Source organism: Nostoc sp. PA-18-2419, assembly GCF_005869855.1.
Classification (GTDB): Bacteria; Cyanobacteriota; Cyanobacteriia; order Cyanobacteriales; family Nostocaceae; genus Nostoc.
Genome location: NZ_SZNH01000039.1, coordinates 1 through 57,671, shown reverse-complemented (window position 1 = coordinate 57,671; position 57,671 = coordinate 1). Strand labels below are relative to the sequence as shown.

The 57,671-nt window shown below is 39.7% G+C and carries 44 protein-coding genes, 1 pseudogene and 1 riboswitch (1 of these 46 running past the window's edge); of the genes and pseudogenes, 26 read left to right on the top strand and 19 right to left on the bottom strand.

Features of this window, described 5'->3' with window-relative positions; genetic code table 11:
- Positions 1-1,927 carry the 5' portion of an ATP-dependent Clp protease ATP-binding subunit gene (locus FCR06_RS27125; RefSeq protein WP_138505309.1) on the bottom strand. The gene continues 542 nt to the left of window position 1, outside the view, so 1,927 of the gene's 2,469 nt are visible here — the first part of the coding sequence; the start codon lies at positions 1,925-1,927; its stop codon lies beyond the left edge, outside the window.
- Positions 1,928-2,351: 424 nt separating this feature from the next.
- Complete coding sequence (rimI, locus tag FCR06_RS27120) at positions 2,352-2,915, bottom strand: ribosomal protein S18-alanine N-acetyltransferase (protein WP_138505307.1); 564 nt, start codon at positions 2,913-2,915, stop codon at positions 2,352-2,354.
- A 419-nt stretch (positions 2,916-3,334) separates the two neighbouring features.
- On the opposite strand from rimI, the gene lysA reads away from it, so the two are divergent.
- The 4 genes from lysA (at position 3,335) to FCR06_RS27100 (ending at position 7,021) form a co-directional block, all read left to right on the top strand.
- Positions 3,335-4,744, top strand: a complete 1,410-nt coding sequence (lysA, locus tag FCR06_RS27115; protein WP_138505305.1) for a diaminopimelate decarboxylase — start codon at positions 3,335-3,337, stop codon at positions 4,742-4,744.
- 194 nt (positions 4,745-4,938) lie between these two features.
- Positions 4,939-5,862 carry a diadenylate cyclase CdaA gene (cdaA, locus tag FCR06_RS27110; RefSeq protein WP_138505303.1) on the top strand — a complete coding sequence of 308 codons (924 nt, stop codon included), beginning with the start codon at positions 4,939-4,941 and terminating at the stop codon, positions 5,860-5,862.
- A complete protein-coding gene (locus tag FCR06_RS27105) occupies positions 5,859-6,608 on the top strand; it encodes an isoprenyl transferase (RefSeq protein ID WP_138505301.1) in 750 nt (249 codons plus the stop codon). Before cdaA ends, FCR06_RS27105 begins: the two co-directional genes overlap by 4 nt.
- A 215-nt stretch (positions 6,609-6,823) precedes the next feature.
- Complete coding sequence (locus FCR06_RS27100; RefSeq protein WP_138505299.1) at positions 6,824-7,021, top strand: hypothetical protein; 198 nt, start codon at positions 6,824-6,826, stop codon at positions 7,019-7,021.
- A 153-nt stretch (positions 7,022-7,174) separates the two neighbouring features.
- Here the strand turns inward: FCR06_RS27100 and FCR06_RS33060 are convergent, their stop codons facing one another.
- Positions 7,175-7,336 carry a hypothetical protein gene (locus tag FCR06_RS33060; protein ID WP_189523598.1) on the bottom strand — a complete coding sequence of 54 codons (162 nt, stop codon included), beginning with the start codon at positions 7,334-7,336 and terminating at the stop codon, positions 7,175-7,177.
- Between the two features lie 57 nt (positions 7,337-7,393).
- Complete coding sequence (locus tag FCR06_RS33055) at positions 7,394-7,561, bottom strand: hypothetical protein (protein WP_189523597.1); 168 nt, start codon at positions 7,559-7,561, stop codon at positions 7,394-7,396.
- Positions 7,562-8,055: 494 nt separating this feature from the next.
- Here FCR06_RS33055 and FCR06_RS27095 point away from each other — a divergent pair, with 494 nt between their 5' ends.
- Both FCR06_RS27095 and FCR06_RS27090 read left to right on the top strand, forming a co-directional pair.
- Positions 8,056-8,778 carry a CDP-diacylglycerol diphosphatase gene (locus FCR06_RS27095; RefSeq protein ID WP_189523596.1) on the top strand — a complete coding sequence of 241 codons (723 nt, stop codon included), beginning with the start codon at positions 8,056-8,058 and terminating at the stop codon, positions 8,776-8,778.
- Between the two features lie 165 nt (positions 8,779-8,943).
- On the top strand, positions 8,944-9,129 hold the full coding sequence (locus FCR06_RS27090) for a hypothetical protein (RefSeq protein WP_138505295.1): 186 nt from the start codon (positions 8,944-8,946) through the stop codon (positions 9,127-9,129).
- 255 nt (positions 9,130-9,384) lie between these two features.
- Here the strand turns inward: FCR06_RS27090 and glmS are convergent, their stop codons facing one another.
- The 3 genes from glmS to FCR06_RS27075 form a co-directional block, all read right to left on the bottom strand.
- On the bottom strand, positions 9,385-11,271 hold the full coding sequence (glmS, locus tag FCR06_RS27085) for a glutamine--fructose-6-phosphate transaminase (isomerizing) (protein ID WP_138505293.1): 1,887 nt from the start codon (positions 11,269-11,271) through the stop codon (positions 9,385-9,387).
- 443 nt (positions 11,272-11,714) lie between these two features.
- On the bottom strand, positions 11,715-11,960 hold the full coding sequence (gene psaC / locus FCR06_RS27080) for a photosystem I iron-sulfur center protein PsaC (RefSeq protein WP_138505291.1): 246 nt from the start codon (positions 11,958-11,960) through the stop codon (positions 11,715-11,717).
- Between the two features lie 485 nt (positions 11,961-12,445).
- The gene (locus tag FCR06_RS27075; protein WP_138505289.1) at positions 12,446-12,682 is read right to left on the bottom strand and encodes a hypothetical protein; all 237 of its coding nucleotides are present in this window, start codon (positions 12,680-12,682) and stop codon (positions 12,446-12,448) included.
- Between the two features lie 209 nt (positions 12,683-12,891).
- On the opposite strand from FCR06_RS27075, the gene FCR06_RS27065 reads away from it, so the two are divergent.
- Positions 12,892-13,260 carry a Dethiobiotin synthetase gene (locus FCR06_RS27065; protein WP_138505287.1) on the top strand — a complete coding sequence of 123 codons (369 nt, stop codon included), beginning with the start codon at positions 12,892-12,894 and terminating at the stop codon, positions 13,258-13,260.
- A gap of 146 nt (positions 13,261-13,406) precedes the next feature.
- Here the strand turns inward: FCR06_RS27065 and FCR06_RS27060 are convergent, their stop codons facing one another.
- On the bottom strand, positions 13,407-14,018 hold the full coding sequence (locus FCR06_RS27060) for a hypothetical protein (RefSeq protein ID WP_138505285.1): 612 nt from the start codon (positions 14,016-14,018) through the stop codon (positions 13,407-13,409).
- Between the two features lie 137 nt (positions 14,019-14,155).
- On the opposite strand from FCR06_RS27060, the gene FCR06_RS33905 reads away from it, so the two are divergent.
- Positions 14,156-14,557: a hypothetical protein gene (locus tag FCR06_RS33905; RefSeq protein ID WP_138505283.1), complete on the top strand. Its 402-nt coding sequence runs from the start codon at positions 14,156-14,158 to the stop codon at positions 14,555-14,557.
- A gap of 63 nt (positions 14,558-14,620) precedes the next feature.
- Here the strand turns inward: FCR06_RS33905 and FCR06_RS27050 are convergent, their stop codons facing one another.
- Both FCR06_RS27050 and FCR06_RS27045 read right to left on the bottom strand, forming a co-directional pair.
- Positions 14,621-15,148, bottom strand: a complete 528-nt coding sequence (locus FCR06_RS27050; RefSeq protein WP_138505281.1) for a hypothetical protein — start codon at positions 15,146-15,148, stop codon at positions 14,621-14,623.
- 103 nt (positions 15,149-15,251) lie between these two features.
- Positions 15,252-15,704, bottom strand: coding sequence for a cupin domain-containing protein (locus FCR06_RS27045; RefSeq protein WP_138505279.1), 453 nt, complete (start codon positions 15,702-15,704; stop codon positions 15,252-15,254).
- A 196-nt stretch (positions 15,705-15,900) separates the two neighbouring features.
- On the opposite strand from FCR06_RS27045, the gene FCR06_RS27040 reads away from it, so the two are divergent.
- Positions 15,901-17,451 carry an ATP-binding protein gene (locus FCR06_RS27040; protein WP_138505277.1) on the top strand — a complete coding sequence of 517 codons (1,551 nt, stop codon included), beginning with the start codon at positions 15,901-15,903 and terminating at the stop codon, positions 17,449-17,451.
- A 134-nt stretch (positions 17,452-17,585) separates the two neighbouring features.
- Positions 17,586-17,966 (top strand): response regulator, encoded by a 381-nt coding sequence (locus tag FCR06_RS27035; RefSeq protein ID WP_138505275.1) that lies wholly within the window; start codon positions 17,586-17,588, stop codon positions 17,964-17,966.
- A gap of 357 nt (positions 17,967-18,323) precedes the next feature.
- Here the strand turns inward: FCR06_RS27035 and FCR06_RS27030 are convergent, their stop codons facing one another.
- Positions 18,324-19,214, bottom strand: coding sequence for a hypothetical protein (locus FCR06_RS27030; protein ID WP_138505273.1), 891 nt, complete (start codon positions 19,212-19,214; stop codon positions 18,324-18,326).
- 264 nt (positions 19,215-19,478) lie between these two features.
- Between FCR06_RS27030 and FCR06_RS27025 the strand changes: the two genes are divergently transcribed.
- Positions 19,479-20,009, top strand: coding sequence for a pentapeptide repeat-containing protein (locus tag FCR06_RS27025; RefSeq protein WP_138505271.1), 531 nt, complete (start codon positions 19,479-19,481; stop codon positions 20,007-20,009).
- An 88-nt stretch (positions 20,010-20,097) separates the two neighbouring features.
- On the opposite strand, the gene FCR06_RS27020 is transcribed toward FCR06_RS27025, so the two are convergent.
- Positions 20,098-20,877 (bottom strand): hypothetical protein, encoded by a 780-nt coding sequence (locus FCR06_RS27020; RefSeq protein ID WP_138505269.1) that lies wholly within the window; start codon positions 20,875-20,877, stop codon positions 20,098-20,100.
- Positions 20,878-21,137: 260 nt separating this feature from the next.
- On the opposite strand from FCR06_RS27020, the gene FCR06_RS33900 reads away from it, so the two are divergent.
- Both FCR06_RS33900 and FCR06_RS27015 read left to right on the top strand, forming a co-directional pair.
- Entirely contained in the window at positions 21,138-21,281 is a 144-nt protein-coding gene (locus FCR06_RS33900; RefSeq protein WP_223280313.1) for a hypothetical protein, read from the top strand.
- Between the two features lie 492 nt (positions 21,282-21,773).
- Complete coding sequence (locus tag FCR06_RS27015) at positions 21,774-22,403, top strand: DUF1003 domain-containing protein (RefSeq protein ID WP_138505267.1); 630 nt, start codon at positions 21,774-21,776, stop codon at positions 22,401-22,403.
- A gap of 222 nt (positions 22,404-22,625) precedes the next feature.
- On the opposite strand, the gene sppA is transcribed toward FCR06_RS27015, so the two are convergent.
- Entirely contained in the window at positions 22,626-24,458 is a 1,833-nt protein-coding gene (sppA, locus tag FCR06_RS27010; protein ID WP_138505265.1) for a signal peptide peptidase SppA, read from the bottom strand.
- 463 nt (positions 24,459-24,921) lie between these two features.
- Here sppA and ptsP point away from each other — a divergent pair, with 463 nt between their 5' ends.
- Positions 24,922-27,420 carry a phosphoenolpyruvate--protein phosphotransferase gene (gene ptsP / locus FCR06_RS27005; protein ID WP_189523595.1) on the top strand — a complete coding sequence of 833 codons (2,499 nt, stop codon included), beginning with the start codon at positions 24,922-24,924 and terminating at the stop codon, positions 27,418-27,420.
- Positions 27,421-27,675: 255 nt separating this feature from the next.
- On the opposite strand, the gene FCR06_RS27000 is transcribed toward ptsP, so the two are convergent.
- From FCR06_RS27000 to FCR06_RS33050, 3 genes are all read right to left on the bottom strand, one after another.
- Positions 27,676-27,873, bottom strand: coding sequence for a hypothetical protein (locus FCR06_RS27000; protein WP_138505261.1), 198 nt, complete (start codon positions 27,871-27,873; stop codon positions 27,676-27,678).
- 68 nt (positions 27,874-27,941) lie between these two features.
- A complete protein-coding gene (locus FCR06_RS26995) occupies positions 27,942-29,213 on the bottom strand; it encodes a glycosyltransferase (protein ID WP_138505260.1) in 1,272 nt (423 codons plus the stop codon).
- 162 nt (positions 29,214-29,375) lie between these two features.
- Positions 29,376-29,588: riboswitch (cyclic di-AMP (ydaO/yuaA leader) on the bottom strand.
- Positions 29,589-29,830: 242 nt separating this feature from the next.
- Entirely contained in the window at positions 29,831-29,998 is a 168-nt protein-coding gene (locus FCR06_RS33050; protein ID WP_223280312.1) for a hypothetical protein, read from the bottom strand.
- A gap of 390 nt (positions 29,999-30,388) precedes the next feature.
- Between FCR06_RS33050 and FCR06_RS26990 the strand changes: the two genes are divergently transcribed.
- Together FCR06_RS26990 and FCR06_RS26985 are read left to right on the top strand one after the other, a co-directional pair.
- A complete protein-coding gene (locus FCR06_RS26990; RefSeq protein WP_138505257.1) occupies positions 30,389-34,870 on the top strand; it encodes a DUF4347 domain-containing protein in 4,482 nt (1,493 codons plus the stop codon).
- 415 nt (positions 34,871-35,285) lie between these two features.
- Entirely contained in the window at positions 35,286-40,685 is a 5,400-nt protein-coding gene (locus FCR06_RS26985; RefSeq protein WP_138505255.1) for a Calx-beta domain-containing protein, read from the top strand.
- A gap of 176 nt (positions 40,686-40,861) precedes the next feature.
- On the opposite strand, the gene priA is transcribed toward FCR06_RS26985, so the two are convergent.
- Entirely contained in the window at positions 40,862-43,456 is a 2,595-nt protein-coding gene (gene priA, locus FCR06_RS26980; RefSeq protein ID WP_138505253.1) for a primosomal protein N', read from the bottom strand.
- A 799-nt stretch (positions 43,457-44,255) separates the two neighbouring features.
- Here priA and FCR06_RS26975 point away from each other — a divergent pair.
- The 6 genes and pseudogenes from FCR06_RS26975 to FCR06_RS26945 all read left to right on the top strand — a co-directional run bounded on the left by FCR06_RS26975 (position 44,256) and on the right by FCR06_RS26945 (position 50,208).
- Positions 44,256-45,428, top strand: a complete 1,173-nt coding sequence (locus FCR06_RS26975) for an RpoD/SigA family RNA polymerase sigma factor (protein WP_138505251.1) — start codon at positions 44,256-44,258, stop codon at positions 45,426-45,428.
- 429 nt (positions 45,429-45,857) lie between these two features.
- Positions 45,858-46,349: a GNAT family N-acetyltransferase gene (locus FCR06_RS26970; RefSeq protein ID WP_138505249.1), complete on the top strand. Its 492-nt coding sequence runs from the start codon at positions 45,858-45,860 to the stop codon at positions 46,347-46,349.
- Positions 46,350-46,562: 213 nt separating this feature from the next.
- Positions 46,563-46,901 (top strand): annotated as a pseudogene (locus FCR06_RS26960) (XisI protein).
- A 181-nt stretch (positions 46,902-47,082) separates the two neighbouring features.
- The gene (petJ, locus tag FCR06_RS26955) at positions 47,083-47,418 is read left to right on the top strand and encodes a cytochrome c6 PetJ (RefSeq protein ID WP_138505247.1); all 336 of its coding nucleotides are present in this window, start codon (positions 47,083-47,085) and stop codon (positions 47,416-47,418) included.
- Between the two features lie 141 nt (positions 47,419-47,559).
- Positions 47,560-49,653, top strand: coding sequence for a TonB-dependent receptor plug domain-containing protein (locus FCR06_RS26950; protein WP_138505245.1), 2,094 nt, complete (start codon positions 47,560-47,562; stop codon positions 49,651-49,653).
- Between the two features lie 258 nt (positions 49,654-49,911).
- Positions 49,912-50,208, top strand: coding sequence for a hypothetical protein (locus FCR06_RS26945; RefSeq protein WP_138505243.1), 297 nt, complete (start codon positions 49,912-49,914; stop codon positions 50,206-50,208).
- A gap of 121 nt (positions 50,209-50,329) precedes the next feature.
- Here FCR06_RS26945 and FCR06_RS26940 read toward each other — a convergent pair whose 3' ends face one another.
- Positions 50,330-52,465: a WYL domain-containing protein gene (locus FCR06_RS26940; protein ID WP_138505241.1), complete on the bottom strand. Its 2,136-nt coding sequence runs from the start codon at positions 52,463-52,465 to the stop codon at positions 50,330-50,332.
- 587 nt (positions 52,466-53,052) lie between these two features.
- On the opposite strand from FCR06_RS26940, the gene FCR06_RS26935 reads away from it, so the two are divergent.
- The 4 genes from FCR06_RS26935 (at position 53,053) to FCR06_RS26920 (ending at position 57,228) form a co-directional block, all read left to right on the top strand.
- Positions 53,053-53,259 carry a hypothetical protein gene (locus FCR06_RS26935; RefSeq protein ID WP_138505239.1) on the top strand — a complete coding sequence of 69 codons (207 nt, stop codon included), beginning with the start codon at positions 53,053-53,055 and terminating at the stop codon, positions 53,257-53,259.
- A 647-nt stretch (positions 53,260-53,906) separates the two neighbouring features.
- On the top strand, positions 53,907-54,701 hold the full coding sequence (locus tag FCR06_RS26930; RefSeq protein WP_411268027.1) for a WecB/TagA/CpsF family glycosyltransferase: 795 nt from the start codon (positions 53,907-53,909) through the stop codon (positions 54,699-54,701).
- A 564-nt stretch (positions 54,702-55,265) separates the two neighbouring features.
- A complete protein-coding gene (locus FCR06_RS26925; protein WP_138505238.1) occupies positions 55,266-56,357 on the top strand; it encodes a polysaccharide pyruvyl transferase family protein in 1,092 nt (363 codons plus the stop codon).
- A gap of 25 nt (positions 56,358-56,382) precedes the next feature.
- A complete protein-coding gene (locus tag FCR06_RS26920; RefSeq protein WP_138505236.1) occupies positions 56,383-57,228 on the top strand; it encodes an FAD-binding protein in 846 nt (281 codons plus the stop codon).
- A 179-nt stretch (positions 57,229-57,407) separates the two neighbouring features.
- Here FCR06_RS26920 and FCR06_RS26915 read toward each other — a convergent pair.
- A partial coding sequence (locus tag FCR06_RS26915; RefSeq protein WP_138505234.1) for a transposase occupies positions 57,408-57,671 on the bottom strand: 264 nt, incomplete at its 5' end.

Below are 57,671 nucleotides of genomic sequence, written 5' to 3'. Positions count from 1 at the left end.
CATCAGTTAACCGACCGTCTTCCAAAATTTGCAGCAGCATGTTGAATACATCAGGGTGTGCTTTTTCGATTTCGTCGAACAGCACCACGGTGTAAGGACGCCGCCGCACGGCTTCGGTTAGTTGACCACCTTCGTTATAACCAACATAACCTGGAGGCGAACCAATCAGCTTGCTGACGGTGTGACGCTCCATGTATTCCGACATATCTAAGCGGATCATGGCTTCTTCTGAACCGAAGAAGTAAGCAGCTAAAGATTTCGCTAATTCGGTTTTACCTACGCCAGTAGGTCCAGAGAAGACAAAGCTAGCGATGGGTCGATTGGGATTTTTCAAACCGACACGAGCTCGACGAATAGCTCGTGAAACTGCCTTGACTGCCTCGTCTTGACCAATTAAACGCTGGTGCAAGGTGTCTTCCATGTGCAGCAGCTTTTCAGATTCAGATTCGGTGAGTTTGTTCACCGGTACCCCAGTCCAGGAAGCGACAATGTGGGCAATGTCTTCTTCTGTAACTACAGGTTCTTCATGTTCAGAGCCAGCTGCATTGGTCTTGCTTTGAGCGATGGCTCGAATTTCGGCTTTGATTTCCATCTCTCGATCGCGCAATTCCCCAGCCTTGTCGAAGTCCTGAGAGCGGACTGCATCATCTTTGTCTTTTAATATTTGACGCAGTTCTTTGTCTAACTCCTTGGCTGCCGGTGGGAGTTGGGAGTTAATTAAGCGCACCCGAGAACCAGCTTCATCAACCAAGTCGATGGCTTTATCTGGGAGGTAGCGATCGCTAATATAACGATCTGACAATTTCGCTGCCGCTACCAATGCTTCGTCGGAGATTTTCAGTTTATGGTGTTGCTCGTAGCGTTCGCGCAGACCATATAAAATTTCAATTGTTTCATCTACTGTAGGTTCGCCAACCATCACTGGTTGGAAACGCCGCTCTAGTGCTGCATCACGCTCGATGTGCTTCCGGTATTCATCTAGGGTTGTCGCACCGATACACTGCAACTCACCCCTAGCCAAAGCTGGCTTGAGGATATTGGCTGCATCTATAGCACCTTCTGCTGCACCTGCACCAATTAGGGTGTGAACTTCATCAATTACTAGGATGACATTACCCGCAGAGCGGATTTCATCCATAATTTTTTTCAAGCGTTCTTCAAATTCACCCCGGTACTTGGTTCCTGCTACCAGCAAACCGATATCCAGTGTGACAACGCGTTTATCTTCCAGGATGTCAGGGACATCTTTGTTGGCGATGCGTGAAGCTAAACCTTCGGCGATCGCTGTTTTACCAACCCCTGGTTCCCCAATCAGCACTGGGTTATTTTTAGTCCGGCGACCCAATATCTGAATCACCCGCTCAATTTCTTTAGCACGTCCCACTACAGGATCGAGCTTGTTGTCTGTAGCCATTTGGGTCAGGTTTGAGCCAAATTCATCCAGAGTCGGGGTTTTTGTCCGCCCGGATGAACCTCCTGGCGAAACTTCAGCAGTTTCTCCCAACATACGAATGACTTGGGTTCTCACCTTGGATAGATCCACACCGAGGTTTTCTAGCACCCTGGCTGCTACACCTTCCCCTTCGCGGATTAGGCCCAACAGCAGATGCTCGGTGCCAATGTAGTTATGCCCCAGTTGGCGTGCTTCTTCCAAGGAGAGTTCCAGAACTCGCTTTGCCCGTGGCGTAAACGGAATTTCCACGGCCACAAAGCCCGATCCCCGACCTATAATTTTTTCAACTTCAATTCGAGCATCTTTAAGATTGACGCCCATTGATTTGAGCACCTTGGCAGCTACACCAGTGCCTTCACCAATCAGACCCAAGAGGATCTGTTCGGTGCCGACAAAGTTGTGGCCTAAACGGCGGGCCTCTTCTTGGGCCAGCATGATTACCTTAATGGCTTTTTCTGTGAAGCGTTCAAACATGGCTTTATCCCATCACCTGCGTCGTGCCGGTACGCTGATTTTAGCACAGGCTAAGCTTTTGGACGCCTGTATAACAGATTATAGACATCCAAAGCTTTTGAATTTAGGTTGATGCGGAAATTACTACCTTTTGACTACTTTCATCTGGCTACTGTACTGAGGAGCTTTAGTTCACCAGCCTTTTTGGCATTTGTGACCAACAGTTAACTACTGATGCTAAGAGATTATTACTTTAGTCCCAAATTACCATTATTCACATATTTTGGGATTCATCTCCAGACATATTTTTTAATATATGTAATTTATATTCAAAAAATATTTATGATAAATTATTTAAATAAAATTAAATACAGCAAACTTGCAGTTTTTGCTGAAGCTAGGGAGTTTATCATTTTGATTATTTGCTTGTACCATGCCCCATGCCCTACTCCTTACTCCCTTGAAAAATTAATTGCCAACAGGATTTGCCCAGGCGATCGCTGACAATGGAATGCCAGTGGTCTAAAGTAACTTGAAATTTGGGGTGTTGAAGGTCTGAGAGCCAAAGAATAAGCGCGTCTTCCCCGTTATCTTGGTAGTAACGCCGACGCCGCCCTGCTGTTTTGAAATCAAATTTTTGATATAAAGATATAGCCTTCAAGTTGGAAGCTCGGACTTCGAGGGTTGCTCGCTCCAAACCGCGATCGCAAGCTGTCTTAAGCACTGAATATAGCAAAGCCTGTCCTAAACCTTGGCGGTGATATTGGGGATGAACCGCCAAAATTGTAATGTGAGCTTCTTCTAAAATTGACCAAAAGCAACCCATTCCTAGCAGTCTGGAATTAGAGACAGGAGAAAACAAACCCAAGCATTCGCTGTTGGGACTGTCCAACTCTCGTTGGTAACCCTCCATTGTCCATAGACCTCCAAAACAAGCTCGGTCTAGTTCCAGCAATGCACTCAGATGCTCTTTTTTGAGTAATTGAATTTCTAAGTCTAATGAAATCACGTTTATTGAATTAAGATTACAAACCGTTACGCCAGACTTTACTTCAAGTTACTAAATGCTAAAACTTCCTATACTAGATAACTGTTACTAACCGGACTTCGGTGTTGCTTGATTTTCCAGAAGTCGGCAATTAGACTAGTACTGCAAGAGGTAATTCGTAATTCGTAATTCGTAATTAGCTGTTAGCAAGGGTTTCAGACATTTAAAATGGTTGGTTTATTTCCGCTCTGCTGTACTAGTCCGCTGACAGGTAATTCATCAGGTAGCAGGCCACATTGCGGGTTTGCTGACTTGTAGGAACTGCTATCTCAACACTGACCTTTGAGGTTTAGTGTCAGCCTTATTGCTGAAAAAGGTAAACTGGAAAACGGAAGATTTACTCGCCCCCGTATTTTGAAGAAGGACAATTAATTATAGTTATGGTATCGACTCACCCCACTGGGGTTGAATATTCTGGAAGTCAATATTTACCTCAAAGGCCTAGTAGCAAAGCAAATTCCTCGCCTAATCAAGAACTTTTACCTTTAACAGCCAGAGTTCATAATCATGACTTCTTGGAAATTGGTGGGTGTGATGTCACAACCCTAGTTAAGCAGTTTGGTTCACCTTTATATATTTTAGATGAAGAAACCCTGCGTTTGGGTTGTCAGCAATACCGAGATGCTTTCAAACAATACTACAAAGGCGAATCTCAAGTATTGTATGCTTCAAAAGCTTGGAATTGCTTAGCAATTTGTGCGATCGCCGCCTCTGAGGGTTTAGGAATCGATGTTGCATCAGGCGGCGAACTTTACACCGCTCTGCAAGCAGGCGTCAATTCTGAGAAAATCTATCTTCATAGCAATAATAAATCTCGTGAAGAATTGATTTTTGCCACAGAAGTCGGTTGCACTATTGTGGTGGACAACTGGCACGAGTTACGTACTTTGGTAGAAATTGTCGAAACGGCAAATTCCCCCTCTGTACATCCTCGATTTCTGTTGCGTCTAACTCCGGGTATTGAATGTCACACACATGAGTATATCCGCACGGGACAACTAGATAGTAAATTTGGCTTCGCTCCCAATGAGTTAGAGGAATTGTTTACTTTTGTCAGTAAACAATCTGTGCTTAACTGCGTAGGGTTACATGCTCATATTGGTTCCCAAATTTTTGAGCGCCAACCGCATCGAGATTTAGCTGCTCTGATGGTGCAGTGGTTGCGTGATGCCGCAAAGTATGGTCTAAAATTAACAGAGTTAAATGTCGGTGGTGGTTTAGGGATTAAATATACAGAATCAGACGATCCCCCAAGCATTGAAGAGTGGGTAAAGCCGATTTGTGAAACGATTCAAGAAGCTTGTGTAGCCGAAAATTTGCCTTTGCCAAAATTACTTTGTGAACCAGGGCGATCGCTAATTGCCACAGCTTGCATTACAGCTTACACTATTGGTTCATCCAAAATCATCCCAGAGATTCGTACCTACGTAGCAATTGACGGCGGAATGTCTGACAATCCCCGGCCGATTACTTACCAATCAGTTTATCGAGCAGTAGTTGCTAATAAAATGTCCTCTGCTTTAACCCAAACAGTCACAATTGCTGGTAAACATTGTGAGTCAGGAGATATTCTGATTAAAAACGCCCTACTCCCCAAGACAGAACCGGGAGATATTCTCGTAGTTATGGGAACTGGTGCGTACAATTACAGTATGGCATCTAACTACAACCGCTTGCCGCGATCGGCAGCAGTTGTGGTGGCGAATGGCGAAGCAAATTTAATTTTGCAACGTGAAACTTATCAAGACTTAATTCGGCAAGATCGCCTACCCCAAAGACTAAAAATTTAGTCATTTGTCTTTGGTCATTAGTCATTAGTCATTTGCAAATTACAAAGGACTAATGACTAATAACAAAGTGCAAAGTCTGTGCGTCGGCTTCCGGCGTAGACGCCCGGAGGGCAGCTTGCCAAAGGCATCAGAACTTTGTAACAGATGACAAATGACTAATCTGTAATTAGAGGCAAAAGTGTAATCCAGAAGTCATGAGAGATTGGTGGAAGCAATGGCTGATAAACCTGGGATGGTCACAGTCCTTGCTGCTTGGGACTCTGGATATTGTATTGGTCTTGGCGCTGACGTACATGATATTAGTTATTATTAGTGAGCGCCGGACACTATGGATGGTGCGGGGATTCATTGTTTTAATGCTAGCCTCAGCACTCAGTGGCAGATTCGGACTACCTCTGCTAAGTTTTGTTTTGGAAAAGTTAGTGATTGGTTGTGCTGTAGCGATGGCAGTTGCTTTACAGTCAGAGTTTCGGCGTTTTTTGGAACAATTGGGGCGTGGCGAATTCCGCCAGCTGTTTCAACCTGATCGCTTGGCAATCCCGAAATCTGATAGTGTAATTGATGAAATTGTTGAGGCTGTTAAAGAGTTGTCAAAAAACCGCATTGGAGCTTTACTAATTTTGGAAACCACAGGCCCAATTGATGAGCGAGATTTTTCTGTGCCAGGAGTAAAGCTAAACGCGGAAGTTTCTAAAGAACTGATTCAGACAATTTTTCAGCCGAAAACTTTGTTACACGATGGAGCGACATTAATCCGTGGTTCGCGGATAGTGGCATCGGGTATAATTTTACCACTTTCGGGACGCACAGCCTCGCGCCAGTTGGGAACACGCCACCGGGCGGCAATGGGAATTACTGAGCGGGTCGAAAATTGCATTTGTGTCGTTGTATCTGAAGAAACGGGTTCTATTTCTTTAGCGGAACGAGGAACCCTAAATAGACCACTGACGATTCGCAAGCTCAAAGAGTCATTAGAGGCTCTGTTGTCACCAACCGTAGATCGGGAAGCCGTTGCTCCTGGTCTTTTGAGCTTGGGTCGTCAGATAGGTGGGAAGACACTAGCATTGGTTTCACGTTTACTCGGATTACCATCGACCGCTTCTCGAGATAAAAAATGACAGTACAACAAACTAAACTTCAAGATTTGCCTACTGATTTGCAACCAGAACTATTACCCCAGCACGTTGCAGTAATTATGGATGGCAACGGTCGATGGGCTAAACGTCAAGGTCTACCACGGATTATGGGTCACAAGCGAGGAGTTGATGCCCTCAAGGATTTACTTCGTTGTTGCAAAGATTGGGGAATCCAGGCACTAACAGCTTATGCTTTTTCCACTGAGAACTGGAAAAGACCCCAGGAAGAGGTAGATTTTTTGATGACTCTGTTTCAAAAAGTTTTACGTCAAGAGCTGCGAGAAATGGTTGAAGAGAACGTGCAAATCAAGTTTGTGGGAAATTTACAGGCCTTGCCGCGGGCGCTCCAACAAGAAATTTCCCGTTCAATGGAAGAAACTAAAAATAACCGCGCCATCCGTTTTTCAGTAGCAACCAATTATGGCGGACGCCAAGAGATTTTACAAGCTTGTCGAGCGATCGCCAAACAAGTCCAGCAAGGTTTACTACAACCTGATGAAATTGATGAACAAGTATTTGAAAGCCACTTGTACACAGCTGGAATTACTGACCCAGATTTGTTAATCCGCACCAGTGGAGAAATGCGGCTTTCTAATTTCCTTCTCTGGCAAATGGCTTACGGGGAAATTTACATCACTGATACTCTCTGGCCAGATTTCGACCGTGCTGAATTTCACCGCGCCTTATGTGCTTACCAGCAACGGGAAAGGCGGTTTGGCAAAGTTTAATTGATTGCTCTGGGCATTGCTTTTAATCATTTTGACCAAATAGTTACTAATGCATAATTTGTAACCAAAGTCAAGCTAATTCATAATTGTTACTCTATACCGTGCATATGGTTGCTCTGAATAATAAATAAATTTAAATTATCCCTAATAAATTAACGTGAGTTCGACGGAACTCAAAAATGGCAGGAACTAGTTCAGGCAAATTTTTTGGGTAAATGTCAATTTTCATTTTATTTTTATGGATGTGGGACGACCCACAACGCGGACATGCTATCCAGTTTCACATCAAATCATACCGCCATTATCCAACGCCGACATTTATGATTGCCAATCGTATAAGACTTAATTCTGAACGACTAGCCTTGTGCATTTTGATTAACACTGCTGTGTCATTTTTGACGATTCCGCAGTAACTGGCAAATCTTCCCCAACTGCATCATTGTTAAGCACAGTCTTAAGGAGGTAAACCACCACGTCCAACAATCGTGAAGCTACTAAGCTGCTCCACATATAAATTGCATAATTATAGCAGGCAAGATGCCCACCCCACAAGATTTTAATGAGATTTAGATATATAAATTAGATGTCGAACAGCTTATTACCTCTTTTGTAGAGAAGTTTTGGTTAATTACTTGTGAGGCATCCACTAATTCTAGTAGCAATTCGTCTAAACCATTTGTGGGGTCTTGTAGTGTATTGAATAGATTAATAGTTATATTGTTTTTCATAAATCATAATTACAAAATAAAATAATTAATACATTAATTTATGTCTAAATATTTAATTTAAATAACTTGATTTTTTAATTTTTCTACTAGAAAATAAAACTGGTTATAAAGATTATAACTTAATAGACTTGGATTAAGAAAAATAGTAGGTTGGGTTGAGCGACAGCGAAACCCAGCAAAGCCTTGATGATGTTTGGTTCCTTCTTCAAATGCGACTTCACTCAACGGGGGGAACCCCCAAACGTGATACCATTTACCAAAAATAATAATACAGATCAAAACTCAGGAACCCGGACTAAATCAGACTTTCTTTATTACGAATTACGTTAGCGTAGCGTTAGCGAGTCTTATTCCAAGGCTAGACGCCAAGGGCGAACGAGCTCATTTACGAATTGGTATGAGTGGCTCCACAACTTACGTCAGTTTTGGTTTATAGCCTTAACGGAACTGTATTGGATTATAACTTAATGCTGAGATTAACAAATCAATAGAATATTAAAAAGGGAGATTAGTGACATTCTTAATGAAAAATTTAGGATAATTGGATGAAAATCTAAAACCTCTTAAATATTAACATCATAAAAGTAAGTAAAATGAGTAATTCGTTATCTAAACAAATTTTTATAAAATGGTTAAAAAACTTGTTTTTTAGCAAGAGAATAAAGTCAATTTTTATTAAATATAGTCTGATATATTTGTTAATAATCTTGTTAAGTTTTTTGTCAATCCTAAGTATAACTACTATTTCAATTTTACCTGGATTAGCTCAAGATAGAGACTATCTTTGGAAGAAAGTTCAAGAGTGCACTAGAAATCAAAAAGAAAAAAAAGATCCATCTCCATGTAAAGAAGTCAATCTGACAAAAAATTATGCCATAGTGTACGATCATGCATCTGAATTTTTATTAATTCCAACCGTTAAAATTACTGGAATTGAAGACCCGAAAATATGGAACTATAAAAACAACCCATATTATCCATATTTTTGGTATTTTGCATGGAATGAAACTCGAAATTACATACCCAATAAAACCGCAGAACAATTAGGATTAGCCGTTAATTCTAAATATAGTCGTGGTCAGGATCAATTGCATATTCATATGTCTTGTATTAATAAAAAAGTAAGTGATAAACTAAATGAATTAGCTAAAGTTCAGAAAATAACTACTAAATGGCCAGACATCAACACACCTAACTTTGAAAATCCGAACCATACAAATGATAAATATCGTGTAAAAATATTGAGTGATTTTGGTTCGCAAGTTAATCCTTTCACACTTGTAAAAGACTACGTCGGTTCTAAATATTCGATAGACGAACAAAGTATTGCTTTAGCAAGAAGAAATCAGAAAGAATTTTATATTTTGAATAGTGATAGTCACACATCAAATAACAAAGGTCATGCGGAGTATTTGCTCGACGAGAATTGTAGTACACAATAATATAAAATGTCGTCTTTGATTGTCCAGCAAATACCAATATCTGCATAAATCAATCCAAGTTTTTCCAATAAGGCATACAACCAACATCAAAGAGTCAACACAAGTGCAAGATAGTCTTGTATTTGTTTACAAACATCTTTTCATAACTTTTTAATAGTTAAAAATATGTTTATTGAAAACAAAATTACGGGTTTGTCAGGAGAGTACTATAGATTCAAAAGTAATGAACTTTTACTATTAGATGACCCGCAGACAGTTTGGGTAGTGCAATCAGGTTCAATATCACTATTTGCTATTGCGCTTAACAATGGTAACCCACAAGGAAAACAACCTATTTCAGCTCATATTTAGCTTGTATCCATTCCCTTCTATCCCTAACTATAAAAATAACCTTTGGAAGCGATCGCACTTTTACTTGGTACAATCGTACTTTCTTAAAGGTTATTGTTCAATCGTTTTATAAATTAGACCTCTTGCAAAAGTTTTTTTGCCTTCTCTTCTCTGCTTCTGGGTGCTTCTGCGTGAGACAAAAAAATATTTATGCCAGAGGTCTATTGTTGAACCGAATTATTCGTCTACGATATACAGTATAAGTATATATTTTTACTATTCAACAGTAACACTTTTAGCTAAATTACGAGGTTGATCGACATCTAAACCGCGACGGGCGGCAATGTGATAAGCCAATAGTTGCAAAGGTACAACTGTCACAAGGGGAGAAAGCAATTCTTCGACATAGGACACAGGGAGCAAATCGTTAAAGATTTCCGCAGCTTCGCCATCGTTGACGGGAGTTACGCCAATTAACCGAGAATCTCTGGCTTTGGCTTCTTGGGCATTGGAAATAACCTTTTCATACACACTACCAGGGATTGCGATCGCCACTACTGGTACTTTCAGATCTAATAAAGCGATGGGACCGTGTTTCATCTCTCCAGCTGGATATCCTTCAGCGTGAATGTAGCTAATTTCTTTTAGTTTCAACGCCCCTTCTAAAGCAATCGGAAAGTTAATTCCTCTACCTACAAAAATGAAATCTTGGGTTTCGGCGAATTCATGGGCTAGCTGTTCGCTTAAAGTTTCCTGGCTTTCTAAAGTTGATTCAATATCTTTAGGAATTTGTCGCAAGCCATTAATAATTTTCTCTAAAGTGTCTTTGGAAACTGTCTGACGATGAGCTGCTAAATCTAATGCCAATGCATAAAACGCCATCAGTTGGGCAGTAAAAGTTTTTGTTGCTGCTACCCCAATTTCTATTCCTGCTAAGGTACTAACGATATGCGGTACTAAATGACCAAGGCTGCTTTCTGGACGATTGGTAATACCTAACAGTCGCGCTTGATATTTGACTTCTTTTCCTTGGCGGCGTTCTTTTTCCATCGCCAAAGCTGCTAGAGTATCAGCGGTTTCCCCTGATTGAGTAACGCCAATAATCAAAGTATTAGATGTCAATGGTGATGGTGCATAGCGATATTCAGACGCGTAATGTACCTGCGTAGAAATTCCTGCTAGTTGTTCAATTAAATATTTACCAATTAATGCTGCGTGCCAACTTGTACCACAAGCGACAATATGAATTTGTTCTAAATCTGTGTATAAATCTTCAGGTAATCCTAAATTGATTGGCGATCGCTGATTTTCTTCTACATTATTAAAATAAGCTTCTAGACTAGCTCTGACTACCCCTGGTTGCTCATGAATTTCTTTGAGCATGAAGTGTTTGAATCCCTGTTTTTCTACCATCGTGGGATTCAGGTTAAGTAGTCGGGGTTGTTTTTTGAGCCTATCGCCAGCAAAATTGTAAATCTCGACGCCCAAAGGTGTCAGGCGGGCAATTTCGCCATTTTCTAAAGGTAGAACTGCACGGGTGTAGGCAACGATCGCTGGCGTGTCCGAGGCACAGAAAAACTCCCCTTGACCAAATCCAATCACCAAGGGTGCTTGTTGGCGAACAACAATTAGTTCGTCAGGGTAGTCAGCAGAAACCACTGCGAGTGCAAATGCCCCCTCTAAGTGGTTAACAGCTTGGCGAATTGCCTCTAGGAAGATAGATGATGAGCCAGATGAGTGAGGAAAAGTCTTTAAAAATTCGGCGATTAGGTGAGGGATAACTTCGGTATCGGTTTCGGAACGAAAAACGTGTCCTTTTGCTTTGAGTTCTTCGCGTAACTCGCGGTAATTTTCGATAATACCATTTTGCACCACCGCCACTCGCATTGCGTTATCCATGTGGGGATGGGCGTTGTACTCTTCTGGTTTACCATGAGTTGCCCAGCGAGTATGACCAATACCAATTTGGGCAGGGGTTTCCATTTGTTCGAGTTTAGAACGCAGGTTATGCAGTTTGCCCTTGGCGCGCACGCAATTAACCTCACCTTCCCAAACAGTGGCGATTCCAGCGGAATCATAGCCCCTGTACTCTAGTTTTTCCAGCCCAGCCAGTAAAATGTCTGTCGCCGCTTGAGTGCCTATATATCCAACGATTCCGCACATGGCTCACACCACTTTTTTTCAGGATGATTAAATCCAGTATAGTTGTTACCACATGGGCGTTTCACAAAGAAAAAAGGGGGCTATTTGCTCCCTCTACCACTAGATATTGTTATAGATTTTGGGTTTTTGATAGTAAATTGTGTGCTCAACAGCCAACGCTACAAGCACAACTTCTAGGATTTAGATTCCCAGAAATTTATCTCTAATCTCAAATTACGATTTTGTCAGACGGGCATTACCCAATACCAGTTGACGCCACTTTTAGAGACCAAAGGACTGCACTGGCTCCCCTACAATGCTAAAGGTGCTTGCTATTAAGACACTTCAAAAGTCTTGAGTGCTAAGTTCCGAGTCCTGAGTGAAGAATCAAGAAATTATTTTTTAATTTGCTTGTTTGTATCTCAGCACAAGGCACTCAACACTCACAACTCGGCACGAGCTTTTTAGTAAGCCAGACCCATACTGCGAGTTGTTTCAGCACCGAGGTAAACCCGGATGCTCAAAAAGTCGGTGGGGCAAGCAGTTTCGCAACGCTTACAGCCAACGCAGTCTTCTATACGGGGTGAAGAGGCAATTTGAGCAGCTTTGCAGCCATCCCAAGGCACCATCTCCAACACGTCAGTGGGGCAAGCGCGGACGCATTGGGTGCAACCAATGCAGGTATCGTAGATTTTTACGGTATGAGACATTGAAAAAACGGCTCCTTTCGAGTGTTCTTCTCTGCGAAAGAATTATAATCAACGCATAGTTTACCGCAGTGCTTGATAGGCTGTGGTCAAAAGGCTACATAACTTCAAACAATTTAATAAGGACGTTAAAAAATTTGTTTTTAGGAGATTATCCCTATTGACCTCTAAATTAGCAACATTCTAGAGCGTATTTACCTCATTTTAATACCATAAGAGGGTTATATAGTAAAGTCAGCCACAAAAAAATTAATTTAAAAAATTTAAATTTAGATAGTTATTTATAGTAGATATTAATTGGCTACTATCTGTTGTCAAATAAAGTGACTTTGTAAAAAATATTAAACATTTAGCCAAAATTGCCAATTTTGTGTATTGTAAACAGGGATTGGCGATCGCCTTGAGTAATTATTAGCGATCGCTGACCAATAATTTGTATATTCTAATTTTTAATTCTAGCGACCTGATAATTTTTAGTCTCATATAGTTCAGAGGATTTCCGAGCTGGCAAATTCATCATTAAACTGAGAAACTTCGGTTGTAATTTTTAGCTCACTAACTATTTCTCTAAGTTCTTCTTGCGGACGTTTGATATCAGCCAATATCTCATTTCTATACTCCCTTTCTCTGATTTCACGAGCAATACTTTCTAGTAGCCAAAGTTGTTCTTCCACAGACAATGCACGGATGGAGCGCTCAATTTCTAGTAAATTCGGTGATATCATTTTGCTTGCAATTTCCAAAAACGTGTATTTTTCAAAGCTATTATACTTAGTCTATCTGGTTAATCCAGACCATTGCAAATTCCCGATCATTTTTTCTACGTGTATCTTTTGACAAATTAAATGAGATTGCTATAAATAACCATAAACTAGTTTTATAACATTTTAATTAAGTATTACTGCCGAATCAAAATGTACGGTAAGCTTGTTACATGAATTACGAAACAGCTCGCAAACTCCTGATAGATCAGACAATCGCAACCCAGGATTACCCAGATGCGCTGTTAGAGCGTATGAAACATGGGAAACCTCCGGTACCTGGTCAGATCACCTCAATTTTGTTGGCATTGAAAGTGGTGTTTGAAGCTCTCAAAGAAGCCCCCACCCTAGACCGAGAACTAGCTTTGGCGCTTTATCAGTTAAGCATCAAGACGCAACAGCTATTTGCCGCAGGGCGTAAAGTTGGCATTGATTGGCCGCCACTATTGAAGGAAGATTTATTACGAATTTCCTTAGGAGCTGAAAGTATCTTTTCAGGTACATGGCAAAACTTAGCTTCTGTGGGCTTTGAGAAACTTTAAGAGAACTCCAAGAAATAAGAACCTGTTTGACGAAGTCGTTCCCGAAGTGTAGGGTTTGCCACAGGTATCCAAAGTTTAAAGGGCAAGGAGAATAACTCCTAACTCAACACTCAACAGTTATCAGCCAATACTGTTAATACCCCATACTACCGAATTTGCAGCTCATTTTCTAACTTGTCTAGGTCTGTTTTGAGTAAAATCGTCATTTGACCAGTAAAAGCTTTGCCCGTTTTGGGTTGGGCAATTTCCACCCAATACACATAGCGATCGCCTACTCGTAATTCTCCTTTTAAAGCTTCTAGAATCGGAGTTTTAGCAAGACGCGCTGAGTTAATTGCCTTTTGATTGGGATATTGGTACACGACTTGGGCGCGATCATAGTCTTGATAAATCTCTAAACCATAAATCACTCGCAAAGATTCTTGCAGGCGCTCAAATGTCATACCGTTAATCGCATCGTACATAGCAATCCGCTCACTACGAATTGTGCTACGGTCTTTGGAAAATTCCACCCTACCAGGGGGCAATACCGACGCTTGAAAAGTGAATCTTTGGGCAKCTGTATCAGTTTTTTGTACAAACAATTGCTCTCCATTCCTGGGGCGGAGTGTGGGATGTGCTTTAATCCAGGTGCCTACTTCTTCTGTACTTTGCCCTGGTAAAGCATTAACTTTGGCATCAAAAAGCGTCCCCACACACAGCCAAGGCACTAGAGAAAAAGGCAAAATTAAAAACTTGAGCAGAGATTTCTTGAGCATTTTTCTATTCAGGACTTATATGGAAATTTTCCGATTAGGGATTAACCATAGTTTTCCCGTTTTTGGGCAAGATGATTTCAAGCGTCAACCCAATTTAATACTGTTTTACTAAAAGTGCGAACCATATAAGTAAATTGATGAGAATTTCAGTGGCGATCGCTTCAATTTATGCATTGGGAATTTTATATCTTGTGTTTGTTGTAATACCAACTCTGGATGAAAATGTACATGAACAGGGTGTGGGGTGTAGTGACCTGTTCTTTAAACAAGAGGTTTCAAGCAATGACACTGTATTTCTCGCGCTTGGCGTCGAGAAATACATTTTCTTGTTTTTTTCCTCTTCAAACAGGAGGCTTGCATCCAGTGTTGGGGCTGTCTCCCTAAACCTGCAACCCCACACCCTGCACCCGCCCCAACGGGGCTTGGTCACAAGATACCTTATAGTTCCCTGCAATACTTCTCGGTTAAAGGCAAAAGGAGAAGATGTACACCCCACCTTCTCCTTCTCAAAAAATTTTTACAAAGCCAAACCTATTTGACTTACAGCCTTTTTTATCTATTTAAACTCCAGTCCCGTGTAGGGGCAGGTAGCTATGCATTTCCTACTGAGATCGCCCATAATGAGCTTTACCCTTTCCATCAGTAGTTTCAAGGACTAGAACTTGCTGCCCATGATCATTTGTCTCAATCGACCATTGGTAGGTTTCAGGCTTTGCTGAATTGCGGCTGGAATAGGTGCGCCCACTATTACAGATTTGTCCTTTAGATATGCTGTCACTGGGTTGGAAAGTCAGGCGTTGACCCTCAACCTTAATTTTGCCTTTTTCTTCTATGTACAAGTTAGACGCACAGTTATAGGTAGTGATTTGAAGCAGCCTGTTTCGCTGGTAGTTTCCGTTAGAGGCGAGTTGAAATTCATCGCTAGAACCGTTGGGGGCTGCTGCCTGCCCTGTGTAGCTGTCTTGGTATTGGATAGAGGAAATTTGACCGTAGCGCCACTGCCCTTGGAGCTCGTTAGGCACTCCAGCATCATTTTTACCTGCCTGACTGGCACTTGGGTACAAAACAAGGCTGGCACTGAGGCTCAAGCTAAGGCAACTAGCAGCAAAGAGGCGAGTAGTTTTTGACATAGAATTAAATTGCTTAATTGTTATTAAATAAATATGACTTTTGTAGAATCAGAATCCTGAATTCTCGTGTATCTACTGTCCTTAGTTGATGCAGTTTTCCAATTTAGTTAAGAAACTGCAAACCATGCTTTTTCAAAACAGGCTCTACTTTTTCCATATTTAGTGCTGGACTATCTGCTACTTCACCCATTTCTTCATAAAACTTTTTTGCATCCTTGGGTGAAACTAAAACCAGAAATTTGGCTGTAGTAGAACGAATGTTGAAGCCGTGTGGCACATTGTGAGGAATGTGAACGAAAGAGCCTGCTGATGCCAAAATTGTTTGTATACCTATTCGGATGTCCATTTCCCCTTCTAAAATATAAAATGCCTCTTCCCAAGGGTGAGTATGCAGTGGCGGGCCATTTCCTTGTGTATCCGTAATTTCATAAACTGTCCAAGCTCCATTTGTATCTTCCCCAGTTGCTTTGGTTGTAAAATGTCCACCAAGGATTGAAAATTGATTACCTTCTCCTGGTGTGAGAATAATTGGTTTACGGATGGTTGAAGTTTGCATATCAGCTATTCCTTGTTGTCTAATTTAGTAAATGTCAGCTATAAACTTGATTTGATGTTTGTCAGATTAGCGATCAATGGGGGAGAACCAGGGGAGATAATTGGTATTTTTTTGTAACTGATTATTAAGAAACTCAACTAAGATTAAAATTTCTAGGAATAATAAGTAACCTATTCTGGCTAAAGTCGATATTGTGATGCTTAACCAGTCACTCAAATTCCCTAAAGCTGACATTTTGGTAATTGATGACACACCAGAAAACCTGAATCTGCTATCTGCCATGCTGACGGAACAGGGATATAAAGTTAGGAGTGTAACTAAAGGTTCTACGGGCTTACGGGGGGCAAATGCAGTTCCCCCCGATCTGATTTTGTTGGATGTGAATATGCCTGAGATGAATGGCTATGAAGTCTGTCAAAATTTGAAGGCAAACGATCGCACCCGCGAAATACCAGTAATTTTTATCAGTGCTTTGGGTGATGTACTAGATAAAATTAAAGCTTTTGCAGTTGGTGGGGTAGACTACATCACTAAGCCTTTTCAATTAGAAGAGGTTTTAGCACGTATTGAAAATCACTTAACGATTCGACAATTACAACAACAACTCCAAGCTCAAAATCAGCAGTTGCAGCAGGAAATTCACGATCGCACTAAAGCAGAAGAGAAGTTTGCTAAGGTTTTTCGCTCTAGTCCCAATCCAATCGCGATCGCTACAGTTTCGGAAGCTCGTTTTCTGGATGTCAATCCCAGTTTTTTAAGGATTAGCAGCTATTGTTTAGAAGAAGTAATTGGACACACTGCAACTGAACTTGATTTAGGGAAAAATACAATAGCATTCGCCCAGAAAATCCAACTTCTGCCGGAAACTGGCTCACTCTACAATCAAGAATTTGAATTTTCTACTAAGTCTGGTGAAGTCAAAATCATACTAATATCTATCGAATTGATTGACTTAGCGGGTGTACCGTGTGCTTTATTAATTGCCAATGACATTACCGAACGCAAACGCTTAGAAAACGAGTTTATCTCTTTAGTAAGTCATGAATTGCGTACACCTTTAACTTCCACAATGGGAGCATTAGATTTGTTGGGTGCAGGACAACTGGGAACTCTTAACCAACAAGGACAAAAAGTTTTGAGCATTGCGACAACTAATACTGAACGCCTGATGCGTTTGGTGAATGATATTCTCGATTTAGAGCGGATGAAATCCGGCAATATCTTCATGCGACAAGCCAAATGCAATGTTGCCGAATTGCTAATTACAGCAACCGAAGCAATGCAAGCAATGGCAGATAAACTACAAGTCCAACTGATTATCAATCCTTTAACAATTGAAATTTGGGCAGACCCCGATCGCTTAATCCAAACATTGACAAATTTACTCAGTAATGCAATCAAATTTTCTGAACCAGGCGATCGCGTGTGGATTGGTGCCATTACCTCAGAATATAAAACTGTTGAGTCTCTAGAAAATCAGGATTCTGACACCAAAGAGATGGGAGCATCCAACTATGTTTTAATTACCATCCAAGATGAAGGACGAGGAATTCCTGAAGATAAATTACAAATTATCTTCGAGCGTTTTCAGCAGGTAGATGCATCTGATTCTCGTAACAAAGGAGGAACAGGTTTAGGACTTGCCATTTGTCGGAATATTGTCCAGCAGCATGACGGTAAAATCTGGGTTCAGAGTCTTTTAGGGGAAGGTAGCACGTTTTATATATTGTTACCTTTAACTCGCTAGTCATTAGTCATTGGTCATTTACCAAGGACTAATGACAAACGACAAATTTTCCCCTACTTTTACCCGATTGGATTTTAGAATAATTCTAGACGAATCAAGTTAATCGGCATCATATATGATGTGAAAATGACACAATGAGCAGAAATATCTTGATTGTTGATGATGAAGAAGATGTGCAAGCGATCGCCAAACTGGGATTAGAAATGGGTGCTGGTTGGAACGTGTTGACTGCTTGTTCTGGTCGGGAAGCGTTGAATATAGCTGCCAACTTTAAACTTGATGTCATTTTATTAGATATGATGATGCCTGATATGGATGGGCGTGCTACGCTGCAACAACTCAAGGCTAATCCCGTAACTCAGTCAATTCCAGTAATTTTACTCACAGCTAAAGTCCAGGATTCGGATCGCAATAGCTTCACGGGCTTAGATGTAGCTGCTGTTTTTGCTAAGCCCTTTCGTCCTCTGAAACTAGCAGCACAAATCAGTGAAGCATTAAGTTGGCGATCGTCTTGAAGATATAGCAGGTAACTGGGGATTAGGGACTAGGGACTGGGTGAAAAGTCTTCGTCTTGAAAAGTTCAGATGTCTAACGACAAGCCACCGCTGCGACTTTTCGCCTAGTGGCTAGGTTTTATCATCTGTTGATGTCCTAATCACCTCGGCTGTTACTATAAAATAAGTAAATTTAACTTTTCACCTAGTATTAACAAAGTCAACACGAAACCTAACTCTCTCTCCCCTAATAGGGAATGGGCAGAGTTCAAAGCTACAATGCTGAGATTACTAAATGGTTATTTTCTCAAATTCTCAAGCAGGATTTTTAATCCCACTGAGCAGCGCATGGGTTCCCATACCCCACACCCTTTTGAATTAATTTGCTAGCCAGAAAGCGACATTACGCACATAGGTTTTGATATCTTCCAAAGCGCGTGGCTCTTTTTTCATACCATCTCCCGGTGCTTCATCTACGAAAGTGGGACAGCCTTTTTTAATATCCCAGTTGTAATCTACTAGATGATGGAAGCTGGAATTAGCTACTGCTCGTCCTAGTGTATTTCCTTGTCGATCCTGATGATGCTCAATCACGACAACAAGATTAAACTTACGATTAGTGACTAAACTTTTTCCTAAGGCAATTACCCGCACATTATCATTGCCCAAAGGCGCGCCAATACCGCCTTCGTGGGGATGTGATGGAAACAATTCGATATGTCCCGAAGGGGAATTGGGATTTTTGAAAAGTTCGTGAATCGGTTCAACAATGGTGATTTTTTGATAATCACCGTTAGCCCCAGAATGATAGTTAGGCCAGGAGATATAAGTGGTGTATGAATCATCTCGGCTCCAGCGAGATTCATCGGGATCGGGGTTTTTTGTGTTGAAATAGTGGACATCACCGATATCAATTAAACCGCACATCGAATAACCCATATCTTGATGATCACGTGTTGTCAAAATACCACCACCGCGTTGCCGAAAAGCATTAATTCCGGCAATATCCTTTTCGGTTAAACCATGATTTACTTCTAAACCAAATAGCCAAAGTTCATCAAAATCTGATTTATCGAGAGTACTTAATATTGGGTCACTATCTACCGTATCTGATTCGTAATCGCGTCCTGTGACTTCAAATAAAGAATTTCCTGCTTCATCTTTAATTGATGCTAAGTAATCTTGCAACATCGAGAAACGAAAAATGCTCCAATCATTTTCAGTCGTAGGAATAGTAGTCTGCAAAAGAATACGAATTGGTTTTGCCATAACCTCTGCCAGACGAACACCACAATAGAGTATAGCGATCACTTGGCATAAATGTTTAAAGATTATTTAAACATCTCTCTCAAGTATGAGAGTAATTCATAACTCTTGGTAGTAGCACCAGCAGTTCAAAATAGCTATAGTTGGATGGGGTAACTTAGTACCTACTTTAGAACTAGAGCTTCCGTAGCGCGTGCTGGGGATTCCTGCCCATTTGAATAGCTTCAATTCAACGTTCTTTAGCAGAGCAACAGACGCAAAATACATATGAAAACAGAACAACTCCTGAAAAATTACGCCGCAGGTATAAGAGATTTTACTGCTGTTAACTTGAGTGAGGCAAACCTTAGGGAAGTTAACCTCAGTGGTGCAATTTTAGATAGAGCCATCTTGGATGGAGCTAATTTGAGTCACGCAAATTTAGTGCAAACTAGTTTGATTGAGGCGGACTTGAATGGAGCAGATTTGAGCAATGCCAACCTCAGTGGTAGCAACTTAGCTGGAGCAATTATGGATGGCGCTATCTTGGATGGAGCTAATTTGGATGGAGCTAATTTGAGTCATGCTGATTTGACGGTTGCCAAGCTAATTGAAACTAACTTGAGTGAGGCGGAGTTACAGGAAGCAAGCTTAATTGCTGCAAATTTAAATGGAGCCGATTTGAGTGGCGCAGATTTAACCGTAGCCGATTTGTCTCAAGCAGATCTTACTGAAGCAGATTTAAACCAGGCAAATTTAAGCGGAGCAAATTTGGAGGGAGCCAATATAGAAGGAACAATTTTAGATGAGAATGTCTAAAAGAGATTGGGAACTAAGTATTGGGTACTGGATATTGAAAAACTGTTCGCTACTACCTTAGTTTCCAGTACCCAGTCGCCAGTCCCTTTTACACTAAATAACTCGTATTAGGTACGATCGCAAAGAAAGCATACTCATACCAAGCAGTCCAGATGAAACTGCGAAGCCATCGCTGGCGCTTTTCAGGACTCAAATCATACTCAAACGCCCCACGTGCAGGATCGATGGAAGATAGGTGAGAGTTGCAACCGCAACCATGTTGATAAGTAAAACCATATTTTGAGGCAATGCTTTGTACTTTCATCTGAATAGCAAATACCTTGCCTGCATGGAGTATGGCATCCCAAGCACGCTTGTGTTCTATATCACGGGGGTCAAATCGTAAGGCACGTTCTTCAAAAACATGATCCCGGTAAATTGGTGCTAAATGCACATGATAGAAGCTGGCAGGCAGTTCGTAACCAAATTCATTGAATAAGTCTATACCTATACGAGCTACTTTTACTTGCTCGACATATTCGATTCCCTTTGATTCCATATCGCGGAGAATTTGGGCAAAATTAGGATAACTGTGTTTGATAAAGTCTTGCCCAAAAAACTCAAGGGTTTCCCATGCTAGCTGTGCAAATATTTGGGAGAATGACGGTATTAAGTGAGCTAGTTGGGGGCGATSGCTAAACAAATCAACGTMACCATGCTCTAACTTGTATAGAAACAACTGTGCCATTTCAACATAAGTTTGCGGATGGGAAAGTCCCACACTCGTGGTTCCTCTCGCAATCTCTTGCCATATATGGGGTAGTTGAGAAACGTGAACCGCATTTTCTCCAGCAATGACTGCAACATGAGGAAATTCGAGAAGCTGCATCGACAATCTCCATTTAAGACTTTAGTGTAATTTACCCCAAGTAATGCGTTCTCTGTATTCTCCACATAATTAAAAAATCTTTGACAGACTGTCTTATACCAATTTCAGTAGACTGAAAACTTTTTCTTGAAGGCAGGGTGTGGGGTTGCACATATTGGGTGTAGATTACAAATACGCGCTTTTGTGGTGTTATTAAAGGCTTCCGACCAGCTTGGAGTACATAAATACAATGAGCATTACCGATGGTGCTGAGTCGGTGAGTGATCGCAAGTATCACAACTCTAACAGCAATTAAGATTAATCGTTCACAGGAGTTACGCACAATACAAGGTCAAATGTCCTCAACTAGCCAACCTGAAGACGTAGCTAAATTAGGCGTTGCTGAATTTGAATATGAAATTTAAAAATCAACTCTTCTCAACTCTTACTCTCTGCGACTCTGTCTTGGAAAGTTATGATGCCTTCGGCGGGCTGCGCCAACGGATAGCGCAGCGTTAGCGAGTCTGCGAGCGTCAGAAACCTCCACTCAGATTTTCCGCTGCGCCTCTGCGTGAGGTAAATTCATATCTCGAATCAGCAACGGCCCTAAATCAATTACCAATGAACAAACTCTTCGGCATGAGATGGTAGAAATTGATTGCTTACTTTCCTTTGTTGCAACTTCAAGCTTAACATCCCAATAAAGTAGGAAATGAGTTTTTTAGATACGCTCCAGTTGCGCTTTTGACCTGGATACAATAGCTTCATGCGACCACTGTCCCGAGTTTTGGACGAGAATTATGCCTCAAATCTACCTGTGGGTACTTTCATTTTTATCTTCTACCTCAAAGTAGAGATCTCTAATCTAAAGTTGAGTTAGTAAATTATCAGGAATCCTTAAGCAATAAAAACTACCAATGTCTGAAGATAAACTAAATTCAAACGATTCTTGCGATGAATCTTTTGAAACGCATCGCCAAACCATCTTGCCTACAGCCCCATTACCAGAACCTATTAGTCAAAATATCGAAACAATTATAGCTTTACATAGACGCTACGAGAAGGACGTACCTCGACATCAGCGGCTTGTAGAGACAGGGACTACCTTTTTTGGTCGTCCGATATTCCTTTACAGCATCCTGCTCCTCCTAGCACTGTGGATAATACCCAATGTTTTACCACGACGTTTCGGCTTACTAAGATTTGACCCACCGCCATTTTCTTGGCTGCAATTTTCACTGACTACTGCTTCATTGTTGGTAACAACTGGAGTGTTGATAAAACAAGAGCGACAAGAAAAGTTAGCAGAGCAACGGGCGCAACTTAGCCTTCAACTCAACCTGCTCTCAGAGCAGAAAATTGCTAAACTCATCGCTTTAGTTGAAGAATTGCGCCGGGATATTCCCAATGTCAAAAATCGCTATGACCCGGAAGCTGAAATGATGAAGTCCCCTACTGATGCACACGTAATTTTAGATGTACTAGAAGAGACGTTAGCATCTGAGTTAGCAAATTTCTCTAAGCAAGAAACATCAATCCAAGAGTAATATCGTGTCCGGTTAAAGACTTATGATTTAAATCGCAGGGAAACAGGGAGAAAGAGGCTTTTTCCATTTTTACGCAGATGTGGTCATTATAAGTGATTAACTAGATTTAATCAGATAAAATTAGTAATAACAGTTACTAATTTTATCTTTATTCACTCTGTTTCTCCTACTGCTTTACCTTTGGAGCCTCTTTTTGATGCCCAATCATTTGTATAAAACTACCTACTCAATTTTAAAGTTGAAAGGTAAACGAGCATAAATTCCCTGTGGGTCGTTCATTTTTTGCAGAATTACGATTTCTTGTTGTAGTTTTTGGAATTGGGCGGTAAGGGGGTTAGATGGTTTGAGTTGGGTTTGCTCAGTTTTGAAAGTACTTTGTATCTCTTGGGTTGCTCGCCCAAAAAAGCGCTCTCCAAAGCTACTAAAGCGGGGATATTCTTGTAATTCCCAATCTTGTCCTAGTTTTGCTTCGTTGGCAGCATAGGCGATCGCAGCCTTTAAACCACCAATTTCATCCACTAAACCAATTTCTTTGGCCGCTACACCTGACCAAACCCGTCCTTGGGCGATTTCTGCTACTTTTTGTTCTGGGAGTTTGCGACCTTGAGAAACTTTATTGAGAAACATATCATAAATCCGGTTAACACTGCGCTGGTAAAGCGCTAACTCTTGGGGCGATTTCGGGCGAGAAACTGTTTGAGAATCAGCATAGCGGCCGGTTTTTACTGAATCCCAGGTGATGCCATTGTCATTTGCCAACTTTTCCCCATTAAATAAAACGCCAAACACCCCAATTGAACCTGTAATTGTATTTGGTTCGGCAAAAATCCGGTTAGAGTCGCTAGCAATCCAGTAACCACCAGAGGCGGCGGTATCACCCATTGATACTACAACTGGTTTCTGTTGGCGAGTTAATTTCACTTCTCGCTGCATGACTTCGGCTGCGGTGGCACTACCACCAGGGCTATTAATTCGCAGCACAACTGCTTTTATATCTTTATCTTGTCTGAGTCTATTAAAGATTTTCGCAAAGCGATCGCCTCCTACTTCCCCGTCTTCACCTTTACCATCGACAATCTCACCCTCAGCATAAACAACGGCGATTTTGTTTTTTGAGTCACGTTCTACACCCAAAGATTTGCCAGAAATTTGTGCGTAATCATTCAAGTCAATTTGGCGGAATGTTTTCTCTTTATTGCTATCTGTGAGCTTTTTCAGGTCACTCACCACTTCATCAGGGTATGCGACTCGATCTACCAAACCGCTGGTTTTTGCTTGTGTTGCTTCTAACAACGCCTGATTATCTGCGATCGCCTGTAACTGCTGTGGTTGAATTTTCCGACTTGTTCCTACAGCATTGCGCCACTCTCCCCAAACATCATCCAATAATTTCTGAGTTTGTTCGCGGTTTTCTGGACTCAACTTTGTCAGAATTAACGGTTCAACAGCTCCCTTAAATTTCCCCACCCGCACAACTTGAACCCCTATACCAAACTTCTGCAATGCTCCGCTTAAGAACATCAGTTGTGAACTCAAACCGTTGACTTCCATCATTCCCAAGGGATTAAGGATAATGGAATTTGCTGCTGAACTCAAATAATATTCCTTTTCACTCCAATTACTGCCATAAGCGATTACCTCTTTCCCGCCAGCGCGAAATTCTTCCAAGGCTTTGCGGATTTCTTTAAGAGAGGCATAGCCGACATCACTACCTTCCCTTGTGCGGCTTCCATCAAGATATATACCCACAATTCGCGGATCGCGCCGCGCCTTTTCTAAAGTTTCTACAACTTTTCGGAGTGTCATCCTCTGGTCATCTACACCTGAGAGTGCGCTTTGAAAAAATCCACTAGAATAAGGTTCGCCGTCAGTAATTTTCATCGACAAATCAAAAACTAGCACTGACTTATCTTTCACTTCTGGCCCAGTATCTTTAGAGGAGGTAGCAGCCAACAGCAGCAAGAACAGTCCAGTGGTTCCCAGACCGCAGAAAATAATTAGTCCTAGTAAGCTGCCAACTAAACTAGCAAAAGTTTGTTTAATAAAATTATTCATATCTTGTAAATCTACTTTCTACTGGTTTGTTCATTTTCACTTTAGTAACCTTTCACAGATTTTAAACCCCTTACACTAAAAAGTAGGAGTTCCTCATTATTGAGGATTTCGTAAGAAAATTAAAAATCAGGTTGCGTCAAAAATCTTGCTCAGCCAGCCAGCGAGTAAAGTGCTTGCAAACAAAGATCAGCCTTATTTAATATTGTGGCGAGACAATCTTGATGGCGATGTCTCGATTAAGTTGTACTATGGGAACAAACTTATCCAAAACATTTCTTCTTGTACTGCTAGCGATGGGGTTTATGAGTGGAGACCACGTATTTCTGTAAAAGAGGGCTATTTTATTCGAGTTTTTAGCTCCAAAGACGGGAATATTTTCGGGCAGTTGGATTGTAGCAAAATGGGAAAATGAAATGGATAACTGGCTAATCACAAACCTTTCAATTAGATTGGCGGTGTGGCAGTGGTCGGAATTGTCATAGTTTCTCACAGTAAACAATTAGCTCTCGGTGTGCGGGAACTCGCCATACAGATGGTTCAGGGTGAAGTGCCGATCGCTATTGCAGCAGGTATTGAAGATCCTGAAAATCCTTTGGGTACAGATGCCATCCAGGTTAGTGAGGCGATCGCCGCTGTTTTCTGTGAAGATGGTGTTTTGGTGTTAATGGATTTGGGTAGTGCTTTGCTGAGTGCAGAAATGGCACTGGAGTTTCTTTCAACAGCACAACGGCAAAAAGTATATTTGTGTGAAGCGCCTTTAGTGGAAGGTGCGATCGCTGCTGTGGTGGCTGCGGCGGCTGGTAGAGATATTCAGCAAGTGATGGCAGAAGCACGGGGTGCATTAGTAGCAAAAGCAACTCAATTAAGTGGAGTTAGTAGTCCGTTGTCGATTGGGGATAGCAACATCTCAACATCGCATCCAGAATCTCCCCCTAGAGAAATCCATCTAATTGTCAGCAATCGCTTAGGATTACACGCTCGTCCCGCAGCCCAGTTTGTGGCAACCGCAGCTCGGTTTCAATCTCAAATATTGGTACAGAATTTAACTAAAAATACTCAATTAGTCCGAGGTGACAGTATTAACCAAGTCACAACTTTGGGCGTGCGTCAAGGACACGAATTGCTGATTACTGCTAGCGGCTCTGATGCAGATGCAGCACTAGCAACATTGCAAGTATTGTTTGCCACTAACTTTGGAGAAGATAATACTGCTGTTAATTATCCAGCAGTTTGGCAAGACGAAGTTACCCCAGCAACTAAGGGCGAACTTTCGGGAATTCCGGCTTCTGGGGGAGTGGCGATCGCACCCGTTGTTCATTATCAACCCACTCAGATTTCGTTTACGCAATACAACGTAGATGATGTTGAAACAGAGTGGCAACGGTTACAGGCAGCAATTCAGATTGCCCGACAACAAATTCAGGCGGTGTTCTCCCAAGCATCTTTTCAAATTGGTGATGCTGAAGCCGCCATCTTTGATGCTCAATTACTATTTTTAGAAGATCCAGTACTTTTAGAAGCAGTTCATGAGTATATCTTAGAACACCAGATTAATGCCGAAGCTGCTTGGCAAGCCGTAGTAGATCGAGTGGCGTCTTCCTACCACACACTTGAGGACTCTTATTTGCAAGAGCGAGTTGACGATGTTGTGGATGTGGGGCTTCGGGTGATGCGATTACTAACTGGGAATGCCCCTGCCGACTTGCATCTTCAAGAACCAGCGATTTTAGTAGCCAGCGATTTAACGCCTTCGGATACCGCTGGACTAGACCGGACAAAGGTACTAGGAATTTGTACAACTTCTGGTAGTGCCACTTCCCACAGTGCAATTATCGCTCGCACCTTGGGTATTCCCGCGGTTTTGGGAGTAGATGCCGAGGTATTGCACTTGGCAGATGGTACGCTGATGGCACTCGATGGTGAAAGCGGCAAAGCTTGGGTAGAACCAAACTCACATATCCGAGAACAGCTTCAAGCAAAGCGAGAAGCTTGGCAAACTGCCCAACAGCAAGCACAAACCACGGCACACCAGCCAGCAATTACTCGTGATGGTCGCCAAGTTGAGGTTTTTGCCAATATTGGTAGTATCAGTGATGTGCAAGTTGCTGTAGCTAACGGTGCCGAAGGTGTAGGACTACTCCGCACCGAGTTTTTGTATTTAGATAGAACCAGCGCCCCGACTGAAGAAGAACAATTAAGAGTGTATCAAGCGATCGCTGAAGTTTTAGATAATCGTCCGCTGATGATTCGGACTTTGGATATCGGCGGTGATAAACCACTTCCATATTTCAGGGTAGAGTTTCCGGAAGCCAACCCATTCTTAGGTTGGCGGGGAATTCGTTTTTGCTTGGGTCATCCAGAACTTTTCAAAACTCAGTTGCGGGCAATATTGAGAGCTAGTGTCGGACACCAAATTAAAATTATGTTGCCGATGATTGCCACTGTAACCGAAGTGCGTGCGGCTAAAGTAATTCTGGGTGAAGTGCAAGCTGAACTACATCAAGCTGGTATCCCCTTCGATACAGCAATAAAAGTGGGGATTATGATAGAAGTGCCCTCAGCAGTGGCGATGGCTGAGCAGTTAGCTGCTGAAGTAGACTTCTTTAGTATCGGTACCAATGACTTGAGTCAATATATTATGGCAGGCGATCGCACTAACCCACGTGTGGCAAATTTAGTTGATGCCCTACATCCAGCAGTGTTAAGGATGGTACAGCAAACTGTTCAAGCTGCCCATGCGGCAGGAATTTCTGTCGGGTTATGTGGTGAATTAGCAGCAGATCCTTTAGCGACACCAATTTTATTAGGTTTGGGGCTGGATGAATTGAGCGTTAATCCCCAAAGTATACCTGCAATCAAACAAGCGATTCATCAGTTAAGTTTAGGAGAAAGTGAGGTGATCGCGGCATCAGCATTACAACAAGATTCCGCAGCACACGTTAGAGAGTTAATTTCAACATAGATATAGATCCCAAATAGGTTCTAAAGTAGAAGGGACATTCCATTAGACTTATTTGTAAAGGGTAAACGCTGATGATAAAAGGATTTAAGCGATTATATGGTCACGTGCGATCGCTATGATTGACCAGTGAAATTTTTTAATCTCCTGATTTTTGCCTCTTGCTGGGTGGACATATTGTCCGCTTTTGGTTAAAGACAAACTAGAGACTCACCCCGCAAGAAGTAATTGGGTATTTTTGATGTGGAAGTCCCTAATTTAGGTTGCCTGTGTCAGCATCCAAGTAGAATAAGTATCTTCCACAAATCTGCTTTGACGAGGAGTTCCTTGAGACTTGCTGATTCTAACTTTTAGGGTGGTTACGTAAACTCCATCCATTAACTGATGTCCATAACCTAAAACTTGACCAACCTGCCCTGTTTTTCGATGCAAAGCATAATCTCCAATGTTTAGCATGGTTTTAACTCCCTAATTAACCAGGTTGAATAGTTAAATCAGTTACTAGTTATATTGATAACTATTGATTAAGCTGCAATCTGAGGTCGGTTATTGGATGCGGTTTGAGCTAGAAAATGAGTATAGAGTTGAGTTAGTCGGAATGCCACACTATACCAACTAAAGGCAATTTCTGTACGTTGCTGAGCTGCTTCACCTAACTGGTCTCGCCATGTTGGGCTAGTAATAATGCGGTCTATTGCACCAGCAAAAGCTACTTCATTTTTAGGGGGTACAAGTAACCCTGTGACTTCTGGTACAACAGTAAATTGCAATCCACCAACATTACTAGCGACCACTGGAGTCTTACTGGCCATTGCTTCAATGGCAACTAAACCAAAAGGTTCATAGTGACTCGGTACTACACAGACATCGGCGGCAGCGTAGTATAAGGGAAGGACAGTATCATCTAAGCGACCGGCAAAGGTTGTACAATTTTCTAGTCCGAGTTGGGTGACAATGCTGGCAATGCGATCGCGTTCGATGCCATCACTTTGATGGGGACGGCTACCACCCCCAATTACTAATTGGAAGTTAGCTTCATTTCTGAAACTAGACTTGGCAACGGCTCTGACTAAGGTTTCTATTCCTTTACGGCGGTCGAAGCGACCAACGTAGAGAACTATCTTGGCATCTGGTGCAATTCCTAATTTTTCGCGCGCTACAGACCGCTGAGCTTCTCCAAATTTGTCAGTATCGGTGCCACAGGGAATCATCTCAATCTTCCCCTTGCTAGAAACGAGTACCCGCATATGCTTTTGCTCTTGCGGACTCGTAGCAACCACACAGTCTACAGTTTCTAAACAAGCTTTTTCTACAGCTAATCGTTGAGCAGCAATTACCGGAACATCACCAATACTTCTGTATTTGACCGCTCCTAAAGAGTGGTAAGTGTGTACCTGAATCAAGGGTTGCAGCTTTTTCAATTCCATACCAACCCAAGAAGACAACCAATAGTTGGTATGAATTAGGGAGTAACCGAACCCTTGGTGCTGCTGGAATTGTTGAAATTCTTGAATGAATTCAGGTAAGTGCTCAAATAAGTTATCTCGCCCGATAAATTCAGCTGGGCCAGCTTTTAACCGAATAGTACGACAGTTTGGGCTGTGTTGAACGATCGCAGCTTGTTGGGGACTACTACGACGAGTCAACATATCCACTTGCCAACCAAGCTTTGCTAGTGCATAACCTACTTGACGCACATATACATTTTGACCTCCAGCTTCTTCTTGACCAATTTCAATAGCTGGGTCACCATCAACAGAAATTAGGGCAATTCGATGTTTGTTATTCTGGAACATGGTTGAACTTTACCTCAAGGTAAATAATCCTGCCTCAAACGCCAGAAATAAAGGTAATATTAATCCTTTCTTCAAGGCCAAGGGCAAGTACAACTAAGTGCAAAGTTACCAGCCAAAGGACACTGACGAGAACAAGACATTACTTGTAAGAATGCTGCTCGTTCAGTCTCCCCTCAATGCCGACGAAGTTAGCTGACGGGCTAAGACTGAGAGATGTCCTTCTTGAGAAAGTTATGAGTTGCAAGTTATGAGCTATTTATTTAGTAACTTTAAAACTCCTCATTTTCTGCAAGATACGCCCCAAAGTTGGTTCCTCCGCTCCGGTTTACCGTTAAAAAAGTTTTTAGGTAATAAAGTGGATTAGGCAGACTGATTTAATTTTCTTCAAAGTTTATAACGTGTGTTCATCAACCATGTCAACAGTATGAACAAAAAAAGTGTGATGGGTATAAAGTGACTCAGGATTGGCTATCGGGGGATTAAACATTAACGTGAACCTGAGTTTCATAGGGATTCAAAGAGCGCCTAAATGGTTTTTTATTCTTCCAAGATTATAGATTTGCCATTCTTAAAAATAAGCTTATTGGTTTTTCACTAAATTTAGATATTCAAATAGTTTAGCGTGCTAAAAAATAATTCTGTTTCTTAACATCCATCACGGGCGATCGCCCAAAAAATGGTAAGAAAGCGTACATTGTCAAATCAAATGGCATTAACACAACTTGTGCATAAAATTTAGCTCCTGTGGGGTGGGCTGGAAACACAGCCCGGATAGGTGTCCTCACCTATCCCATAATCAAACCATAATCCAACATTTTAGCCTTAACACCCTACTAAGTATATTTTACACAATTAAATATGACTTTTAGACCATTTATTTTCAAGATACCTTAATTATTACAGTAATAATACTGTAGGAATTATTATATTTTTAGCCTAATTTTGTACTGAGTTATGATATCAAACTTTTTTATTTTACCTAAGTAAAAAGAGGTTAAATTATCAATTTTATTCACCGATGGAAGCGAATGTTTAAGCATTTGCTTCCTGCTTATTGCAGGGTGACTAAAGTCATCAATTTTGAGTTGCCAAATTTTATCTATTACCAATAATCATTGTGCAACTACGAAAACACAAACTTCTAAATCCCAAATAACTTTACAGAGGAACTACAAATGGCAAATCGAAATATTATTTTTATTGACGGAGCAGTTATCGACTACGAAAGTTTGATTGCTGGCATCAAACCTAACACTAGTGTAGTAATCCTTGACTCCACAAAGGATGGAGTAGAACAAATCACTCAAGCTTTGCAAGGTGGCAAATACCAATCAGTTCAAATTATCTCCCACGGCAGCGAAGGTAGTTTGCAACTAGGGTCAACTCAACTTAATGCCAATAATTTGAACTCCTACAGCAATCAGTTGCAACAGTGGAGAGATTATTTAACTGATGATGCCGATATTCTGCTTTTCGGTTGCAACGTAGCATCAGGAGATCGAACTTTTGTACAGCGTCTAAGCCAAATCACAGGCGCAGATGTGGCTGCTTCTGATGACATCACAGGTAATGCCGATTTGGGTGGTGACTGGGATTTAGAAGTGAAGATTGGCTCCATTGAGTCAGACTTAGCCTTGACACCAGAGGTTACAAAGGCTTATCGCTCAATATTACCCTCATTATTTGCACCTGCCACCAACTTTAGCGTAGGAAGCAATCCCCCTTCTGTAACAGTTGGGGACTTCAACAATGATGGCAACTCTGACTTAGCCGTGGCTAACATTAACTCCAACAACGTTTCAGTCCTGTTAGGCAATGGCAGTGGTAGTTTTGGGGCTGCCACTAACTTTGGTGTAGGAAACAGTCCCATTTCCGTGACAGTTGGAGATTTCAACAATGATGGTAACTTGGACTTAGCCGTGGCTAATGCAGATTCCAACAGTATTTCAGTATTGTTGGGCAATGGCAGTGGTAGCTTTGGTACTACCACTAACTTTGGTGTGGGAAGCAGTCCTTATTCCGTAACAGTGGGAGATTTCAACAATGACGGCAACTCTGATTTAGCAGTGGCTAATGTAAATTCCAACAATATTTCAGTGCTGTTGGGCAGTGGCAGTGGTGGTTTTAGTGCAGCCACTAACTTTGGTGTGGGAGACTATCCCTATTCTGTGACAGTGGGGGACTTCAACAAAGACGGTAAGTCTGACTTAGCGGTAGCAAATGCAGGCTCCAATAGTATTTCAGTGCTGTTGGGCAATGGGAGTGGTGGCTTTGGTACTGCCACTAACTTTGGTGTGGGAAGCACTCCCTTTTCCATAACAGTGGGAGACTTCAACAAAGACGGCAACTCTGACTTAGCCGTGGCTAACACTTCCTCCAACAATGTTTCAGTGCTGTTGGGCAATGGTAGTGGTGGTTTTGGAGGTGCCAGCAATTTTAGCGTCGGCAGCAGTCCTTATTCTGTGACAGTGGGAGACTTAAACAATGACGGCAACTCTGACTTAGCGGTGGTTAACGCCGACTCAGACAATGTTTCAATACTTTTGGGCAATGGTACTGGTGGTTTTAATACTGCTACTAATTTTGGCGTTGGAAACACTCCGAATTCCTTGGCAGTCGGGGATTTCGACAAAGACAATGACTTTGACTTAGTAGTGGCTAATTCAGGCTCTAATAACGTTTCAGTGCTACTGAATACAACTTCCAGTGGTGGCTATATACCTCCAAAAGTTAACTTTGGTGCTGCTAGCTATAACACTACAGAAGGTAGTACTGCCACTGTAGTAACTATCGCTGTTACTTTAGACGCCACTCCCAACACTAATGTTACAGTTCCTATTGTTATCAACAACGCTAGTACCGCTACTAGTGGCAATGATTACACTTTTTCCCCTACTAGTCTCACCTTTGCCAGTGGAGCAACAGGTTCAAATTTAACCCAACTGGTAACTTTCACCATTAACCCAGATGATTTACCTGAAAATGCGGAAACGGTTGTACTCAACTTCGGCACATTGACGGGGGCTGTTGGAGGGACAATTACTCAAACTACTCTCAATATTGCTGCTAACGATGCGATTCAATACGCAATTTCCACTAATACCCCAACTTTGACTGAAGGTAATAGCGGTACTAAATCTGTTAGCTTTACCGTCACTCGCAGTGGTGGTATTGGTGTGGCCAGTACAGTAGATTATGCTTTTAGTGGTACAGCAGTTTTCAATAGTGACTATAACAATATTCAAATTACTAATGGTGGAACTGCTTCATCAGGGACTTTAAGCTTTGCAGTTGGGGAAACAACAAAGACAATTACAGTCGATGTTTTGGGTGACAAAACAATTGAATCTGATGAAAACATTATTGTTACTCTAACTAACCCCAATCTTACAACTCCACCAGCAAGTTCCACAATTACTAATAGTTCAGCTCAAATAGACATTATTAACGACGATCAAGTGATTCCTGTACCAACAGTAATCAACGAAATTCTTTTTGATCCTCCAGCTACAGACATCCCCAAAGAATATATTGAACTGCGTGGCACTCCCGGTACGACTCTAGCAGCTGGAACTTATTTAGTTGGAATTGAAGGTGATTCTGGCTCCCCTAATCCTGGCGCTGTTCAAGATATTTTTGATTTGTCTGGTAAGCAATTTGGTAGTAATGGGTTTCTGGTTCTACTGCAAAAAGGCAGTACTTATACAGCCAAACCTGGTGCAAATGTAATAACTAATATTGGAACTGGAGCTGGATGGGGGAACGGAGCCTCAAGTTCAATTGGTCACATGGGTGCAAACGATATCGAAAGTGGATCTGTTAGCTTCTTCCTGATTCAAACTGCCACTGCACCCACCCTTACTAATGATATTGACTCAAATAACGATGGTATTGCTGATGGTAATACTTATTCAAATTGGACTGTGCTGGATTCAGTTTCTGTTTTAGATGGCGGAACTACAGACAAAGCTTATGGCTCGATTGTATTTAGAAAAGGTGCTGGCGGTTCAATTCCAACGAATGCCACAGTTGTTAATACCTCATTTATACCAGGATATGTAGGGCGTTCGGGTGATACCACAGGTTCAACAGCCTCAGATTGGGTGGCAAGTGCAATCGCTGGCACAGCGCCAAATTTGACATTAGGTACTGGTACTAAAACATCATCTGCAAGCTTTGCTGGGCAACCATTAAATCACATTGGTGACAGTAACTTTGCTCCTAGTGCTAATGTCAATTACGCGATTTCAACTGCTAGCCCAACTGTAACTGAAGGTAATAGTGGTAGCAAAACAGTCACCTTCACCGTAACTCGCAGTGGTGATACTACTGTTGCTACTAGTGTAAATTATGCTCTGAATGGGACAGCAACTTTTAACAGTGATTACAATAGCGTTAAAGTTGCAGGTGTCACAGGTAGTTCATCTGGGACTTTAAAATTCGCTGCTGGTGATACAACAAAGGCTATTACCTTAAATGTTGTGGGTGATAAAATCACTGAAGCTGACGAAACTGTTAATCTCAACCTAAGTTATCCCAACCAAACAAGTGCGATCACTCCAGCTACAGTCACTATAGTTGATGATGACAATGCACCTAGTATCTCCATCGCAGATAAAAGCGGCAGTGAAGGCAGCGGCAGTCTTGCTTTTACCGTCAAACTCTCCAACGCTAGCAATAACGTCATTACAGTCGATTACAACACTAGTAACGATACTGCGATCGCACCTGGTGATTACACCCCAGTCACAGGAACCCTGACTTTCAACCCTGGAGTTACTAGTCAAATAATTACCGTACCAATTGTTGATGATTTCGTTGTTGAATCAAGCGAGCGCTTTTTTGTCAATCTGACTAAYCCCACCAATGCCASCATTGCTGAYAACMAAGCTAMTGGTACTATTACTGATGACGATATAGCAGGTTTTACTATCTCTCCCACAACTGCACTAGTAACTAGCGAAGCTGGGGGYASWGCTAATTTTAGTATTCGACTCACTAGTCAACCCACTGCGGATGTCAGCTTAAGTTTGAGTAGTTCCAATCCCAATGAAGGTACTGTTTCAGTTTCCAACGTTACCTTTAATGCAGCTAACTGGAATACACCTCAAACAATTACGGTTACAGGTGTTAATGATGGTGTTGCAGATGACAACACTGCTTACCAAATTATTACTAGCGCAGCAGTTAGTAGTGATGCTAAATATAACAATCTCAACCCCAACGATGTTGATGTCGTTAACATAAAAAATGGCAACCAAGTTAATAGCATTATCACAGGTTCAGCCAAGGCTGATACCTCCTTACAGGGAACTAGCTCAGACGATTTGATTTTTGGCTTTGCTGGTAATGATGTAATTGTTGGTGGAGCCGGAAACGACCAACTTTACGGCGGTTTGGGTACTGATATTCTTACAGGCGGTGCAGGTAATGATATCTTTGTGCTTGCCAAAGGTGAAGGTAGAGATACCATTAAAGACTTCAACACTAGTGAAGATTTGATTGCTTTATCAGGTGGGTTGAGCTATTCAGGTTTGTCTATTACTCAGAGCGGTAAAGATACCTTAATTAAGGTTACTTCCACTAACGAAAGTCTTGCTCTGTTAACTGGAATTACGGCATCCACTTTAAACGCTAACTATTTTATCACTTACTAATACACCACGGCGGTGATAGAGCAGCTATACCCGATTTATTTAGATAAACCGGGTTTATCAATTTTTAACTTCTAGAAAATTAGCACAAAAACACTTTTGGAATAACGCTGATAAATAGCTCAATCCAATTAAATGTGAAATGTCATTATGAGCAAAACAAAGTAAAGCGTTTGCGGACCGTCTCGCAGAGAAGTAATCACCAAGATTTTGTTTCACTTTTTTCAATATTACCCTACTTAGTAACTGACAAATAAAAAAATATCCCAAATTTTTTTGTGGGATGGGTGTCCTCACCGATCCTATATTCAGGGCGGGCTTTCCTGCCCACCCCACAAGAGGGATAACTTATTCTCTGGAAATTCCTTATCTGAAAAATATCTTAATCAATCTATAGTTTTATCAAAGGATAAAAGTTATGAATAAACAGTCAGGAAATAATCATATTAAAAACCAAACTAATTCTCTGAAAAACTTACTGGAAGTAAGCAAAAATATTGTTTTTATAGATAGTGAAGTTATTGATTATCAAAGCTTAGTAGCTGGGATCACACTGGGTAGCGAAGTCGTTATCCTTGACCATAGTCGAGACGGTATAACCCAAATCACTGAGTTTTTGGCAGGATGTAAACCTAACTCAGTTCAATCAATTCACATCGTCTCCCACGGCAGTGAGGGGAGTTTGCAATTGGGGTCAACTTACCTTAGCCTTACTAACCTCAATAGTTATGCAAATCAATTACGAAAATGGGCAAGTATTTTAACTGATAACGCTGATATCCTACTTTATGGCTGTGATGTCGCCAACGGTGAAGGCACGAAATTTGTGCAAATTCTTAGCCGAATTACTGGGGCAGATGTTGCCGCTTCCAGTAATAAAACAGGAAGTGCAGCTTTAGGTGGCGACTGGGATTTAGAGGTGAAGACAGGGAAAATTGAGGCTTCCCTAGCATTTCAACCGGAAGTAATACAGGCTTACAAATCTATTTTGCCAGCTAGTTTTACTGGCACATACTCTCAAAACTTTAACTCGTTAGCTAGTTTCGGAACATCTGTTCCTTGGGTCGATGATTCAACTATTTCAGGTTGGTATGCTACAAGAACAACTTACAACGCTGGTAGTGGCACTAATAATACAGGTGGATTGTACAGTTTTGGTACTAGTACCACTGCTGTAGATCGGGCACTTGGTTCTATAGCTTCTGCTAGTACAGGAACTATTTATTATGGGTTGCGCCTCCAAAATAATACAGGTTCACCAATTACTCAGTTGCAAGTAGGTTATACGGGTGAACAATGGCGTAATAGTAATAATACATCGCCGCAACAGCTGAAATTTAGTTATCAAACTGGGTCAACTCTCACAAGTTTGATAACAGGAACATGGACGCCCGTCACATCGCTAGATTTCACTGGGCCAATTGCAAGTGCAACCGTAGCTGCCCTAAATGGTAATCAAAGTGCCAATCGAGTTGTCATCACACCTGTAACAATTACCTTAGCTACCCCAATCGCTAACGGTGAAGAAATTATATTGCGTTGGGAAGACATAGATGATGGCGGCAACGATCACGGTTTAGCGATCGACGATGTATCTGTCAAAGTGGATAACACCACCTATATAGTCACTAACACCAATGACAGCGGTGCTGGCTCGTTAAGACAAGCTATTATCAATGCCAATAACGATCCAGGGATTGAGACAATCATCTTTGATACGACTGGGATATTCGGTGATGCTACCCCCGACACCATTACCTTGACTTCTGGGGAGTTGAATATTACTGAAGGAGTGATAATTCAAGGAACTGGGGCTAATAAACTCACCATCAGTGGTAACAATGCTTCCCGTGTTTTTAATGCTAGTGCCTCCCTGTCTATTGATGGGTTGAAGATAACTGGGGGAAATGCAGGAAATAACGATGGTGGTGGGATATACAGCAACAGTAGTGTCACACTCAGCAATAGCATCATTTCCAGCAACACCGCCAACGCTGGCGGCGCCATTTACAGCAGTAGTGTCACACTTAGCAATAGCACTATTTCCAGCAACACCGCAAACACTAATGGTGGCGGTATCTACAGCAGTAGCGCCACAATCAGCAATAGCACCATTTCCAGCAACACGGCGAACACCAACGGTGGCGCCATTTACAGTAGTAGTAATCTCACCTTAAGCAATAGCACTATTTCCAGCAATACAGCTAAAACTTATGGTGGCGGCATCTACACTAGCAATGCCACAGTCAGCAATAGCACTATTTTTGGGAATATCGCTGATAGTGATAACAGTGGCCAAGGTGATGGTGGTGGCATTTATAAATATAGCGGCACTGTGAACATCAGCAATAGCATTATTGCTGGCAATATCGATCCTGGTAATCAAGGAGCAGATGTCTATGGTAGCAACTTCAATGGTAATGCTTACAACCTGATTGGCAAAATTACTGGTAAATCATCTGGGACTTTGGGTACGGGTACAGATATTATTAACCCCAACCCTGGACTGAAACCGCTAGGAAATTACGGGGGTTCTACACAAACTCATGCTTTAGACTTTAACAGTCCTGCCAGGAATGCTGGCAATCCCACTTATAGCGGTGGCTTAACTACTGACCAACGCGGCACGGGTTTTAACCGTATTGAAAGCGGCAGACTTGACATTGGAGCATTTGAATATGTGCTGCCAAAAGTTAGCTTTGGTGCTGCTACGTACAATACAACAGAAGATAGTACCGCGACTATAGTAACAATTCCTGTTACCTTAGATGCCTCTCCTGAAACGGCTGTCACAGTTCCTATTGTCATCAAAAATACTAGCACCGCTACTAGTGGCAACGATTACACTTTTTCTCCCACTACCATCTCTTTTGCTGCTGGGGCAACAGGCTCAAATTTAACAAAGCTAATTACTTTTACTATTAACCCAGACGATTTACCTGAGAATGCAGAAACAGTTGTACTCAACTTCGGCACGTTAATAGGGGCTGATTTGGGGACAATAACTGAAAGTACTCTAAATATTGCTGCTAATGATTCGATTCAATATGCAATTTCTACCCCTACCTCAAATTTAATTGAAGGTAATAGCGGTACTCAAGCTGTTAGCTTCACGGTTACTCGCAGTGGTGGTATTGGCGTAGCTAGTACCATAAATTATGCTTTTAGTGGTGCGGCAAGTTTTGGCAGTGACTATAACAATATTCAAGTTACAAATGGAGGAACTACTGCATCTGGGACTTTAAACTTCGCTGTTGGAGAAAAGACAAAGACAATTACAGTCGATGTTTTGGGTGACAATATATTTGAAACCAATGAAGATATTATTCTTACCCTAAGTAATCCAAACCTGACAGCTGCACCAGAAAATTCCACAATTACTAACAGTTCGGCGACAGTAAACATTACCAACGATGACAATCAACCAACTATTAGTATTTCGGATGTCTCACTTACTGAAGGCAATCCAGGCACAACAACTAACGCTAATTTTACTGTAACTCTCTCCAATCCTAGTTATCAGCAAATTACTGTCAATTACAACACAAGCGATGGTACTGCTACTGCTGCTGATTTGGATTATAATTCTGCTTCAGGAACGATTATTTTTAATCCTGGCGAAACTAGCAAAACCCTTAATATTGGTGTTACAGGCGATAACAAATTTGAAACTGACGAAACATTTTCTGTCAATCTTTCAGGTGCGACAAATGCGACCATTACAGATAGTTTAGGAGTTGCTAGCATCATCAATGATGATACCCAACCAACTATTAGCATTTCAGATGTCTTCTTCAATGAAGGGAATACAGGCACAACAACTAATGCTAACTTTGCTATCACTCTCTCTAATCCCAGTTATCAGCAAATCACTGTAAATTATAACACAAGCGATGGTACTGCTACTGTTGCTGATTTGGATTACAATTCTGCTTCGGGAACGATTATTTTTGCTCCTGGGGAAACTACTAAAGTTGTTAGTATTGGTGTCATTGGAGATAACAAATTTGAAGCTGACGAAACATTTTCTGTCAATCTTTTGGGTGCAACAAATGCAACACTTGCAGATAGTTTAGGAGTTGCTACCATCATCAATGATGATAGCCAACCAGCTATCAGTATCTCGGATGCCTCAGTTATTGAAGGTAACACAGGCACAACAACGAATGCTAACTTTACTATCGCTCTTTCTAATCCTAGTTATCAGCAAGTTAATGTAAATTACAATACAAGTGATGGTACTGCTGTAGTTTCTGACTCTGATTACAATTCTGCTAATGGGACAATTATTTTCGCTCCTGGCGAAACTACTAAAATTATTAGTATTGGTGTCATTGGAGATAAGAAATTTGAAGCTGACGAAACATTTTCTGTCAATCTTTTAGGTGCGACAAATGCGACACTTGCAGATAGTTTAGGAGTTGCTACCATCATTAACGATGACAACCAACCAACTATTAGCATCTCCGATGTTTCAGTTGTTGAAGGTAATACAGGTACAACAACTAACGCTAACTTTACTATCACTCTTTCTAATTCCAGTTATCAGCAAGTTACTGTAAATTACAATACGAGTGATGGCAGTGCCAAAGTTTCTGACTCTGATTATAGTTCTGCTAATGGGACGATTATTTTCGCTCCTGGTGAAACTAGTAAAATTATTAGTATTGGTGTTATCGGTGATAACAATTTTGAAACTGATGAGACATTTAGTCTCAATCTTTTGGGTGCGACAAATGCGACACTTGCAGATAGCTTAGGAGTTGCTACCATCATTAACGATGACAATCAACCAACTATCAGCATTTCAGATGTTTCAGTTGTTGAAGGTAACACAGGTACAACAACTAACGCTAACTTTACTATCACTCTTTCTAATTCCAGTTATCAGCAAGTTACTGTAAATTACAACACGAGTGATGGCAGTGCCAAAGTTTCTGACTCTGATTACAATTCTGCTAATAGGACAATTATTTTTGCTCCTGGTGAAACTAGTAAAACTCTTAGTATTGGTGTTGTAGGCGATAACCAAACTGAAAGTGACGAGACATTTTTTGTCAATCTTTTGGGTGCGACAAATGCAACAATTGCAGATAATTTGGGAGTTGGTACGATTATCAACGATGACAACCAATCAACTATCAGTATCTCAAATGTCTTAGTGACTGAAGGTAACACAGGTACAACAACTAACGCTAACTTTATTGTTACTCTCTCCCAACCCAGTTTTCAGCAGGTTACTGTAAATTACAACACGAGTGATGGCACTGCTAAAGTTTCTGACTCTGATTACAATCCTGCTAATGGGACAATTACCTTCAATCCTGGTGAAACCAGTAAAACTATTAGCATTGGTGTCATAGGTGATAACAAACCTGAACCCAACGAGACATTTTCTGTCAATCTCTTGGGTGCTACAAACGCTACAATTGTTGATAACCTGGGAGTAGCTACTATCACTAATGATGACCCTCCACCTGCGATTAGTATTTCTAATGTATCGGTGAATGAAGGCACTACAGGGATGATAACTAATGCTAATTTTCTCGTCACTCTCTCCAGTGAATTTTATCAACGAATAATTGTAAATTACAGCACGAGTGATGGCACTGCCAAAGATTCTGACTCAGATTACAATTTTGGACTGGGGACAATTATTTTCGAGGCTGGTGAAACCAGTAAGGTTATTAGTATTGGTGTTAGAGGTGATAATAAAATAGAACCTAATGAAACATTTTTTGTCAATCTTTATGGGGCGGCAAATGCTACATTCGCTAATAGCCAAGGTGTCGGTACTATCATAAATGACGATCACTAATGTTCTACGCCTTAGTATTTTTTCACGTAATTCTCTACATACATAGCTTCTTGCCAGCACACCTGCTTATCAAACTGTTTGAGCAAGTAATAAATCTTCTAGCAGCTAAAAAATCTGGTTGAATATCGCTAAGAAGTTGAACTATACGCTGTTTTTCTATTTATTTAGCGAGAAAATTACATAATATTTAATGGGTCTACATCTATTGTTAAACTAACAGATTGCGGACAAAGCGATCGCACTTGTTCCCAATCTGGCAATTGTGGCAATGCATCGGGGACAAATTTAATCAATATCTGCCAGCGATAACGATTAGCTACTCGTAAAATACTCGCTGGTGCTGGCCCCAATATTTCTAATTCTTCTTGGGCACTTAAAGCTGTAGCGATGATTTGCGCTGTATTCTGCACTTGAATCGGATCGAGACTACTTAAACGCAATAAAATTAACCTTCCGTAGGGCGGATAATTAAGGGCTTGGCGCTGTTCTAATTCTGTTTGAGAAAAAGACTGATAATCGTGCGATCGCACTGCTTCAATTACCGCATGTTCTGAAGTATAAGTCTGCACAATCACTCTACCCGGATCGTCGCCTCTCCCAGCACGTCCAGCTACTTGAGTCAATGTTTGAAATGCGCGTTCACTGGCACGATAATCTGATAAATTTAGCAATCCATCGGCGGCGACAACGCCCACAAGTGTCACCTGTGGTAAATCTAAACCTTTGGTAAGCATTTGCGTACCTACTAATAAATCTGCTTCGCCGTTGGCAAACTGGGTAAGTAGAGTACGGTGTGCGCCTTTATTACGGGTGGTATCGCTGTCAAAACGAATCAAGCGTAGCTGTGGGAATTGTCGCGCTAATTCCTGCGTCACTCGCTGAGTACCGCTACCGAAGAATTTGAGGTAAGGGGAACTACAATCAGGGCAGAATTTGGGATGCGATCGCCTATAGTTACAGTAATGACACTGCAATAATTGCGGCGCTCCCTCTTCGGTGTGATGATATGCCAATGACACATCACAGTAGGGACATTCCAATACATAGCCACAACTACGACAAGAGACAAAAGTACTGTGTCCCCGGCGATGGATAAATAAAATTCCTTGCTGCTGTCTTTGTTTTAACTCTTGCAAAGCTTCTTGCAAGGATCTACTAAATATAGAACGATTTCCCTGCTGCAACTCTTGGCGCATATCTACAATTTCTATTGGTGGTAGAGGGCGGGAGTTGATGCGTTCGGGAAGGGAGAGGTAAAGACAGACGCGATTAATCGCTTCTGTACAAGAATTAGGAGTAATAATTTCTTCCCCTGCTCCCCTGCTCCCCTGCTCCCCCGCTCCCCTGCTCCCCTGCTCTCGGACACTCAGCCAACTCTCCAACGAAGGGGTAGCAGAACCTAAAATTAGGGGACAGTTTTCTAACTCTGCTCGCCACTGGGCGACGGTACGGGCGTGGTAGGTGGGGATAGGTGAGTCTTGCTTAAAGCTGCTGTCGTGTTCTTCATCTAAGATAATTAAACCCAAGTTGGGCAAAGGAGCAAAAACAGCGCTGCGAGTGCCGATTACAACTTGGGGTTCTCCTGTGAGCATTTGTCGCCAAGTATCGTAACGTTCACCATCTGAGAGGGCACTGTGATAAACGCTGACTTTATTGCCAAAGCGGGCGCGAAAACGGTCAGTTAGCTGGGGTGTGAGTCCAATTTCTGGGACTAAGACTAGGGCAGATTTGCCGACTTTCAAAAGAGGTGCGATCGCTTGCAAATATACTTCGGTTTTTCCTGAACCTGTTACTCCATGCAACAAAACTTGAGCGAATCCATTTAGTGTCTGGATGGTTGCTAAGGCGCTAGCTTGGGCAGCAGTTAATGATTTAGCACCATCGCCTAATAATGCTGGCCCTTGTTCTGTTCGCAATACTTCCCGTTCTTCGATGACGATATAGCCCTTTTGTGTCAAATTCTTGAGGATAGAGGAACTAGCATTGCAAATTTGTAGCAGTTCATTTTGCCACAACTCGCCACCACTGCGTCGCAGTACTTCCAAAATCTCTCGTTGGCGAGTGGTTAAATTTTGGTCAGTTAAAGCTGTCAGTATTACTGCTTTTTGTAGCTTTGGTCGAGTCAGTCGTGGCGGTTCTAAATAGCTTTCTACTAAACCGAATCGCAACAACTCGCGAATTCCCCGATAAGCAGATTTGACTTTTTGTTGAAGATAGACAAAACTATAGTCCCCTGTCGGTTGCACTTGTAAAAGTTCCCAAATTTGCCGCGCAGTTGGAGTTAGGAAACCTAAAGGATTGGGAGATGCTAATAAATAATTATTTCCCTGTGCTTCTCTGTTTTTAATGATGCGGATACGACGCTGTGAGCGCCCTAGCAACCCTGGCGGTAGAGCAACCCGGATCGTTTGAATTAGGGGTGTATAGTAATATGCTGCAACTCGATTGAGTAATTCCCAATAAGCACTTGGAAAAAATCCAACGCTGACTATATCTTCTACTTCCCGGATTTTTTCTGGTGCTAGATCGATATTTGGTTGTGTCAGTAACCGAATGGCGATCGCTCCTAATTGTTGTGCCCCAAATGGTACGCTCAAAATATCCCCTGGTTTGATTTCTAACTGGGCTGGCAATCGATAAGTAAATAGTCCTAAATTTCCTGGACAGTCTACCAGTACTTCAACCCATCTATTAACAGTTGCACCTGACTTGTATGATTCACTAGACTCGGCCACTACTAAAGGAGATAAATTTACGTCATTAATATACATACTTTCTGACTTTATAGTTAAATATTTTCCTCATATAGCTGGTCACAATTCACCTAGCTAACTCAACTTTAATTTTTTATTTTCTTAAATTTTAATGGTATTTTTCAATACTATTTTTCTTCATAATACTTGATAAGTTTCCTCTTATGTAATCTACTAGACAAATTTGTATCTACTATACATGCAATAAATATTTGGTGCCCACTATACAAATAAAAACATGATGGCTCTTGTCACAACAGTTGCTCTATCTACTAAATAGGGAGTAGCCTTTTTCCGCCTATCGATAGATATTCAATGCTTGATACTTATGAGATGCTTTTATACAAATAAGAACATCCCGAAATTATACTGCCATTCGTGTAATTTGTATTGATGTATGTAAATTCAAGTCGGGAATGCATAACCTTACCACCAGTTTTTCGTTTGAGCCACTCACTTCCAAGACATAAGACATTAAAAGATATTTAGAAAAATACATGAATGTTTAAGAAATCTGGATGGTTAGCTGAGATTTTTAAATTTGTTAAGGTTGAGAAAGTTTGAGGGGGTTTGACATATTTGATAATTCAGAAAAAAATGAAGAATATATCTGTTGGGAGTCTACATAGAAAGTTCTGTTGGGTGTCAAAACGAGTTTAATTATAGGTTACATCTAACCGTAACCTAGATTTGGTAGGCAGATACACATTATTATTGCTGAATCAAAATTAGCAAAAACTTATACTTTGCTATATACAGGGTGCATTCATCCATTAGGGAAAACTACCAAGCCTCAAAGAGTAGCTGTAACTAAATTATGTACCAAATAAAACAACAATCCCTAAAGGAAACTATGAATATTGTTGAATTGGGAAAAATGGAAATACTGGAGAATGCTGCTGATAGTGAAGAACCATTACTCGATAGTTTAGATGCAATAGCAGATGAAGAAGCTCCAATTGTAATAGAAAATCTAGAATCAGATGAACGCGACGGGGATGAAATGGCGGCGGCTCGTCCTTCGGGATACAATAAAACCGAACATGATGATGCTGTAGGCGCATTTTTTAAAGAAATGGCGCGTTATCCGTTGCTAAAACCTGATGAAGAGGTTGAGTTAGCACGGCGAGTTAAGTTTGTAGAAGAAATTAGAGACTTACAAGCTGCCTTAGAATTAAAACTGGGACATGAACCTAGCAAGCTAGAAGTAGCTTCAGAGCTAGAAATGACCGAAAAGCAATTAGAAAGTCGTTTGTATCAAGGTAGAGTAGCGAAACGCAAAATGATTCGCTCGAACCTAAGATTAGTAGTTTCTATTGCCAAGCGATATCTGAATCGAGGAGTGCCTTTCCTAGATTTAATTCAGGAAGGAGCAATGGGTTTAAATCGCGCTACAGAAAAGTTCGATCCAGATAAAGGATATAAGTTTTCTACTTACGCCTATTGGTGGATTAGACAAGCAATTACCAGAGCGATCGCTAATGATGCGCGAACAATCCGGCTACCGATTCATATTGTTGAAAAACTTAACAAACTTAAAAAAGCACAACGAGAACTCAAGCAAAAACTCTGCCGTAATCCTTCCGAAGCCGAAATGGCACAAGCGTTAGAAATTAGTGTCCAGCAACTACGTCAATTACAACAATTGCGCCGTCAAGCACTTTCTCTTAACCATCGTGTTGGTAAAGAAGAAGACACAGAATTGATGGATTTATTAGAAGATGAAGATAACCTATCTCCAGAAGCAAAAATGAACGAAAATATGATGCGTCAGGAGATTTGGGAAGTATTAGGTGATGTATTAACTCCACGGGAGAAAGACGTAATTTCTCTGCGTTACGGTTTAACAACTAGCGAACCCTGTACTTTAGAAGAAGTTGGCAACATGTTCAATCTTTCTCGTGAGCGAGTACGACAAATTCAAAGTAAAGCTATGCGTAAATTGCGGCGTCCCCATATAGCTAAACGGTTAAAAGGTTGGCTGATTTAAACAATTTAATCTAAAAATTAAGACCCAATACCAAATTAGGATAGATAGTATTGTTTGAGATTTATAAAAAAGTCTTTAGTAAAGACTTTTAATCTCCAAATCTAAAATCCAAAATTGGTATAATACCTGACCTAATTAGCTGTAATAACAAAACGCTTCTTGTGCGTGGCGATCGCTAACTACAAAACCGGGTGTTTTGTACCTTTTTTTGGCTTTTGTTCAGTCATTATTCAATAGATTTTGGATTTACTCACCACTCAATGGATAAAGCTTGAGTATTTAAAATTTGAGACTTGGGATTTGTATTATCCATTAGGGTTATTAGCATAGCAAGACGTTAATTCAGGATTAACCAAGCGCATCTCAAATTGGCACAGTTAAAAAAACTGTATAGTTGACTATAGACTATGAACTACAGACTATAGACTAATGACTTCGAGTAGCAATTTAATTGTGCGTTTTGCCCAGCCAGAGGATTACAGCATACTGTTTAAATTAATTGAAGGGCTTGCTGAGTATGAAAAATTATCTCACGCTGTTACCGGCAATGCTCTGGAACTTAAGGAACATTTATTTGGTTCGCACAGATATATAGAGGCAATTTTAGCAGAATTTACCGGTCAACCTGTTGGTTTTGCTCTATTTTTTCATAATTATTCAACATTTCTGACCAAGCCAGGAATTTATTTAGAAGATTTGTTTGTTTTACCAGAATATCGCAGGCAAGGTATTGGTAAAGCTCTGCTGACTAAAGTAGCCCAAATAGCTGTAGAACGCAATTGTGGGCGATTAGAATGGAGTGTATTGGATTGGAATGAATCAGCCCAAGCATTTTACCGTAGTATGGGAGCTTCTATATTAGATGATTGGCGAATTTGTCGTGTTACAGAAGACGCACTGAATAAGTTAGGGGCTATATAACAATTCAATTCAGGAGTTCGTTTGCCCTTGGTGATGCCAAAGCCATTGCCAAGTGGCGAACGAAACTTAAGAGTGGCAAGATCGCGAACTTTATTTAGCTGTTTGCGTACCGATTTATAAATCTTTTTTTCAAGGTAAATTTATTATATCAGCAGTTGCAAAATATTAATTATGATTGATATTTTCTAATCTAGAAGAGGAGGTTATTCGTCAATGGTTGTAGAAGAATATCAGCAATATATTCGACATCTTTTTTCACAACGGCAAAAGCAAGCTTCGATGTCACAAAATGCCGAAGAGTATGAGGTGCAAACAATTTTTGACGAACAGCAAGACCACTATCAATTACTTTATGTTGGCTGGCGTGGAAATAAATGAGATTTTGGCTGTATTTTACATCTTGATATTAAAGATGGAAAAATATGGATTCAACATGATGGTACTGAAGAAGGAATTGCTAATCGATTGGTTGATATGGGAGTATCCAAACAAGATATTATTTTAGCGTTTCACGAACCTTATATACGTCAATTTACTGAGTTTGGAAGTTGAAAAATATTGGATAACGTAAAATAAATAATATAGAGATTAATAAGCATCGTAGCCAATAATCTTCAATTCAACAATTTTTAACCTAAGTTTGACACCTTGTCATTTGACTATAGCAGCGGCTCAACTGACAATTATGAAGGATATTCCAGTGAATCAGCTGTTATTGCACAGAGAACACGAAATGAAAAAAATTATTAAAGTCATACTGTTAGGCATAGCAATCTTCACMTTTGCCTTCAGTAGTCCAGCTTTAGCTCTAGATGCTGCTAATGGAGCCAAAGTGTTTAGTAGTAATTGTGCTTCTTGTCATGCAGGCGGCAAGAATTTAGTCCAAGCTAATAAAAATTTGAAGAAGGAGGCTTTGGAAAAATATGGTTTGTACTCAGCTGAGGCGATTATTGCCCAAATTACAAAAGGTAAAAATGCCATGCCTGCTTTTGGTAATCGTTTAAAACCCGAGCAGATTGAAGATGTAACTGCTTATGTGCTTTCACAAGCAGATAAAGATTGGAAGTAGAACTAAAATCTGACTTCAAAATTTTCTAACCAGTCTGTAATCTGAAGCCAGGAAAATATGACAGCCTGTCTTTTGACACAATTTCAATACTATAGCAACAATAACACTTGGTGACTATTTTGACTTGGTGTGAAAGAAAAGGTGAAAAAAGATTTTTTGTTGCTAACAGTAGGTTTACCGAGTTTACTGATAGCATTTCCTGGCTTTGCTGATGATCTTGAAATTAAGCAGAGAAATACGGTTAAATCAACTGAAGCTATTTCAGATATTCCTAGTTTGAGTGAAATTAAGCTACCCATCACTAATGCTGAATTATTAACTCAACAACCTGTACAGAATGAAATTGAGCCAAAAACTCAGCCGCAAATCGAGTCTGAACCTAGCGATGATGCAGACATTAATATAGAAGCGATCGCCGAACCACACAATCTGCCTCAGTCTACACCAACTTACGTAATTGAAAAAGAAGAAATTGAAAAGCAAGGTGCAACCAGTTTAGCTGATATTTTGAAAAGAATGCCTGGTTTTGCTATCAATGATGTTGGTCATGGTGCAGATACTCACACAGGAACATACTACCGAGGAGCCTCAATTAATCAGTCTGTATTTCTAATTAATGGCAGACCAATTAACAATAATGTTAACACTTATCATGGTGGGACTGATTTAAATAGCATTCCTGTAGAAGCTATTGAGCGAGTAGAATTATATAGCGGAACAGCTTCGGCTTTGTATGGTTCCTCAGCCTTTGGGGGAGTTGTGAATATCATTACCAAAGAAGGTTATGGACAACCAAAGTTTTCTGGTAGTGCAGAATTTGGCTCATTAAGTTTAAACAATCAACAAGTAACTTACAGTGGCTCGGCTGCTTCTGTAAAATACAATTTTAGTTTTGAAAGGTTCTTTACAGATAACCGTTATCGCATTCCTGTAGGTGCAGCAAATCGTGATAGTCAAGGGTATTTATCGAATGCAGACACTGCTACAAGTACTTACTTTGGTAATATTGGTCTAGATTTAGATAAAAAAAATTCTTTAAATTTAGATATTACTAAACTCAGCAGTCGTCGCGGTTTAATTTATTTTGGTTTTCCTCTTCAGCAAGATAGATTAGACCACGATGGTTTAAATGTTGGCTTATCTTGGAAAACTCGGCTCGGTAATGGGGAAAGTTCTAATCTGACAACTTCAATTGGTTATAACCAAGATTATTTCAGTACTTATGGACCAGCAGGAGCTTTTTATCGTACAGGAGTTTTAGATACACAACAACTTACAGCCAGAGTAGATCATGAATGGAAAATTACTGACAATACTAAATTGCGTTGGGGTTTAGATTTGAAAAACACCGACTTAAATGGTGATGTTTTAAGTACAAATCCTAATAGAATTGGTAATAACGAAACTGAAAATAGGAGTTTATTCAATACAGCTTTATTTGCTGTCAATACTTGGAATATCGGTGAAAGTTTTCTAGTAGATTTAGGACTACGACAAAGCTTTGACAGCGAGTTTGGAAATTATCTCAATCCTAGTGTTGGTTTACGTTATGCCGTTACACCAATAGTAGCACTGCGTGGAAGTTGGGCTGGAGGACAACGCAATCCTGGGTTAGATCAGTTATATGTTTATGATACAGTTCATGGTTGGGAACCTAACCCTAATTTAGAGCCAGAAGTTGGCTCCACTTGGACTGCGGGAGTAGATGTCAAATTTTCTCACAATTTGATTGGACAGTTTACTTACTTTGGTAGTACTATACGCGATCGCCTGGGAGTTATCGCAGGAAGATGGGAAAACATTGGATTAGTAGATACCAATGGTTTAGAAGCTGCATTGCAATTAAAAATTGCTGCTAGCTGGTCAACTTTTCTCAACTACACTTATACAGATGCTCAAATTAAAACAGGCTCAGAAACAGGTTTACAGTTAGGTTTAATTCCTTACTCTGTACTCCAAACTGGTATAGGTTATCAAAATTCAGGTTGGCAAGCTAACTTATATGTTACTTACAACAGTGGCGCTCGCAGATCTATTTTTAATAACCCTGGTGACAGAATTACAGATTTTGCACCATCTTTTGTGAATTTAGATTTCACTGGTCGTATACCTTTAACTAGCAATTTAGGACTGACAGTTTACTTAGAAAATCTACTAGGTGAGCAATATGAGCGAGTTAATCGGATATATAGTCCTGGTTTTACTTTTCGTGTAGGTTTAAGCTCAAGTTTGTAGGTAACTATAAACATAGTAGGATAGCACAACTGTGCTACCCTACCTGTGTACAAATGAAAATAGCTATATTATTTATCATCATCAACAATATTAGAGAGACCAACGCATCTTACCTAAAATTTAGTTACTTTAGCTAGATTTATCCCCCAACTTTTTATATAAGTCGGGAATTTTGGCGGTAACTTTTGCTTAATTAAGTGTTATTCCACTCTACTTAAGATTAAGTTTTAATTCCAAAATCTAAAATCCAAAATTTTCATGAGAGCTAGAATTGAAAATAAAATACTTTTTATCCACCATGAAGATTTGCCAGAATTTAAAAAGGGTGGTTCTGTAGTCAGAAATTCTTATTTCTGGGCGCTACGTTCAATTGCTGGTCAAGCTTCGCGTTATCGTGATTGGGAATACGAACCAGAGGTTTGGCTGGCGCTTTCGCGAATGCTGTTATCGTTTGCTGAATCTGGGTATTTAGGTTATAGAGAGACTATATTAGAGTTTCCTTTGTCTCAAGAAGAAATTCCGGATGTGCTGCGAAATGTGTCTACTTGGGAGTAGTACCGATTTTGGATTTTGTAAAAAATTGAGCTAGGCGGTTAACTGTTGACTGTTGACAGTCAGATATTTTAAGCCCTAATGCTCAAAAATGAGTGAATGTGCAGTTTTGACAGAAGTCTTATTAATAATTATCAAGAATACCCTGAGCAATTCCCTTTACTTTATCTACTAATTCTGGTGGTTCAATAACTTTGACATTTCCACCAAAACCAACAATCCATCTCCACAAATCAAAGTCTTCTATTGACCATTTAGCTAAAACTACTTGAAAGCGATTAGGAAAATCTTTATCTTGTGTTGGCGAACTGAATAGAGATTTAGGGAGATTGATTCTACTAGTGAATTGAGGACGAGACATTTTTATTTGTGAAAACCGCTTGGTTCCTTCGATAATAAAACGATAGGTTTTATCATTAAACCAAAGTTCTATCGTGATACATATTTGGGAACGTATTGCTTTATCTTGACTGAGAAATTTGCGTTGGTCAGAGGTGCTATTTCCTAAAAATATTCCGACACTTCCTTTTAAGAGTTTATGCAATTTCTCTAATGATTTTTGTTGTGATTGACGGGAACGAAATTGATTTTGGGCATTACCCAGAAATAATCTGTCTAAACGTTCAAAGCGAAGTAATCCCGCTTCTTCACCAACAATACATTCAAACCCTAAGTACCAAGCAAGGTTATGAAAGACTATTTGTAAAGGATATACATGAATAAAGCTATTTGCATCACCTTCATATTTAGCACTGCCACCAAAACGATTGAGTTCAAGTAATTCACCATTGAGTATTGCAGCTTCTAAATATGGTAATTTTTGGAGTAATGAGGTTTCATGTAAATGCTTTTCATCAACAATAGAATGATGAGCAATCGACCGGACTGGATAAATATTTTCGTTAGTATTAATTAGTTTTGACTGTAACATTCTGTTCTCAAAATCAGTATAAAAATACACTAATAAGGGATCATCCAGACTTTTGGCTTGAGATTGCAGGATTTCATAAACTTTAATGAGTTCTTCTTGTGTAAGAATTCCTGTACCTGCAAAATAACCGTTACGCATAGGAAAATCTGGAATTATTTTATAGGGTTTTAAAACATTTTCGATATCCTTACGCAGCATTGCTAGTGCACTTTTAGCGTTAGTAATAAACCCTGCTCGTTCTAGTTCTTTGGCAAAAGTTCCTAAGCTACCTCCCCCAGCATCTGGTAAAAATGGCTGATTAACAATCAAGTTGATTGTTCCAATTAAGCGGTCAAAAGCTTGTTTATCTGAATAAGAATGTGTTGCTGTGTTTAATACAAATTGATTATGCAAGTTTTCTTTTGTTACTTGACTTTTTCTACTGATATTTTCATTTTCTGCAATTATTCCTTGAACTACAAGATATTGTAAATCCTGATTTATAGCTTCTTCAAAAGCATAAACTTTACCATGCTTTTTGCCGATGATTGCAGCAATTTCTTGGAGATCATTCGGAAATTCTGGCTTGGAACCAAGAAGGTTTTCTAGTAATGTTGGATTTATATTTTGTAAGTTTCCAATACCGGGATATTTAATGATTAGAGAAATTAAGTACATTAACCGCTCAAAATCAATGAGATTACTATATTTATGAAGTGTAATATTGGCGTTACGATTTTGGGAATTGGTGATGCTACGAGAGATAATTTGAATCTGTTTATGAATTTCGGTAGTTGAGAATTGAGATGAAGTGACATTAATAGTATTAACTTTTGCAAACCCTTCACCAGAAATGGGTGGAAAGTTTTTTAAAACTTGATGCATGGTTATGATGATATCTTCAGGAACTTGACGAGTACGTTGTTGGTTCCAACAGATACAGGTTTCAAGTGGCGTATCTAAATGCCATGCTATCCATGTCAAGTTAAAAGTAGAAGATTCAAAATCATCTTTTTCTTCTCTTTTTCGGTTTACCTTCTTACTTTTTACTTGTTTGTTCACTTTCTGTAAAAAATCTATGCGAAAGGCGCGTTTATAATTTGTTGCGTCGTAAATTACGCCTTTACCTTTCGTGAGTGCAGTATAAATACGTTTAAGTGCTTCGGCTTCAATTTTTGGCCACTCACCTTGAATTGTCTCATCGCCATATAGCTGTTGGCGAATTTCATCTGTGGAAATAATTTCATAGTTTCCGGTTTGGGCTATCAATACAGCGAAGGCTGATTTTCCGCTACCAGGTACGCCAATGATAAAATGAGCTATGGGATTTTTCGGGTCAGGTTGAGACATGAAGTTAGATTTTATAGTTTTTCGTTTAATCTGTTGTACTTAATATTAGTAGGATGCTAATAATATTTCTATATTAGTGGTGCGAATGACGATTTGTTCGCGAACCCATAGCTGTTTGAAAGGGTTAGTCCTATATAGTTACAAATTTTTCCACCCACCGAAAACTTTTTTGGTTTTTATAAATCAAATGAAATTGGAAACCCTTAAAAAAGCTAAGTAAAAAGTGAAACCGAAAGCATTCTAAAATCTAATTTTCACTTTTTACTTGCTAAAATAACCAAAATCAGATTTTATGTATAAATATATACTTTTTTTGTCATTCGCATAAAAAATAAGATCAGATGTCAGGCAGTGATATAAATTGCAATTAAGTCACTGGTAATTGGCATGAATGTTTTCCACCGAAAATTGTATGCGTTAGTGCGATCACTTTTGAGAGTCCCTTGACGATCGCTCCTTGGGAAAACTTTGCGATTTACTGATATTACTTTACTTAAAAAATAATTCAATATTTGCTTGCCAGCCTAGACATTAAAGTGTATTATATATTATAAAAATAATATTGATTACTAAAAAAGTGAAAAATTATGCGACTAAAGAGATGGGAATCTCCCCGTAAAGAAGGTAGGAATGATAAAGGTAGAGGCGGTTCTGCCAGGAAGCGGCAACTTAAGAAACAAAGACAAATGTTACTGCAAAGATTTAAACAAAATAATAAGCCAGACGACAGCAAAAGTAATGGAGTGGGGGAAGATAAGTTTATCTTCCCCTTATTTTTTGGTTATTCCTTTTAGTAAGAGATAAAAATTATAAATTCGCCGATATAAACTTTAAATTCAATGTTTTAATAATAAAAATTATAAAAAACCATAATTATATTTTTGAAATAATTCACTTGGCGGCAATAAACCCAATTAAATTACGAAAAGCCAACAGGCTTAAAACCCTTATCAATACGTAAAAATTACAATCCTCAAAGTTAGCTATAATTGTACTTAACGCTCAAGAATTACAATCAAACCTTTGAAATACATGCTCACATTTAAAGTTATCAAACTAAGTCTCTGGTATTCTTCTTGACTTTAAATTTATAAAATGTAGCAAATTTAACGTCATATTATTTATAAAATATAGTAATTTATCGCAATTGTAATGCTTGGATGAATCAATTAAAAATTAATTATGAAGGAAGTATGAATTTTGTCAACCTGCATCTGAAATCTCCTGGTTAAACCAGTAAACTAAGACACAGCAGCAAATAATTCTAGTATTACCAAGAAAGCCAAAAGTATACTGAGAAGGCAATTCCACTCCATGTGTTAACTTCCAACGATGACACAAGCCTACAAAAGGCTAGGAGTTATCTAATCTGAATAGTTTATTATTCAGAATGGTCGAGGTAATCTATGGATTCTTTTCTTGGACACAGGAGTTATTTATCATGGCAAGAGTGCTTCTACCTACTCAAAAAGTGCTTGATTTTTCTATTACAGCTCTACGCTTTAACGAGCAAGTGCAAACAATACTGAAGTGGGCAACTCAGCATGAGAGTAAAATTATATACGTTGCTAATGTACATATGCTGATTGAAGCTCATTGGAATCCAGAGTTTGCCAACCTATTACGAAATGCAGATATAGTTACTCCTGATGGTATGCCTCTTGTCTGGATGATGCGAAAAATGGGATCGCCTTATCAAGATCGTGTAGCGGGGATGGATATTTTTCTAGCATTGTGTCAGTTGTCTCAAATAGAAAATCTCAGTATCTTCTTTTTAGGTTCCCAAATAGAAATTCTTTCTAGGATGGAAAAAAGGTTAGAGCGGGAATTTCCTCAAATGAAGATTGCAGCTATGGAACCTCTACCCTTTCGTCCCCTGACTGAAAGCGAAGATGAAGCTTTGATTCAAAAGATTAACTCTAGTGGCGCCAATGCTGTCTTAGTATCTCTAGGATGTCCAAAACAAGAAAATTGGATAGCTCAACATAAAGGCAAAATACAAGCCGTGATGATTGGACTGGGTGGAGTTTTCCCAGTTTATGCAGGAATTCATAAGCGCGCACCCCGAATAATTCGAGACTTAGGACTTGAATGGCTGTATCGATGGATTCAAGAACCACGTAGGCTTTGTGGTCGTTATTCTAAAACCATTCCTCTATTTATCTGGTTAGCGACTAAGCAACTACTATCATCAAGTCGTATTGGAGCGGTCTTTCTGCAAGAGACTGGAGATTAAGAAGCCCTAGAATATAAACAGCAATCTGTTTTATTCAAAATTATAAAAGGCTGAATTATCAGTGAATTTTCTATAAAATTTTTCTTGAATGACTATATTTTACAAAAAAATTGTGGTAAACTTCTTGGAAAGAATAATTATTCAAGATAGATAATATTTTGACAAAAACTATGACAAGATTGATTAGATATTCAAATTAAATTTGAGTTTTCCGAAAATTAGCTACTTTTAGTTTAATTGAAAATCATCTACTAAGATACTTAAATATAAACTAAACTCATGACGAAATTTTAAATAATTTCATTTGAAATGCTATAAAAAATTCAAAATATCAAACGGTTTTTTTATAGTTATTTAATTCATATTAATCAGTTAGTTAATCAAAAAAATTTTGCTTAATTTTCATGATTATCTATTATTGTATTTGTGTATATTTTTTCAATCAAAAATATACACAAACCAAGGTTCACTACTTGTGTTTTGTAGATTGCAGAAATAACCAGAACAATTAGTAAGAGCCATAGATTTGATATTAAATTTATAGTTTATCTAAAAAGGGCAAAGATGAAAATTGGAATTTTAACTTTTCACCATGTCAATAATTATGGAGCAACACTCCAAGCTTGTGCGCTGTGGAGTTTTCTTAATAGCCAAGGCTATGATGTTGAAATCATAGACTATCGACCGATAAAGATAGTATGGACATATTTCAGACCTTTAATTCCGCTCAAAAATATAAAAAAAGTCTTTGTCAATATTCCCAGAGCTTGGAAAATGAGACAATTTTTACTTTCTCATGTGAAATTGAGCCCTAAAAAATTTTACAATCCAAAAGGCTTACAATACTATCATGATAAGTATGACGTAGTAATATGTGGCAGTGACCAAGTATGGTGTATAGATTCGATTAGAAGTTTTGATTCTACTTTTTTTTTAGATTTTGTTAGCAATCAAACTACTCGAAGGATAAGTTATGCTGCAAGTTTTGGTAATACAGTAACTTTAAGAAGTTATCAAAAACAAATATCCGAGCTTATTAATCAATTTCAAACTATTTTAGTTCGTGATTCTAATAGTTTAAAAATTATTGAGAAGGAATGTGATCGAGAAGCAAGAAAAGTTTTAGACCCTACTTTTTTAATTAATTATGACGCCATTAAAATTACACCTAAATTTCAAGATAAATATCTTTTGTTATATATGCATGGTGAAATAAAACCAGAGGAAGAAGACTTTATAAAATTACTGGCTAAATCTGAAAATCTAACTATAGTTTCAGTCGATCAACCTAATCGATTAGCACAAATCAATCTAGAAAGTGCTAATCCGGGAGAATGGGTTGGGCTATACAGCCAAGCAAATTATATCATAACTAATACTTTTCACGGCACTATATTTTCTATTATTTTTAATAAACCTTTTAGTGTATTTGTTAGGAGTGATAAAAATAATAAAGTAACAGATTTACTGATTGATTTGGAATTAGAGAAACGCATATTTTCAGCCGAGCAAAAAAATAAATTACTTAATAAAGAAATATTTGATATTGACTATAAATCAGTATCTAAAATACTACAAACAAAAACCAATGAATCCAAAAAATATTTACTTGAAGCAATTTCCCAAGAGAAATTGAATATTAAAAGTAATGCATAATCTAAATCAGGAGTAAAAATTAATTATGTCTAATCTAAAGATTAAATCTATAACATCAAATAGTCTTTCGCACTATAGAACTCGACATCACTTTGAGCGATTAGGAGAGATTACTAGTATTGACGATCTTCGAGAATACTGTAATTTGGCTAAAGAAAACAAAGTAAATATTTACATAATTGGAAACGGCTCTAACACCCTATTTGTGAGAAAGAATGTCCAATCATTGATTTTAAAAAATAAACTACCTAAGTATATAAATCCTCTAGCTGAAAATAGACTAGAAGTTTCTTCCTCTACTTCGGTTATGGAAGTATTAAAGTACTGTTACCAAAACTCAATGAATTCTTTTTATTATCTTGCGTCTGTACCAGCAACTATTGGTGGTGCATTAGCAATGAATGCTGGTAGAGGAAGGCAATATGGATGTACAGTATACGACTTTGTTGAAAGCGTAACTTTCTTTGAGGATGGATGTATAAAAACACTTGATAAGAGCCAAATTGTACAAGATTATCGACAAACTATATTTACTGGTATGCACTCAAAACTGATATTGAGTGCAGTCTTCCAGTTTGAACGAGTAGAATTTACTGAAAATCCGATAATTTCAAGACAACTTTGGGCAAAAGAACATCAAGATAATATAGCACCTAACTGTGGCACAGTATTCAAAACTGCCAATTATACAATACTTCAAAAGTTCAGAGGTATGCTTATAGGTAAAGCTATGTTTTCTTCTAAAACGAGTAATTGGATATTGACCAAATCAGAAACTAGCTATTCAATAGTTTTACTGATTAAAATAGTTAAGATGTTACACTTTTTAAGTGGACAAAAAATTGAACTCGAATTAATTGAGATTGATTAATTTTTTGAGAAAAAACTATCTAATGCCTGTGCAGGACTTTTTTGAGCACATCTCCTGTCTACACGACTGATCTTTGATTTGTGAACATACTTCTGATGACAGATTAACAAGTGTTCGATAAAAATAAACATTAGTTATAAGAAGCGAATAAAAAGTAAGATATACAGCATATTTGAGGTTTATGAGGTACAGTAGCAGCAATTAGTAAACCAATTTTTTAGATGTTTTGGATCAACTAGTTTCAGCGCAATTTTAATTAAACCATCAACGACAGATGAACTCTTGGGAGAAAATTGTTTCAGAAAAGCTTTTAATTGTGACCACCAATGTTCAATTGGATTGAATTCAGGAGAATAAGGAGATAGATAAAGAATACTTGCTCCCACTCCTTCAATCAAAAGCTTAATCTCTTCGACTTTATGAGCAGGTAGATTATCCATCAT

What these genes read in the sequence shown, in the direction of transcription:
- lysA (WP_138505305.1), top strand. Translation starts at nt 3,335, where the DNA reads ATGGTATCGACTCACCCCACTGGGGTTGAATATTCTGGAAGTCAATAT.
- cdaA (WP_138505303.1), top strand. Translation starts at nt 4,939, where the DNA reads ATGAGAGATTGGTGGAAGCAATGGCTGATAAACCTGGGATGGTCACAG.
- FCR06_RS27105 (WP_138505301.1), top strand. Translation starts at nt 5,859, where the DNA reads ATGACAGTACAACAAACTAAACTTCAAGATTTGCCTACTGATTTGCAA.
- FCR06_RS27100 (WP_138505299.1), top strand. Translation starts at nt 6,824, where the DNA reads ATGTCAATTTTCATTTTATTTTTATGGATGTGGGACGACCCACAACGC.
- FCR06_RS33060 (WP_189523598.1), bottom strand. Translation starts at nt 7,336, where the DNA reads ATGAAAAACAATATAACTATTAATCTATTCAATACACTACAAGACCCC.
- FCR06_RS27090 (WP_138505295.1), top strand. Translation starts at nt 8,944, where the DNA reads ATGTTTATTGAAAACAAAATTACGGGTTTGTCAGGAGAGTACTATAGA.
- glmS (WP_138505293.1), bottom strand. Translation starts at nt 11,271, where the DNA reads ATGTGCGGAATCGTTGGATATATAGGCACTCAAGCGGCGACAGACATT.
- psaC (WP_138505291.1), bottom strand. Translation starts at nt 11,960, where the DNA reads ATGTCTCATACCGTAAAAATCTACGATACCTGCATTGGTTGCACCCAA.
- FCR06_RS27075 (WP_138505289.1), bottom strand. Translation starts at nt 12,682, where the DNA reads ATGATATCACCGAATTTACTAGAAATTGAGCGCTCCATCCGTGCATTG.
- FCR06_RS27065 (WP_138505287.1), top strand. Translation starts at nt 12,892, where the DNA reads ATGAATTACGAAACAGCTCGCAAACTCCTGATAGATCAGACAATCGCA.
- FCR06_RS33905 (WP_138505283.1), top strand. Translation starts at nt 14,156, where the DNA reads ATGAGAATTTCAGTGGCGATCGCTTCAATTTATGCATTGGGAATTTTA.
- FCR06_RS27050 (WP_138505281.1), bottom strand. Translation starts at nt 15,148, where the DNA reads ATGTCAAAAACTACTCGCCTCTTTGCTGCTAGTTGCCTTAGCTTGAGC.
- FCR06_RS27045 (WP_138505279.1), bottom strand. Translation starts at nt 15,704, where the DNA reads ATGCAAACTTCAACCATCCGTAAACCAATTATTCTCACACCAGGAGAA.
- FCR06_RS27040 (WP_138505277.1), top strand. Translation starts at nt 15,901, where the DNA reads ATGCTTAACCAGTCACTCAAATTCCCTAAAGCTGACATTTTGGTAATT.
- FCR06_RS27035 (WP_138505275.1), top strand. Translation starts at nt 17,586, where the DNA reads ATGAGCAGAAATATCTTGATTGTTGATGATGAAGAAGATGTGCAAGCG.
- FCR06_RS27030 (WP_138505273.1), bottom strand. Translation starts at nt 19,214, where the DNA reads ATGGCAAAACCAATTCGTATTCTTTTGCAGACTACTATTCCTACGACT.
- FCR06_RS27025 (WP_138505271.1), top strand. Translation starts at nt 19,479, where the DNA reads ATGAAAACAGAACAACTCCTGAAAAATTACGCCGCAGGTATAAGAGAT.
- FCR06_RS27015 (WP_138505267.1), top strand. Translation starts at nt 21,774, where the DNA reads ATGTCTGAAGATAAACTAAATTCAAACGATTCTTGCGATGAATCTTTT.
- sppA (WP_138505265.1), bottom strand. Translation starts at nt 24,458, where the DNA reads ATGAATAATTTTATTAAACAAACTTTTGCTAGTTTAGTTGGCAGCTTA.
- FCR06_RS27000 (WP_138505261.1), bottom strand. Translation starts at nt 27,873, where the DNA reads ATGCTAAACATTGGAGATTATGCTTTGCATCGAAAAACAGGGCAGGTT.
- FCR06_RS26995 (WP_138505260.1), bottom strand. Translation starts at nt 29,213, where the DNA reads ATGTTCCAGAATAACAAACATCGAATTGCCCTAATTTCTGTTGATGGT.
- FCR06_RS26985 (WP_138505255.1), top strand. Translation starts at nt 35,286, where the DNA reads ATGAATAAACAGTCAGGAAATAATCATATTAAAAACCAAACTAATTCT.
- priA (WP_138505253.1), bottom strand. Translation starts at nt 43,456, where the DNA reads ATGTATATTAATGACGTAAATTTATCTCCTTTAGTAGTGGCCGAGTCT.
- FCR06_RS26975 (WP_138505251.1), top strand. Translation starts at nt 44,256, where the DNA reads ATGTACCAAATAAAACAACAATCCCTAAAGGAAACTATGAATATTGTT.
- FCR06_RS26970 (WP_138505249.1), top strand. Translation starts at nt 45,858, where the DNA reads ATGACTTCGAGTAGCAATTTAATTGTGCGTTTTGCCCAGCCAGAGGAT.
- FCR06_RS26945 (WP_138505243.1), top strand. Translation starts at nt 49,912, where the DNA reads ATGAGAGCTAGAATTGAAAATAAAATACTTTTTATCCACCATGAAGAT.
- FCR06_RS26940 (WP_138505241.1), bottom strand. Translation starts at nt 52,465, where the DNA reads ATGTCTCAACCTGACCCGAAAAATCCCATAGCTCATTTTATCATTGGC.
- FCR06_RS26935 (WP_138505239.1), top strand. Translation starts at nt 53,053, where the DNA reads ATGCGACTAAAGAGATGGGAATCTCCCCGTAAAGAAGGTAGGAATGAT.
- FCR06_RS26930 (WP_411268027.1), top strand. Translation starts at nt 53,907, where the DNA reads ATGGCAAGAGTGCTTCTACCTACTCAAAAAGTGCTTGATTTTTCTATT.
- FCR06_RS26925 (WP_138505238.1), top strand. Translation starts at nt 55,266, where the DNA reads ATGAAAATTGGAATTTTAACTTTTCACCATGTCAATAATTATGGAGCA.
- FCR06_RS26920 (WP_138505236.1), top strand. Translation starts at nt 56,383, where the DNA reads ATGTCTAATCTAAAGATTAAATCTATAACATCAAATAGTCTTTCGCAC.